This is a genomic window from Nonomuraea sp. NPDC059023, assembly GCF_042740095.1.
In the GTDB taxonomy this organism is placed as follows: Bacteria; Actinomycetota; Actinomycetes; order Streptosporangiales; family Streptosporangiaceae; genus Nonomuraea.
Window position 1 is genome coordinate 1 of the sequence record NZ_JBHYIO010000027.1, and the last position, 55,059, is coordinate 55,059.

Sequence of the window (55,059 nt, forward strand, 5' to 3'; positions counted from 1 at the left end):
GCATCAACGTCCTGCACGCCATCTTGCGCACCCGCAAGCCCTACGACCCCGGCCACCAGATCCGCACCGCAGCTTGACAGAAGCATTAGGCAGCCGCCTTGATGAACGACAGATCGGTGGCGTCCTTCGCCTTCATCCCCGGCTCGATCACGCCGGCGCGGACGAAGAAGTCGATGGTGACCTGCATGTTGCGCTCCGTCAGTCCCGCCGCGTCGAACAGGCCCGCCTTGACCGAGCGTTCGGCGATCTCGGCCACGTCGCCGATCTCCTCCTCCGGCAGGTAGGTCCGCACGAGGTTCACCAGGTGCCGCGGATCGGCGTTGATCCTGGCGTGCTCGCGCACCAGCGCGGAGACGAACAGCTGCGCCACGTCCCTGTGCTCGGCGAGGAACGCGGTGTTGGCGTAGACCGTCTGGGGACGCAGGTCGGGCAGGGTCTTGCCGAAGTCGACGACCTGGGCGAAGGCGGAGTCGCCCGAGCGCTCCAGGGCCACCACGTCGGCCAGCTCCAGCGCCGTGGCGTCGATCTCGCCGGCGACCAGGGCCTGGGCGCGCACGTCCGATCCGCCGATGGTCAGGTACTCCGGCTTGCGGTCCCCGGTGCACTGCGTGCGTACCCACTCCTCGGTCATCGCGGTGGCGACCGCGCCCCGGCTGAAGATCCCGAACGGTCTGCCGTTCAGTTCGTCACAGGTGACCCGGGACTTGCCGTAGATCGCCCACTGGTTGCCGATCGCGTCGGCGATGATCCGGATGGGCGCCTCCTGCTCGATGGCGCTCAGCGCGGGGCTGGTCGCCTCGGCGGAGATCGCGTACGCGCCCTCGGCCAGGCCCCCGATGGCCAGTTCCGGCTCCGCGAGCTCCACCACCTCGACCTTGTGGCCCGCCTGCCTGACCACGTCGACGGCGGCGAGAATCGGCACGGTGGTGATGTCCGGCTCCGTGACGGCGATCGAGAACGAGAGGGTCCCGTCCGGGTTGGTCTCGGTCCCCCGAACGCCGCACGCGGCCAGTGCGGACATCACCGCCAGCGCCGCGAGCCTCTTCAGATGCATAATGCTCCTTGTCAACGGCTAGGCAAACGTATGCCTAACGGCAGCATAGAGAGAAGGATCGGGCCGCCGTCAAGGGCGTTCTTCGCGGCAAATGTCAGATTCGCCCGCTGACCTCGGATGACGCAGGCAAACGTTTTCCTCGCTATGCTGAGTGCCGTGAGCTCATTGGTGGAAGTCGCACGAGCGGCCGGCGTCTCCGTGTCGACAGCGTCACGGGTGCTGACCGGCTCCAGTCACCCGATCTCGGCCAAGACCCGCGCCAAGGTCATCGCGACCGCGGAGAAGCTCGGCTACTCGCCCAGCGCTCTCGCGCGGGCCCTGGTGTCGCGCAGCAGCAGGCTCATCGGCGTCCTCGTCAGCGACATCGTCAACCCCTACTTCTCCGTCATCGCCCGCGGCATCGACGACGTCGCCAGCCGCGCCGGATACGTCACCATGCTGTCCAACGTCGACCGGCGTACCAGCACGGAGATCAGCAGGCTGCGGACCATGCGCGACTACCGCGCGGCCGGGGTGATCATCGCCGGTAGCGGCTTCGAGGACGATCCGCTCGCGCCGGACCTGGCCGAGGCGGTACGGCAGGCCAAGGACCAGGGCATCCAGGCCGTGTCCCTGACCGCCCGCGACCTCGGCTGCCCGGTCATCACCGCCGACAACGAGGCCGCCGCCCGCGACGTCACCGACCACCTCGTCTCGCTCGGCCACCGCCGGATCGCCTTCATCGAAGGCCCGCCGGGCATGACCACGAGCAAGCAACGCCGCGACGGCTTCCTGGCCTGCATGAACGACGCGAACCTGGGCGAGGTGGCGCGGTGCCTGCCCGGCGGCTTCGACTTCGAGGCAGGCCACCTGGCCGCCATGCGGCTCATCGCCCGCCCGCCGCTGCCCGACGCCGTCCTCGCGGCCAACGACGAGGCCGCCGTCGGCGCGCTCAACGCGCTGCGGCAGGCCGGCATCGACGTGCCGGGCGAGATCTCCGTCGCCGGCATCAACGACCTCAGGGTCGCCCGGTTCGTCGGCCTCACCACGGTGAGCCTGCCGCTGTACGAGATGGGCGCCATGGCCGCCCAGCACGTGATCGACGCCCAGCCCGGCGACGCGGCGACGACCCTCCTGAGCCACCGCGTCATCCCCCGGGAGACCACCGCCCGGCGGCCGACCGGCTAGGCGTCGGCGTTCCTGCCGGAGGGTCGAGTATCTTGTGCTCGCGCTCGCAGTTCACGGGAGGAACACGGATGTCGTCTGAAGGACGCCGGGTCCGGCTTCAGGACGTCGCCGACCACGCCGGCGTCTCCCTGGCCACCGCCTCGCGCATGCTGAGCGGCTCCGACTACAAGGGCAGGGCCGCGCTGCGCGACAAGGTCGTCGCCTCCGCCGCCGAGCTCGGCTACCGGCCGAACCTGCACGCGCGCGCCCTGGCCAGCTCGACCTCGACCAGTGTCGGGCTCGTCGTGCACGACGTGCGGGACGCGTACTTCGCCATGATCGCCGGAGGGGTGATCAAGGCGGCCGAGGCGCACCGGCTGCTGGTGACCATGGTGTGCACGTACCGGGACCCGCGACAGGAGCTCAGCTACGTCAGCCTGCTGAGCACGCAGCGCCCCCGCGCGATCATCCTGGCGGGCAGCTCCTTCGCCGACCGGGCGCACACGGCCGCGATGACCGCGCAACTGTCGGCGTACCAGGCCGACGGCGGCGCGGTCGTCTCGGTGACCCGCGGACGCAGGATCGGTCATCTCGTCGAGGTGGACAACGTCGAGGCCACCCGCCGGCTCGCGCACCTGCTCGCCGACCTGGGCCACACCTCCTTCGGCGTGATCTCCGGCCCCGCCAAGCTCATCGCGGTGCGCGACCGCATGCACGGTTTCCGGCTCGGCCTGCAGGACCGGGGCATCGAGCTGGCGCCCGACGCCATCGTGCACGCCGACATGTCGCGGGACGGCGGCGCGCGGGCCGCCCGCCGCCTGCTCGACCGCCCCGATCGGCCGACCTGCCTGTGGGGGGTGGCCGACGTGGTGGCGGTGGGCGCGATGGCCTGGGCCAGGAGCAACGGGCTGCGCATCCCCGAGGACGTCTCCGTCGCGGGCTTCGGCGGCACCCCCTTGGCCTCCGACGCCGTACCGGCCCTGACCACCGTGGAACTCCCGCTCGAACGTATCGGCAGGACCGCGCTGGACCTCGCGCTGCTGCCCCTGGACGAGCCGCGGCACACCGTGGAGATCGGCGGGACCGTGCTCATGCGCGACAGCACCGCCCCCACCGTCAGGGGCTCATGACGACGGGACCGTGAGCTCCGGGACGTCGATCCAGCGGCGCTCGCGCCACGAGCGCATCGCGAGCTCGGCGAGCTGGACGCCCTTGGCCCCTTCCAGCAGGTCCCAGGGGAATGCGGCGTCCTCGGCGACGTGACGCAGGAACATCTCCCACTGCGCGCGGAAGGCGTTGCCGTACTCCTCGTTGTCGGGGACCGGGGACCAACCGCCGCGGAAGTCGATCGGGTTGGGGATGTCCGGGTTCCACACGGGCATCGGGGTGGCGGCGCGCGACTGGATCCGGCACTCGCGCAGCCCGGCGACGGCGCTGCCGAGCGTGCCGTCGAGCTGCCACTCGCCGATCTCGTCACGGTAGGGGCGAGTCGCCCACGACGTGGTGAACTGCGCCACGACGCCGTGGTCGAACTGGAACAGGCCGTAGGCGGCGTCCTCGGCCGTCGCCACGTACGCGTCGCCGTCCTCGTCCCAGCGGCTCGGGATGTGGATCTCGCCATGGCACAGCACCGACCTGACCGGGCCGACGATGTCGTCGAGGACATAGCGCCAGTGCGGGTACATGTCCAGGATGAGGCCGCCGCCGTCCTGCCTGCGGTAGTTCCATGAGGGCCTGTTGATCGGCTGCCAGTCGCCTTCGAACACCCAGTAGCCGAAGTTGAGCCGGAAGCTGAGCAGGTCGCCGAAGAATCCGCCGTCGACCAGCCGCTTCAGCTTGCGGATTCCCGGCAGGAACAGCTTGTCCTGCACGACGCCGTGCTTGACGCCCGCGGCCTCGGCGAGCCTGACGAGGTCGAGGGCGTCCGCCAGGTCACCGGCGGTCGGCTTCTCGCAGTAGACGTGCTTGCCCGCCGCGATCGCCTTCCTGACCGCCTCGGCGCGCAGGTTGGTGACCTGGGCGTCGAAGTAGATCGTGTCGTCCGGGTTGGCGAGGGCCGCGTCGAGGTCGGTGGTCCAGCGGTCGATCCCGTACCGGCGGGCGAGGGACTCGACCTTGGCGGCGTTGCGGCCGACGAGGATCGGGTCGACCGTGAGCGTCCGCCCGTCGGAGAGGGTCAGCCCGCCCTGATCCCTGATCGCGATGATCGACCTGTCGAGGTGCTGCCGGGTTCCCATGCGCCCGGTGACGCCGTTCATGATGATGCCGGCTCGGACCTGATCCATGAGCGCTCCTTTGACTTGAATTGCAAGCGCTTTCTATCCATCGGCGCAGCTAGTGTCAAGGCTGCCTTAAGTCTTGCGTGTGTTCAATTTTCATGAGAACGTGCAGAAAATTGAAAGCGCTTCCCGATGAAAGGTGCTGGTCTCATGCCATCGACACCCCTCCTCGACCGGGTCGTCCTGGTCACGGGAGGCGGCCGGGGAATAGGACGATCCGTCGCCCTGGCCGCCGCCCGCGACGGCGCGCACGTCGCCGTCGCCTACCACTCCAGCCGGGCCGGAGCCCACGAGGTCGCCGAGAAGGTCCGGGCGATGGGCCGCGACGCCGACGTCCGGCCGTGCGACGTGTCGGTGCGCGAGGACGTGTTCGCGCTGGCCGCCTGGGCCGGGGAGCGCTTCGGGCGCGTCGACGGCCTGGTCAACAATGCCGGAATCCTCATGGAGTCGGACTTCCTCGACATCACTCCCGAGCAGTGGGACCTGGTCCTCAGGACGGATCTGTCCGGGATGTTCCATGCGAGCCAGGCCGTACTTCCCGGCATGCTGGAACGCGGCTCCGGCTCCATCGTCAACATCGCCTCCAGGCTCGGCCAGATGGGCTGGGCCGGAGCCGCGCACTACGCCAGTGCCAAGGCAGGCGCGATCGCGCTGGCCAAGTCGATCTCGCGGGAGTTCGGTTCGCGCGGCATCAGGGCCAACGCCGTGTCGCCCGGCGTCACCAACACCGCGATGGGGCGCACCGTGATGGAGGGCGAGGTCGGGCGCAAGCGCATGGCCGAGCTTCCGCTCGGCCGCTTCGCCGAGCCGGAGGAAGTGGCCGAATGCGTGACCTTCCTGCTGTCCGACGGCGCCCGCCTCATGCTCGGCCAGACGCTCAGCCCCAACAGCGGCGGGCTGATGCCATGAGCGCCAAACTCCGCACCGTCGCGCAGGCCGTGGCCCTGGTGCCGGACGGCGCCGCCCTGTGGATCGGCGGGTCCGGCGCCGGGCACGGCGTGCCGCAGGCGTTCATCGACGAACTCGCCGCGACCTTCACCCGCACCGCCGCGCCCCGCGACCTGACCACGGTCCGCGTCGTCGGCATCGGCGACTTCGCCCAGCGCGGCCTGTCCCAGCTCGCGCTGCCCGGACTGACCCGGCGCACCATCGGCAGCAACATCGGCAACGAACCCGCCCTCGGCGCGATGGTCGCCGAGGGCGCGATCGAGGCGTACTCCTTCCCCCAGGGCGTGCTGTCGGCCCTGTGCCGCGACATCGCCGCGGGCCGTCCCGGTCATCTCACCCACGTGGGCCTGGGCACGTACGTGGACCCGCGCCAGACCGGCGGACGGCAGAACGCGCGCACCACCGAGGACCTCGTCCAGATCGTCGAGCTGGCCGGGCGGGAATGGCTCTTCTACCCCGCGCTGCCCGTCGACGTCGCGGTGATCCGCGCGAGCACCGCCGACGAGGACGGCAACCTCACCTTCGAGCACGAGCCGATCCTCGGCGACTCCCTCGCGCTGGCGATGGCCGCGCACAACAGCGGCGGCGTCGTCATCGCCCAGGTCGCCCACCTGACGACGCGCGGCTCGCTCCCGCCGAACCAGGTGCGCATCCCCGGCGCGCTGGTCGACCACGTCTACGTCGACGCCGAGCAGGGGCAGACCTACCGCACCGGCTACTCGCCGTACTTCTCGGGTGAGCTGCGCAGGCCGTACGGCACGGCCGCCCCCACACCCCTGGACGTGCGCAAGGTGATCGCGCGCCGCGCCCTGCTCGAGTTCCGCCGGGGCGACATCTGCAACCTGGGCTTCGGCATCTCCCAGCAGATCGGCGCGGTGGCCGCCGAGGAAGGCGTGGCGGAACGGCTGACGCTCACCGTCGAGCAGGGCATCTTCGGCGGCGTGCCCGCGCACGGCCCGGACGGCGGCGCCGGGGTGAACTACCAGGCCCGCCTGGAACAGCCCTCCATGTTCGACTTCTACGACGGCGGCGGCCTCGATGTGGCGAGCCTGTCCTTCGCCCAGGTCGACCGGCACGGCAACGTCAACGTGCACGCCTTCGACGACCGGATGCGCGGCCCCGGCGGCTTCGTCAACATCAGCGCGCGGACCGGGCGGCTCTGCTTCGTCGGCACGTTCACCGCGGGCGGCCTGCGCGTCGATCTGTCCGGCGGCCGGCCCCGTGTCGAACGAGAAGGCGCCCGGCGCAAGTTCGTCGACGACGTCAGGGAGATCAGCTTCAACGGCGCGATGGCGCTGGGCAAGGGCCAGAGCGTCCGCTACATCACCGAACGCGCCGTCTTCGCCCTGACCGCCGACGGCCTGGAGCTGATCGAGGTCGCCGACGGGATGGACGTGGAGAAGGACGTGTTCGCCCACATGGACTTCCGCCCGAAGGTAAGCGAGCACCTGCGCCCCATGGACGCCCGCCTGTTCCGCGCCGCCCGCATGGGGATCACCTTCGGACAAGAGGACTGACATGGCGACGCTGGTCAACGTGACACACGGAACCTGCGCGGAGATCGAGCTGGACAACCCGCCGATGAACGTCGTCTCCCGCGAGCTGACCGGGCAACTGCGCACCGCGCTGCGCGCCGTCGCCGGCGACGAGGACACCCGGGTCGTGATCCTCCACGGCGCGGGCACGCGGGCCTTCTGCGCGGGCTCGGACATTGCCGAGTTCGACGAACTGCACGAGCACGTCGCCGAACGCAAACTGCTGCTGGAGAAGCTCGTCTACCGGCAGCTCGCCAGGCTCCGGGTGCCGTCCATCGCGGCCGTCGAGGGGTACGCGCTCGGCGGCGGCCTCGAACTCGCGCTCTGCTGCGACCTGCGGATCGCGGGCGACCAGGCCAGGCTCGGCCTGCCGGAGCTCAAACTCGGCGTCCTGCCGGGCAGCGGCGGCACCCAGCGGCTGCCGCGCATCGTCGGACCGGCCCGCGCCAAGGAGATCATCCTCCTGGGCGAGCCGCTCGACGCCGCCACCGCGCTCTCGATCGGCCTGGTCAACCGCGTGGTACGCGCGGGAACGGCGCTGGCCGCTGCCCGGGAGATGGCCGCGACGATCGCCGCGCGCGGGCCGCTCGCCGTACAGGCGGCGAAAGCACTGATCGACCAGGCCGCGGACCGGCCGCTGGACGACGGGCTCGCGCTGGAGCTCGACGCGTCGGAAGAGATCTTCTCCACCCAGGACGCACGCGAAGGCGCACGCGCCTTCCTGGCCAAGCGTCCGCCGGCCTTCAGGAAGTCGTGATGCGCACCGTAGCCCTGTTCGGCAACCCGCTGCGGCGGACCCACTCGGCCGTCATGCACAACGCCGCCTTCGCGGCGTTCGGCATCGACGCCCGCTACGAGCTGCGGGAGGTGCGCGCATCCGACCTGGCCGAGCAGGTACGGCAGGCCAGGGACGAGCATTGGCTCGGCTTCCAGATCACCGCGCCGCACAAACAGGTGATCATGCCGCTCCTCGACGAGATCGAGCCCGACGCCCTGCGGATCGGCGCGGTCAACAGCGTGGAGGCCCGCGCGGACGGGCGGCTGGTCGGCTTCAACACCGACGTGAGCGGCTTCATGACGGCGCTGCGCGAGCACGTGGGCACGGACCTGCGCGGCGCCGGGGTCGTCGTGGCGGGCTCGGGCGGTGTCGGCCACGCCGTGTCGTACGGCCTGGCCAAGGACGGAGCCGGCCTCACCGTCCTCGACCTCGACGCCGCGGACGCGCGCCGGCTCGCGGCCAGGTTCGGCGATCTGGCGGCGATCGAGCCGATGGCCTTCGCCGATCCGCGCGTACGCGATCGCCTGGCCGGAGCGGACCTGTTCGTCAACGCCACATCGGTCGGCATGCTCACCCCGGGCCCCGTGGTGGACGTCGGCCTGCTCTCGCCGCGCGCCGCCGTGTTCGACGTGGTCTACCTCCCGCGGCTGACCGAACTCGTGCGCCAGGCCAGCGCGCGGGGCATGCGCGCGGCAGGGGGCGCCGGCATGCTGGTGGCCCAGGCGGCCGCGGCCTTCAGCCGCTGGACGGGCGCGGGCGACGCCACCACCGTGATGCGGGCGGCCGTCGAACCACTGCTGCGCCGCGACGACCTGGCCCCCTGAAGCGCCTTACGGCCGGCGACCGCCCCCCGGCCGCGGTTCTTCCTCCTTCCTTCGCCGCAACCGGGCAGAGCTTTCCCGGCTTTCGCCGACGTATCCGGTATAGACCGGATACGGTGGCCCGTGGAATTCGGCGAAGCCCGTAAAGGCCACCGGGAGTGTCTCTATGCGTACCGTTCTTTCCATCGGGGCGGCGGCGGTTCTCGCCTTCACCCTCGCACCCGCCCAACCGGCGGCCGCCGCGGCGCTGCCAGGGGGCAAGTCCACGTATGTCGTGTCGCAGGGGCATCTCAAGGCGTCCTCCCGGGAGAACTGGGTGCGCCTGGGCAGTTACCGCTTCGCCGCGAACGGCACCGTGACCTCGTCCCTCTACCTGTGGTGGCAGCGCCACCCCGAGGCCAGGCAGGGCACCGGCATGACCCCGGACGCGGGCTGCAGCACCAAGGCGGGCGGCAAGGGGACGCGGGTACGTACCTGCCAGGTGCTCACCGCGGGCGGCTTCACCGGCGCGCCCGACGAGACCCGCACCGGGACGTACACCGTGTCGGGGAACGTCGTGAGCATCCAGTGGAAGATCGCCCAGACGTGGACGGAGCAGTGGTTCGTGCGCCCCTCCCCCGACGGGAAGCTGGCGCGGCTGGACCTCAAGTCCAGTTCGCTCGCCACCCACGGCTACGCCTACGGCAGCAACGCCGCGCTCGGCACCCGGCGCGCGATGAGCTCGGTGAAGGCGCACCCCGGCACGCTCCGGCAGGATCTGACGAGCTGGGCGGGCGGCAGGCTCGTGCCCTCCATGAACCAGCCGTTCGGCCACAAGGCCTTCCGCGCCTGCACGACCACCACGAGCTGCCTGACCTACCTGCAGCCCTCCTCCAACGGCGCCTGCCAGAAGGCCGGCGGCTGCCCCAAGTACGGCGGCGGCACCCGTGCGAACGTCAGCTCCATCCAGTACTACCTCACGAAGATCTCCAACTCCGACCGCCGCGACTCGATGTGGCACTGGTGCACGTGCCTGGCGATGGAGCGCGGCCAGTTCTGCTACACCGGCAACTCCCACGTCAAACCGCTCATGCAGATCATCGACGACAAGGGCGCCTTCCGCGGATGGGTCGGGGCGGAAGCATCGTTCTCCACCGGCGCGCGAGGGGCGGACATGCTGGCGGTCTTCCGCATCAGCGACTTCCGCTGATGGCCCGCACGCCGCATGACAGCTTCCACGATCTCGCGCTGCCACCGGACCTCGACCCCGGCCGCAACAAGGGCGACCAGATCAGGGAGATCCTGGAGCTCATGGTGCGCGCCCTGCCGCCGGGCACGCTGCTGCCCTCGGAACGCTCGATCGCCGAGCGCTACCAGGTGGCCAGGGGAACGGTCCGGCAGAAGGTCCAGGAACTCGTCATGCTGGGCGTGATCCGGCGCTCCAGCGGTTCCGGCACGTACGTCGCCGAGCCGAAACTGCAGCAGGGCACCACGATGGCCTCCTTCAGCGAGGAGATGCGGGCCCGGGGCAGGACTCCGGCCGCCCGCATCCTGTCGGCCCGCACCCGCCGGGCCGGCATCGCCCTCGCCGAGCGGCTCGGCGTCGATCCCGGCGAACGTGTCATCGACCTGCGCAGGCTCCGCTCCGCCGACGGCACGCCCATCGCGATCGAGCACACCCATCTGTCCGCGCGCCGCTTCCCCGGCCTGCCGCGCGTCCTGCGCGATGACATGTCCCTGTACGCCACGCTCAGCGACCGCTGGGACGTGCGGGTGGAGCGGGCCGTGCACCGGGTCTCCGCGATCGCGCTGGGCGAGCAGGAGGCGGCCCTGCTCGGAGCCGCCCCCGCGCTGCCCTCCTTTCTGGTGGAACGGCAGGCCTGGGACCGGCACGGCGCCGTGGTCGAATGGGGACGCTCCACCTACCGGGGCGACTTCTACGACCTCGTCTTCGACGTAGGCACCTGACACGTGCGGTGTTGTGTCAGAGGCCGCGTCAGGGCGGCGACGGCCCGGTATCAGAGCGGTCGAAGAGAGTGAAGGACATGAACGGAGCACCGTTCACCGGCGACTTCACTCCAAGGAGCAGACCATCATGTCCGTCACCCTCACCGACCAGGACAAGCTCACCCTCCGCCTCGCCGCCTGGGGCGCCGTCTCCCTGATGTCGGCCGCCGGCGCCGCCGGTTCCGCCCACCAGGCCGCCACCCACGGCTCCGTCGCCCTGACCTCCGCGACCGGCCAGGTCGGGCACGTGATCACCAAGGCGCCCAAGGGTGCGAAGTACGGCAAGACCGTCGCCGAACTCGCCGACCGGGTGCTGCCCGCCTTGACCGCCGCCATGAACCTGCTCAGGCAGCAGGATCCGGCCGAGGCCGACAACTTCCGCCGTACCGTCATCGTCGCCGCCGAAGCGGCCACCCGGGCCCAGAAGTACCCCAGCCCCACCATGGCCGAGATGACCCGCAAGATCACCGAGGCCCTCGACGCCGCCTGATGGGAGGCGGGCCCGGTAGCTCAACCGCCGGCGGTGACTCCGCTCATGACCACCCCGGCCAGCCGTACGACGGCGGCCTCGGAGGGCATGCCCGCGGCGGCCGACAGCGCGTGGAGGCAGTAGCGCGCGAGTTCGGCGGCGGGCACGTCCGCCCTGAACTCCCCGCTCTCCGCCCCCTCCTCCAGCAGGGCGCGGACGAGGTCGGCGAGATGCCGCTGGGCGTGCGCCGGGTGCCCGTCGTGATGCAGGAGCGCGCCCAGGTCGGGGCCGTGATCCCCGCGCCGCCGCAGGATGCGCGCGTACGCGGCAAGCACCGCCGCCAACCGGCGGCCCGCCTCGCCCGGCCGGTTCGCGATCTCGGTGAGCTGCTGGAGATGGGCGGCGACCTGCCGCTCGTGCCAGGCGGACAGGATCGATTCCACGTCGGCGAAGTACTTGTAGACCGTGGCCCGGCCGATGGCCGCCCGCTCGGCGATCTGCGCCATCGTGACGGACATCAGCCCGCGCTCGACGACCAGCGCCCAGGCGGCGTCCAGAATCGCGTCTCGCACGGCGGCCCGGTGCGCCTCGATGGTCTCGTTCCACAGTTTGGGCACCGTCCAAGCATACGGGACGACAAGGTCGTGACAGATGTCCCCTATAGCGACATACTGTCTCGCAAAAAGGAGAACGACATGTCTTCCCCGACACCGCCACCGGCGCCGAAGTGGGTAAAGATCTCCGGGATCGTCGCGGCCATCCTGCTCCTGGCGTTCCTCATCGCCCAGGTCTTCGGCGTCGGCGGCGAACACGGCCCCGGCCGGCACGCCTCCCCCGCGCACGCGGCGACCCTCGCGGAGCCCCGCCCGTGATGCCGCCCCGCCTGCGCAAACTCATCCTGACCACGCACATCGCCTCCTCCGTCGGATGGCTCGGCGCGGTCCTCGCCTACCTGGCCCTCGACGTCACGGCCGCGTTCGGCACGGACGTCCCGGCGGTGCGCGGCGCCTACGCCGGCATGGACGTGCTCGTCCGGTTCGCGATCGTTCCTCTGGCCGGGGCCTCCCTCGTCATCGGGCTGGTCAACGCCCTGGGCACGCCTTGGGGGCTGGTGCGCCACTACTGGGTGCTGGTGAAGCTCATCCTCACCGTCGCTGCCACGGCCGTCCTGCTGATCGAGAGCCGGACGGTGCGCTCCCTGACCGCATCAGCGCTGAGCGACGCCGACCCGCGGCTCCTGCCCGCGACGCTGCCTCATTCGATCGGGGGCGCGACGGTGCTGGTCATCGCGACGATCCTGTCCGTCTACAAACCGCGCGGCCTGACACGGTACGGCTGGCGCCGCCGTACCGGCCCCCAGCGCCTGCGATCGCGGCCCGGATCCTGAGGGTCCTATTCGTCGAGGGTGTAGGCGCTCGCCTGCAGGGTGAACAGCCCGGCGTAGGTGCCGTCGCGTGCCATGAGTTCCTCGTGGGAGCCCGCTTCGGCGATGGTGCCGTCGGCGATCACCACGATGTGGTCGGCCATGTGCACGGTGGAGAAGCGGTGCGACACCAGCACGATGGTCGCGCCGTCGGTGGCGGCAGCCGCGCGGGCGCGGGCGATGAATCGTTCGAACAGGTCGTGCTCGGCCTGGGGGTCCAGGGCAGCGGTGGATTCGTCGAGGACCATGAGCAGCGGTGTCCGGCGCATGAGGCCGCGGGCCAGGGCGAGCTTCTGCCACTGGCCGTGGGAGAGTTCGGCGCCCTCGTAGACGCGTCCGAGCTGGGTGTCCAGACCGTTGGGCAGCAGGGCGACGGTGGAGGAAGCGCCCGCGGCGTTCACCGCCGCGCGCACGGCGTCGGGGGCGAAGTCCTGCCCGAGGTCGCCCACGCCCACGCTCTGCCCGGCGGGGAACTGGAACTTCACGAAGTCCTGGAAGACCCCGGACGTCCTGGAGCGCCACTGGTCCAGGTCGAGTTCGTTGAGCGGAATCCCCTCCACGGAGATCGTTCCCGAGGTGGGCAGGTACATGCCGGTGAGCAGCTTCACCAGCGTGCTCTTGCCCGCCCCGTTCACGCCCACCGCGCCAGCAGCCGCACCCGCTCCCTGATCCACCCGTCGATCCGATGCGTCAGTTCCAGGCTCCGGCGGCCGGTACGGATCGGCCGCGGGGCCGGAGGGTCAGCGCCCTCCACGCCGCCTCCTCGGCCGAACAGCGCCCGCCCATCCGACCATCGCCGCAGCCCTTCATCAGCCCGGGGGAAACCGTGCGGATGAGCCTAATGTGCGGACCTCTGCGATTCAATTCTTGACGAAGTTTATTAAATCGCCTACTTGCTGGGCTCCTGGCACCTGAACCGCCGGTTCTGAGGGGGTTGCCCTGGCCAGCGTGGTCATGGGGTGTCCGCGGCGCGCTGGCGCTGCCTGTCGCGGTAGCGGCGGGCTTTCACGATGCTGCCGCAGCCGCGCATGCTGCACCACCGGGCCGTGCGGTTGCGCGACTGGTCGTAGAACAGCCATCGGCACTCTGGGTTGTCGCACGACTTCAGCCGCGTCCACGTCTGCGTGAGCACGGCCTCGTGTACGGCCGCCGCGAGCGCCGCGATGACGCCTCCGGGGCCGTCCTCGCGTGGCCGGACGGAGGCGGCCATGGATCCGTGCAACACGTCGAGGCGTACCGAGGCGGCGTGCGGCGCGGTGAGATCGTTGAACGCGTCGACGGCCGCGCGGGGCGGCCGCTCGCCCAGGGTGTTGGCCGCGGCCATCTCACGCAGGGCGTCGCGCAGCCTTCGTAGCGCCGACAGGTCGCGTGCGGTCATCGGCCGGCCCCCGCTCAGCAAACCCTCCTCGGCCAGCCACGCGGTGGCGGCTTCCACGTCGCCCAAGGCGTCCTGGCCGTTGTAGATGTCGTGGGTGTCGACGAACCTCCGCACCACTTCCAGCGCGCCGGGCGCCGCGTTGCTGGGGTCGTTGCTCACGTCGAAGCCTCCTTCGGTCGCACACCATCATCACCATCGTATGCCACTTGATGGTAACGGCCTGCTTGTTTAACGTCACCATCGTAGCTATGTTGAAGGTGACGGTGAGGGGATTGCGAGCATCGGCCGCGCACGCTCGGGGTCTCGACGTTCCCGCCGTATCGCCAGGCCGGGCGGGGTTGAGCGGGCCTTGAGGATCTTCGGTCGGGGCGCCGCGGACGTCCTGCTGCCGGCGGGAGCCGTACCGTGCGGCACGGTTGTCGACCGCGCTGGTTCTCGTCGTCGGCGGGCGCCTGGGGAGTCTCGGAAGTGACGGCAGGCAAGGAAGGAGCGCCCCGCATGACGGATTTCACGACTGCACCGCTCACACCCGCGACGTGGAAGGACTTCGAGCGGGTCATGGGCTCGAACGGCGGCGCGCGCGGATGCTGGTGCATGCACTGGCGGCTCTCGTTCAAGGAATGGGAGGCCGGCGCGGGAGACGGCAACCGGAACGCGCTGCGTGAACGCTCGAAACAGCAGCCGCCACCCGGGCTGGTGTGCTACCTGGGCGGCGAACCCGTGGGCTGGGTCGGGATCGGCGAACGCTCGGAGTATCCACGCCTGCAGCGTTCACCGGTGACCAAAGCCCTCGACGACACGCCGACCTGGGTGATCACCTGCTTGTTCGTCCGGCGCGACCACCGCCACCAGCGGCTTCAGGCGAAGATGATCGCCGCCGCGTGCGACTTCGCCGCCGGGAACGGGCAGCACACCGTCGAGGGCTTCCCCGTCGACCCGGCGCCAGGACAGATCGCGGGCGCGGACAACGCCATGACCGGCATCGCCTCGGCCTTCCGGGAAGCCGGGTTCACCGAAGTGGCACGCCGCAAGAAGGACCGCCCGGCGATGCGCCGTACCGTCACCTGACGGCCACCGCCCCGGGAACGCGGGCACGTCTTGGTCACGGAATCGGAGAGGTACGGTCGCAGCCCCCGCCACCAGCGCACCCCTAGCGTCGAGCACCGGACACGACTCCACGGGAGGACCGGATGCGGGACGCGAGATGGCGCTGGGCGTGGCTGGCGGCGGGAGGGCTGCTCTGGCTCCTGTCCGTGCACGGGCGCTACGACATAGCGGTGGCGGCGTGGCTGGCTCCGGTCTTTCTCCTGCGGTTCGTACGGCTGAGCCCGGCCTTCACCGGCTTGCTCCTGGTCTGGGTGGCCTCGGCCGCGGCGGGACTGTTCTGGATGGCCGAGACCGTCGTCCCCATGACCCCGATCACCGTGCTGGGCGTGATCGCGCTGGGCACGCTGACGGTCCTGCCGTACGTCGTGGACCGGCTGCTCACCCCGGCGCCCCCATGGGTCTTCCCGGCGGCCATGGCGGCCTGCGGGTTCCTGATGACGCTCCTCAGCCCGTTCGGCACCGCCTTCGGCGTGCCCGCCGCGACCCAGCACGACAACCTGGCCCTGCTCCAGGTCGTCGCGCTCACCGGGCCGTACGGGGTGAGCTTCCTGATCGGGTGGTTCGCGAGCGTCGCCAACCAGGTCTGGGAGCGGCCTTCGTGGCGGGCGCCGGCGGTGTACGCGGGCGTGATGGTTCTCGTCCTGATGCTCGGCGGGGCCAGGCTCGCGTTCCTGCCACCCGGCGGGGCGACCGTGCGGGTGGCGGGCATCAGCCCGGACACGTCTGTCACGCGGGACCTGCGTGGCGTCATCGGCGAGGACACGTCGCCGGCCGAGGTGGCCGTGATGGATCCGGCCATGCTGCGGGCCGCGTACACCAAGGTCAACACGAACCTGCTGCAGAGGACGCGGGAGGCCGCGCGTGAGGGGGCGAAGATCGTCGTCTGGTCCGAGCAGGCGGCGAACGTGCTGGCCGGCGACGAACGGGCGTTCCTGGCCGAGGTCGCCGCCGCCGCGCGGGAGAGCGGGATCTACCTGCAGGCCGCGGTGTCGGTCGGCCGGCCCACGGCCAATCGCGTGTACCTGTTCGACCCCTCGGGCCGGCAGGTCTGGGTCTACGACAAGGCCCATCCCATCCCCGGCCTCGAGAACTACCCGGCCGGTAACGGCGTGGTGCCGGTGACGGCGACGCCGTACGGGCGGCTGGCCACGGTGATCTGCTTCGACGCGGACTTCCCCGAGCTCATGCGGGTGGACGCGGACATCATGATCGTGCCGGCTCGCGACTGGGCGGAGATCGGCCCGGTCCACAGCCAGAAGGCGCGGCTCCGGGCGATCGAGAACGGCTACTCCATGCTCCGTCAGGCGGAGTTCGGCGTGTCAGGGGCTTTCGACGCGCAGGGGCGGACGCTGGCCGCGCACGACTACGCGGGCGCCGATCGGCACGTGGTGTTCTCCGACGTGCCGATCCGGGGTTCGGCCACGCCGTACCGGGTGATCGGCGATGTCTTCGCCTGGTTGTGCCTGGCCGGTACGGCACTGCCGATCGTCTTCAGGCTGTGGCGGTACTCGCCGGGCGGGCGCCCGAACCAGCGGGTGAACGCGCGGCGGAACGCGCTGGGCTCGGAGAACCCGAGCCGGTAGGAGAGCGCGTCGATGGACTCGCCGCCCCGGCGCAGGCTGTCCAGGGCGATGTCGCGCAGCAGCTCCTCGCGGATCCGGTTGAAGGACGTGCCTTCCCGCCGCAGGAGCCTGCGCATGTGCTGGACGCTCACCGACAACCGGGCGGCCACGTCCTCGGCGCGGGTCCAGGTGGTCATGTCGCCGCGTTCGATGACGTTGCGGACCCGGTCGGCGGTCGTGGTGCCGTAGTCGCGGTGCAGGAGCAGGTCGGCCGGGGAGCGGCGGATGTAGCTCAGCAGTTCGCGCTCATCGCGCACGATCGGGGCGCTGAGCAGGCGGGCGTCGAAGCTGAGGGCGGCCGAGGGGGCGTCGAAGCCGGGCGCGCGGCCGAAGATCGGGGCGTACTCGGCGCTGTAGCCGGGTTCGGGGAAGGGCAGTTCCAGGCCGATGAGGGCGATGCGCCGCGCGATGAGCCAGGCCGGGAAGCGGTGCACGAGGCTGAGCATGATCTCGGCGGCCAGGGGCGAGGTCTGGGTCTCGGCGGCGAGCTCGATCCGGGCCGTCGAGCCGTCCACGACGAACCTGCTTTGGGTGTAGCCGGTGGTGATCGCCGCGAACTCGACCAGGCGCTCCAGGGCGGCGCGCAGGTCGGGCGCGTGGATCAGGGCGAGGGCGATCATCCGGAACGTGCCGGGCGGCACCGGTCTGGGGCCGACGCGCAGGAGTTCGTCGCCGGTGACGTGCCAGAGGTGCCGCATCACGGTCACCGCCTGGTCGCAGTCCACATGAGTGGCGCTCGCCTGCCGTACCTCGACTCCGGCGGCGGCGGCAGCCGTACGCAGAAAGTGGCCCGGAACTCCATTTATCGACATAAGCCCCTCCCTGAGCTGGACCGTAGCATGCACGTTTCGGTCACACACCGCGCGAGCTTGGGATCCCGGGTTGTACGGCGAGGTGGATGAGGAGCCGGTGTCCGGGGCGGGCGCGAAGTAGTGCACGGCCAGCAGGGCGGCGCAGATGAACAGGTACAGGCCGATCGTGAACCAGATCGCCTGACGCTCCAGATTGGGGCGCTTGAACTGCGGCTTGTCAGTGCCATGGGGCGTGGTCATGAGGAAACTCCTTCACATGATCTACACGGCGGCTTTCGCGCAGGCCGGTCGGCTGTGTGCCCGGGGCGATGGAAACGGAGAATCGCCCCGAGCTCACCGGGTTGTGGGGTGGATGCGCGACCGCTCGTACTCGCGCGGGGCACGAAGCAGGTGGCGTGTATTCGCGATTCCCTCTTGTTCGATATGCGAGCGCCATGGTGATCAAGGCGGACGACCCTTGACATCGCCGTGCTGCTCGGCGGGAGCAGTTCCGGAGATATTCCTGCACGATTCAGCGGCTCACCGGATAGACTCGCCGTGAAGGCAACAATCACATTGGCTTCATTCGCCGAGAAAGGCCCTCCCCGGTTCGCCGGGTGGGGTCTTTCTCATTCTTGATTGCGCCACGGCCGGGCTGGATCACGTCCATAAACCGGCCGCCCACCACGCCGGCCCGCGCCTGTAGAGTCGTCTGGTGAAGGCTCTGGATTCCCTCGCGAGCTTGCCGAAAGCCGATCTGCACGTCCATCAGGAAGCGACCCGTTATCTCGATCTGATCCTGGCCGAACGCGAAGGCCGGGAGCCGTACGACTGGGCGGCCTGGCGCCGGCGGCTGGCGGCCGAGATCCCGCCCGGCAAGGAGCGCTTGCGGCGGGTCGGGTCGGTGCAGCCGGTTCCGCTCGGACACGACGATGACGACGAGTTGTTCGTCGCGAGGTTCGCGGCGCTGATGCGCGATCACGCTGCCGCCGGCGCCTGGTATGTCGAGATCCGCTGCGGCGGTGAGGTCGTCACGCGTGACGGCTTCATGTCGATGTTCCGGCAAGCCGAGCGGCAGGTGCGTACCGACTATCCGCGCCTGCGCGCCGAGGCACTGGCGATCGTCATCCACGCGGGGCGGGATCCCGGACGCGCGGACGCGTTCGCCGACGGCTGTGTCCGCGCGGCCGGGGAAGGGCTGGCGGGGGCCGACTTCCTCTATGCGCCGTACGACACCGAGGCGGACTGGGCCCCCATGTACCGGCTGGCGGAGCGCTTCGCCGAAGCCGGACTGGGGATCACGGCGCACGCGGGCGAGCTGTCGACGGCCAACATCGCCGCCGCGGCGCGCATGCCGGGTCTGACCAGGATCGGGCACGGCATCCACGCCGCGGCCGACCCGGAGCTGCCGAAGCTGCTCGTTGACCGGGGTGTGACGCTGGAATGCGCGTTGACGTGCAACGACTACTTCGGCGTCCTGCCGGAGCTCGCGGAGCACCCGCTGCTCCGGCTGGTCGAGGCGGGCGTCGCGGTCACCCTGGCCACCGACAATCCCGTCCAGCTCAGCACGACGATCGAGCGGGAGTACGCCGCGGCGGCGCGACTCGGCATGAGCGTCGATCAGCTCGCCGGCTTCACCCGGAACGCGATCCGGGCGGCGTTCACCTCGGACGAACGCAAGTCCGCGATGCTCGGCGAGCTGAGCGAGATCGGCCGGGTCGGTGGTTTCCCCGGCGGATCTCGCTGAGCGTTGCCGGTCCGGGGGGCGTGTCAGCCGCGCTGGGCTTCGTGTGCCGCGGTCCGTGTCCTGGTGTCGAAGCCCTTTGCGATCAACCAGATGGCCAGGACCAGGCTCTGGAGCGCCAGTGGCGCATTGATGGCCAGGTAGACGGGTGTGACGACGTCGGTCAGGCCCACCAGCACCAGGAAGCTGGCCAGTATGGCCGACCCGGCCCCGAGAAGGCCCCAGGCGGACAGCCAGCGAGGCACAAGCCTCGATCGATACAGAATCCCGAACAGCAGGAGATCCCCGAGACCCAGCGAGATGATCAGCGCGACATGGTTGACGAAGTCGCGCGCGGTTCGTAGCAGCTCGCCGATGGTGGCAAGGTGAGCCGCGCCGCCTTGGGCGAATTTCTGGCCCAGCACCAGGAACAAGGGCAGGAGAATCACGCCGATGAAATGGAACGTCGCGGCGACCAGCCTGAATCCGAGGAATCCCAGACTGAGCGCTTCATTCACCTTCCTCAACGTGGGGTACAGGCACAGCGCGAACCCGACATAGGCCGGGATCATGATGAACTGGGAAACGGCGCCGACGATGATCTGGTTCTCGTGCGCCGGGATGAGAGCCAGATAGTTCGATTCCTCGATGACGGGAACGACACTCAGCATTCCCGCGATCATGCCCATGATGACCAGCGCGCCGGCCATGGCGGCCGCGCGCCTGTTTTCCTTCATAGCACTCTTCTCGTAGACGTCGAAGCACTTACACCGTAAGGGCAACTGAGGCCGACCTTATCCTTACGGAGTAAGGTTGGCAAGCCGGCGGCCTCAGATCGGGCGGCGGGTGGCGGAGGGTAGCTCGCCGTACTTCTGGAAGTAATGGGCGGCGAAGCGGCTCAGGTGGGGGAAGCCCCACCGCAGCGCCACGTCCGTGACGCTCGTCGACGCGCCGGTTTCGGCGATCGTCCGCAGGTCGGCGTGGGCCTTGGCCAGGCGGACCTCGCGCAGGTACGCCATCGGGGTCGTCTGCATGTGTTCACGGAAACTCGCCTGCAGGGTGCGTACACTCACCCGGGCCGCCGCGGCGATGTCACGCAGCGAGACGAGCTCCCCCGCATGGTCTTCGCAGTAACGGCGGGCCCGCCGGAGCGCCGCCTGACCGGCGAGCGGGGCGGGTTCGGCCACCACGGCGGCGAAGTTCCCGGCGTGCGAGGCGACCATCGTGTGCAGGAGGAACTGCTCCATGTGGTGGGCGGCCAGCGGCGAGGCCGTGAACGACAGCACCCCCTCGGCAAGACCGCGCAGCGCGCCGCCGAACGGGCCGTCGATGGCGATCTCCGGCTCGAAGACGGGCACCCTCGGGGACGGGCCGCTGAGGTAGTCCGCCAGCGTCCGCTCGACCTGCGCCTGCGGGACCTGGACGATGAGAACCTCGTGGTTGACGCTCCAGTTCATGACGGGCCGCTGCCCCGGGCCGATGACGGTGATCGGGGTGCAGAGCTCGCGCCGGTCCACGCTCAGCCGCCCGTGGCCACGCAGCGGCACGTGGATGTAGAAGTCCTCCAGGTCGCGCACGCTCACGCTGATCTCCGCCCCGTAGGCGAGCGTCTGCATCGTGAGCGTCCCCCGGTGCAGCGGCCGGTAGCGCGCGCCGTCGGGACTGAGTTCGCGCACCTTCAGCTGATGCGGCGCGAAATGCCGCGTGACCAGGTCATGCATTTCGTCGACCAGCACGTGGCCCCCCTTATGCCGATGGCGCACATCTTGCCGTTTCCGGAACACGAGTGGAAGCCGGTTGTCTATCCGGAATGCGCGATTACGGACGCGGTTGGCGGATACCCCGCCGGGTCGCGCTCCGGCAGGGTGGTTAAGGCGGGAAGCGGGGGCTCTCGCGCACCGACCACCACGGAGAAAGTCATGAGCGCGCACATTCAGACCTTTCACCTCGATATCCCGGACGCCGCCGTCGACGACCTGATCGAACGGCTCGGCCGTACCCGATGGCCTGACGCGATGCCGGGACTGGGGCACGGCATCGCCCAGGAGCGGGTCAGGGAACTGGCCGAGTACTGGCGCACCGGCTACGACTGGCGGGCCGCCGAGGCGCGGCTGAACCGGTTACCGCAGTTCGTCACGGAGATCGACGGGCAGCGCATCCACTACGCGCACGTGCGCTCCAGCCGTGACGACGCGCTGCCGCTGCTGATCACGCACGGCTATCCGAGTTCGTTCGCCGAGTTCGAGAAGCTCGTTCCCCTCCTGCTGGAGCGCGGCTTCGACCTGGTCATCCCGTCGTTGCCCGGATTCGGCTTCTCGGCTCCGGTGCGTGAGCCGGGCTGGGCGATGGGCCGCACCGCGCGGGCGTGGGCGTCGCTGATGGCCGCGCTCGGCCATTACCGGTACGGCGTGCACGGTGGTGACGTGGGCGCGGGGATCTCCGGGGCCCTCGGCGCGCTGGACGGCGAGCACGTGGCGGGAGTCCATCTCGTCACCGACCCGTACACCGCCGCGGCCACCGCGACGTTCCTGCCGTGGGTCTCCCAGAGGCTGAATCCGGACGACGAGATCGACAAGCTGGCTCTGAGCCGCATGGAGGAGTTCAGGAAGGAGGACTCCGGCTACCTGGCCATCCAGAACACGCGCCCGCTGACGCTGGGTTTCGGACTGACCGACTCGCCGGTGCTCCAGCTCGCGTGGATCGCCGAGAGCTTCGACGCCTGGACCGACCTGCCGATCGACCTCGATCAACTGATCACCAACGTCAGCATCTACTGGTTCACCAGCACGGGCCCGTCGGCCGCCCGGTTCCTGTACGAGCAGCACCACGCCTCGGACTGGGGCGCGCCGCCCACCGTGCCCGTGGGTTACTCGGTCTTCGGCGCCGACCCGACCGTACGCCGCCTGCTGGAGCCCGCCGAGGGGGTGCACTGGGTCGAGCACGAGCGCGGGCGCCACTTCCCGGCCATGGAGGCGCCCGAACAGCTCGCCGAGGACCTGTCCGGCTTCTTCGACGGACTCAGATGACGACCTCGTGCTCCCACGCCGGGCGCGGCTGGAGATGCAGGCGCCAGTAGTGCTCGGCGATGTCCGCGGGGTCGAACGCGGTCCCGGCGGCGACCACGCCGCCCACCGTGACGCTCGCCGCGTGCACGCCCGCCGGGCCGTACTCCTCGTCGAGTGCGGCCACGAGCGTGCGGAGCCCGGCCTTGCCCAGCGACAGGCTGAGGTACCCGGCCCTGGGCTCCGGCATGCCGCCGGTGACCAGGAACGTGCCGCCGCCGGACCGTGCCATGCCGGGCAGAACGTGCGCGGCCGTCACCAGCGCGCCGCCCACGTTCACCGCCCACCTGCCCAGATGGCCGTCGAGCGACAGCTCTCCCGGCCGGTCGGGCCGGATCACCGCCGCGTTGTAGACCACCACCTCCGGCGCTCCCAGCTCGGCCAAGATCTTGTCAAGGGCCGCGCGCAGGCGGTTCTCGTCGCCCGCGTCGGCCGTGGCGGTCAGCACCGCCGTTTCGCCGCCCACCGCCGCGGCGACCGCGCGTACCGTCTGCTCGCTGCGCGCGATGAGCGCCACGGACCGGCCCTCGCGGGCGAACCTGCGCGCCACCGCCTGCCCGATCCCCGGACCTGCGCCGATAATCACTACTCCGGACATAAGCGACTCCTCCTTCGTGTTGGCACGGACACTAAGGCGTCACACCCATGTGAAGGTCAACGGAGGAGCCCGTGCGCATCAGCGACCTGTCCGAGCGATCCGGCGTCAGCCGACGGCTGCTGCGCTACTACGAGGAGCAAGGCCTCCTCCATCCGGTACGGCAGGCCAACGGCTATCGCGACTACGCCGAATCCGACGTCGTGGCGGTCCGGCACATCCGCCTGCTCCTGGAGGCCGGGCTGCCGACCGTGGTGATCGGCCGGTTGCTGCGGTGCGTGCACGACGACGGCGGCAGGGCCGTACCCACGCCGTGCCCCGGCATGGTGAACCAGCTCCGCCGCGAACGCACCAGAATCGCCGAGACGATCGGCAAACTGCAGACGTCCCAGAGGGCCTTGGACGGGCTGCTGGCCGACGCACTGGGCGCTTTCGCCCGGTCAGGGATCTAGGCTCGGGCCGGCCCTTTCAGGGGTACCCAGCGCCTTCGCGGGGACCAGGCAGGTCCAGGGACGCGAGCCTGGCCGGGTCGGTCACGATCGTGATGGCCGCGATCCGGCCCTCGGCGACGGTGAACGCGATGAGCGAGAGCGGCGCGCCGTCCTCCCGCCACGAGACGATGCCAGGCCGGCCGTTCACGAGCACGTCACGTCCCCGCGCCGCCGTGGTGGCCGACAGCCGCGCTCCGGCGGCGACCTTGGTGGCGCCGAGGACGACGACCACGCCATCGGCGGTGCCGACGGTCAGCTTCACCTCGGGGTCGAGCACGCGCAGCAACCCCTCGAAGTCGCCGTGCCGGGTCGCCGCCAGGAAGGCCCGGACCACCTCCCGATGCTCCTGCCTGGCTTCGGGCGGCTGCTCGGTCTCCCGCACCTTCCTGCGGGCGCGGCTGGCGAGCATCTTGGTGGCGTCGGCGGACTTGCCGAGGATCTGGCCGATCTCCTCGAACGGCACCGCGAACAGGTCGTGCAGCACGAACGCCAGCCGCTCCCCCGGCTTGAGCGAGTCCAGGACGACGAGCAGCGCCAGTCCGACCGAGTCGGCGAGCGCCACGTCCTCCTCCGGCGCGGGGCCGTCGTCGGCCGCCACGACGAGGTCGGGCAGCCGGTCGTCGTAGGCCGCCTCGGGGCGGGTCTGGCGGGCGCGCAGGACGTCGAGGCTGATCCGGCCGACCACCGTGGTGAGCCAGCCGGCCAGGTTGCCGATGGCGGCCGGGTCCTGGCGGGCGAGCCGTAGCCAGGCCTCCTGAACCGCGTCCTCGGCGTCGGCGTGCGATCCGAGGACCCGATAGGCGAGCGCGCGCAGCCGGTCACGCTGGGCTTCGAACACGTCGGCCACCAGGCTGGAGTCAGCCACCTCTGCACCTTTCCCCGGATCAGCGGTGCTGCTGGCGGAGGGAGATCCGGTTGCCGTCCGGGTCCACCGCCTCGATGCGAACGCCGAAAGGGTAGTCGACGGGCTCGGGCGCGTCGAAGGTCACGCCTCGCCGGCGGAACACCTCGAAGTCCTTCCTCAGGTCGTCCGACTCGAGGATGAGCGGGCCGGGCGTGTCGCCCGGCTCGGCCGGTTGCCCCGAGGCGGGCGCGTGCTTCCAAAGAATGATCTTGACGGGGTTTCCGGGAACGCCCACGGTGAGGAAACGTCCGTCAGGGCCCGGATAGTCGACGTGTTTCTCCAGTCCGAGCCCTTCGGTGTAGAACGTCAGCGCGCGGTCCTGGTCGGTGACGTAGACCGTCACGTACATGATGGTGGTCAGCATCCTGCTCTCACTCCATGGTCGGTCGACGAGTTGTCGCCTGTATGACGGGAGCGGGCGGGAAGAGGTAACAGGTCAGCCGCGCCACCACTTCTGGTTCGCGCCGCCGTGGCACTCGTACTGGATCAGCGCCGCCCCGGTGCCGCCCCAGTCCTTGACGTCCACGCACTTGTTGGACTGCGGGTTGACCAGGTCGCCCGCGCCGCTCAGCACGAACTGCTGCGCCGGGTTGCCGCTGCAGTGGGCGAGCTGGATGACGGCGCCGTTGTCCCTGGAACCCCAGGCCACGTCCATGCACAGCCCGAAGGCACGGATGGTGCCGTCGCCCGGGAACGTCCACCTCTGCGCGGGGCTGGTGTTGCAGTCCCAGAGCCACAGGGCCTGCCCGTCTGCCCCGTTGCCGTAGGGGACGTCGATGCACTTGTTCTGCCAGCCGACGATGCGGCTCGTGCCGCCTCCTCCGCCGGTCGTGGTGAGGCTCAGGCCGTACGCGCCGAGGATCTCGTTGACCGGCTGGAAGAAGGTGTTGCCGCCGCCGGCGCAGTCGCCCGACGCGCCCGAGGTGACGCCCTGCGCCTGGTCGCCGCTGATGAAGGCGCCGCCCGAGTCGCCGCCCTGCGCGCACGCGGAGGTCTGGGTGAGCTGGTTGACGAGGGCGCCGCCGCCGTAGTCGACGGTGACGTTCTTGGCCTGGACGACGCCGCAACGCCAGCCCGTGGTACGGCCGGAGCGGCAGATCGAGGCGCCGACCACGGCCTCCCGCGATCCGGCCACCACGGCGCTGCCGCCGCCGTAGTTGTTGACCCACGGGCGGGGCGTCCAGTCTCCGTTGGTGCGTACCCAGCCGTAGTCGTTGCCGGGGAAGGACGAACCCGCGACGGTGCCCTGGCTGACGTTGTTGTAGCCGAGGGTGGGGCTGCCCGCGCCGCCGCAGTGACCGGCGGTGACGAAGCCGCCGTTGCTGACCGAGAAGCCGACCGAGCAGAGGGTGTTGCCGTTGATGACGTACTGGTCGCCGCCGCGGAGGTCGTAGAGGGTGCGCGGCCGCTGCGAGACGGTGATCCGCACGTCCCGGGCGGGTACTCCGGCCTTCCGCACGAATCGTTCGGCCGAGGAGATGTCGGCGGCCGACACCACGACGGTGTTGCGCGCCGGGTCGACGTGCCAGGAGTGGACGTTCTCGCCGGGTCCGGCCTGGTCGAGCCTGGCCTTGGTGGCGGCGAGGTCCTGCTCGCTTCTGGAGACCTGAACGGGCAGGGCGCCCGCCGTACGGACCAGGCCGGCGTCGCGGGGGGTCAGGACGGCGACGGCGAGCCGTCCTTGAGCGGCGTCGAACCAGGCGCCGGCGAACCGGTCGCCGAGACGGCCGCGCACCTGGCGCTCCACCACGGCCGCGGCGGCCTCGTGCGCCTGCCGGACCCGGGCCTGCGCGGGGGTAAGGCCCAGGTCGCGCTGTAGGGCTTGGTCGGCGGAGGAATCGGGCGGCGGCGTCGGTACGGCATGCGCGGGGGACGTCGGGACGATCACGAGGGCGGCGAGGAGCGCCCCGCCGGCTAACAGGGTGAGTCTCACGGCAGGTCCTTCTTCGGGGGGTGGCGGACTCGGCGTGAGAGCGCTCTCTCACAGTGAGCTTTACAGCCGCCTCACTCGAAGTCAATCCGCTCAGCGGGGCGCGAGATTGATGTAGACGCCCTTCACCTCCGTGTAGACCTCCAGCGCGTGCGCCCCCATCTCCCGGCCGAAACCGCTGCTCTTGAAGCCGCCCCACGGCGCCGCCGGATCGGGGGTGTGGAGCATGTTGACGAAGACGGTTCCCGCCCGGATGTCGGCCGCCAGCCGGTGGGCCGTGGTCAGGTCGCCGGTCCAGATGGAGGCGGCCAGGCCGTAGGAACTGTCATTGGCGCGCCCGGCGAGTTCGGCCGGGTCGTCGTAGGTGAGGACCGACATCACCGGGCCGAAGATCTCCTCCCTGGCGATGCTCATGTCGTCGCCGACCCCGGCGAAGACGGTGGGCCGGTAGAAGTAGCCGGGACCGTCCACCCGGGCGCCGCCGGTCAGCAGGGAGGCGCCCGCCGCCACGCCCTCGCGTACGCGGCGGTCGACCTGGTCCAGGTGTTCCGCACTGATCAGGGGACCGAGGGCGACCCGCCCGGCCAGGTCGGCGGCTCGTTCCGTGAACTCGGCGGCCCGGCGGGCGTCGACGTAGAAGCGTGAGTACGCCGCGCACACCTGGCCGCTGTTGAACATGGCGCCCTGGACGCACCCGGTCACGGCGCGTTCCATGTCGGCGTCGGCCGCGACGATCACCGGGGTCTTGCCGCCGAGTTCGAGGGTGACGCGGGCCAGGTTGCCCGCCGAGGCCCGCAGGATGCTGCGGCCGGTCTCGGTGGAGCCGGTGAACGACACCTTGTCCACGCCGGGGTGGGCGGCCAGGGCCGCGCCGGTGTCGGGGCCGCCGGTCAGGAGGTTGACGGCTCCGGCGGGGAATCCGGCCCGCTCGCACAGTTCCATCAGTTTGAGCGCGGTCAGCGGCGTCTGCTCGGCCGGCTTGATCACCACGGTGTTGCCGCAGGCGAGCGCCGGCGCGAGCTTCCAGGCGAGGATCATGAGCGGGAAGTTCCAGGGCGTGATGAGCGCGCAGACGCCCACCGGTTCGCGGCGGGTGTAATGCAGGACGTCGGGCAGCGACACCGGGATCGTCGCGCCCTCGATCTTGGTGGTCCAGCCGGCGAAGTAGCGGAAGTGCTCGGCGGTGCCCCGGACGGAGACCTCCCGCGCGACGCCGAGCGGCTGGCCCTGGTCGTGGCTCTCCAGGCGGGCCAGTTCATCGGCGTGGGCGTCGATCAGGTCGGCCAGGTGCCACAGCAGGCGGCCGCGCGCGGACGGCGACATGCGCGCCCAGGCGGGGTCGTCCAGCGCCGTCCGGGCCGCGGCCACGGCGTCACCGACGTCGGCCGCACCGGCGGCGGCGACCGTGCCCAGTTCGGTACCGGTCGCCGGGTCCAGGGTGGCGAACTCGCGGCCGTCGGCCGCCGGGCGCCACGTGCCGCCGATGAACAACCGGCCCGGTGTGCGCAGCCGGGGTGGGGAGGAGCCCTCCAAGGTGATCGTCATGACCTGAGCATGAACGCGGGGCGCCGATCGTGCCTTGTCCGGGAGCATCCATTCGTTGCCTGTTCATGTACGGTTTCCTATATGAGACTCCGGACTATGAGGCTCCGGACGAGCGACGTCCCGGCGCGGGATCGCGAAGAGCTCTGGCGGCACACGGTCGCGCGCTCCTTCGTCCCGCTCGACTTCGAGTTCCGGCGGGGCTGCTCCGGCGAGATCACCGGTCGCAGGATCGGCCCCATCCTCGTCACCGAGGTGAGCGCCGGCCCGCACCGCGCCGAACGCACCGACCGGCACGTCAGGAGCTCGGCCGGCCCCGGCTTCTACAAGCTGAGCCTGCCGGTCAGCGGCCGGGTGCGGATCCGGCAGGACGGCCGTGACACTCCCCTGCTGCCCGGCGACCTCACGATCTACGACACGAGCCGGCCGTACCAGGTCGTCTTCGACGGGACGTGCAGGGTGATCGTGGTGATGTTCCCGCACGGCGAGTTGCGGCTGCCGCAGCGGGCGATGCGCGAGGTCACCGCGCGGCGGATCGCGGGCGGGCGGGGGCTGGGCGGCGTGGTCTGCCCGCTGCTGGTGAACCTGGCCGGCCACCTGGACGAGATCGGCGGCGCGCCCGCGGCCCGGCTGGCCGGCAACGTCGTCGACCTCGTCGCCACGCTGTACGCGTCCTGCGTGGGCGAACACGCCACCGCTCCGGCGCCCCTGCTGCGGGAGCGGGCCGAGTCGGTCATCGCGGCCCGCCTCGGCGACCCCGGGCTCGGGCCCGAGGCGATCGCCGCGGCCTGCCACATCTCCCCCGGCTACCTGCACAAGCTGTTCCGCGCCGAGGGCGTCACGGTGTCGAGGTACATCCGCGGCCTGCGCCTGGAGCGCTGCCGCCGCGACCTGCTCGACCCCGGCTCACGCGAGGTGGCGGTGCGCGCCATCGGCGCGCGCTGGGGGTTCACGGACGCCGCGCACTTCAGCCGCGTGTTCAAGGCGGGGTACGGGCTGGCGCCCCACGAGTACCGGCTCAGCCGCCACGCGGGCGAATGGTGAAGTCGAAGGCCAGCGTGCCCGGGTCGAGCAGGGTGGTGCCGCCGTCGACGGTCAGCACCGCCCCGTTGACGTAGGAGGCCGCGCCGCTCAGCAGCCACACCACGGCGGCGGCCGCCTCCTCCGGAGCGGCGGGACGGCGCTGCGGCACCAGCCTGGTGATCTCGGCGTAGGCCTCCTCGCGGTCGAGCCCCAGCGGCCGCCCGAACTCGCGCATCTCCTCGTCGGCCATCTCGGTGCGCACCCAGCCGGGGCAGACCACGTTCGCCCGCACGCCCCGGGGGCCGAAGTCGGCGGCGATCGTCTGGGTGAGCATCGTGAGCCCGGCCTTGGAGGCGGCGTAGGCCGAAGCGCCCGCGGGCGCCCGCAGCGCCGCGATGGAGCTCACCGCGACGAACGCCCCCGAACTGGCGATGAGGTGCGGGAGCGCCGCCCGCGCCAGCAGGTAGCCGGAGGTGAGGTTCGTGCGCAGGCTGGTCTCCCAGTCCTCGGGCGTCAGCGTGAGCACGGTGCCCGAGCGCATCACCCCGGCGTTGGCCACCACGCCGTCCAGCCGCCCGAAGGTCGCGACCACCTCGGCGACGAGCGCGCCGACATCCTGCTCGGAGGTGACGTCGGCGACGATCGGCAGCGCGCCGGTCTCCGCCGCGACCCGGTCCAGGGCCGACCTGCGCCGCCCGCAGATCACGACCCGCGTGCCGGCGTCCGCCGCTTTGGCCACGGCCGCGCCGATGCCGCTCCCGCCGCCCGTGACGATCACCACGTGTGACACGGCCCCGAGATTATCGCAAATCCTATACGAGCACTACTTTACGCCGCCTTCACATCCATTACCCTAAAGTGCTAGGAGACTAGATAAATGGGAGAACCGGTGATCGAGTTCCATCTGGACGGCCGCTCGGGCGTCTCGCCGTACCTGCAGCTCGTCCAGCAGGTACGGCAGGCGCTCCGGCTGGGCCTGCTACGCGAGGGCGACCAGCTCCCCACCGTCAAGGACGTGGTCGCGAACCTGGCGATCAACCCCAACACGGTGCTCAAGGCCTACCGGGAGCTCGAACACGAGGGCCTGGTGGCGGCCCGGCCCGGCGTCGGCACCTTCGTCACCAGGACGCTGACCGACGCCTCGCTGGCCGCCCACGCGCCGCTGCGCAGGGAGCTGCGGATCTGGCTGGCCAAGGCCCGCCTGGCCGGTCTCGACGACGAGAGCATCGAGGCCCTGTTCATGAACACCTTTCGGACCGCCGCTCAGGAGGACATAGCATGACCGCTGTCCTGCAGGCCCACGAGCTGGGCAGGAGGTACGGCCGGCGATGGGCCCTCAGAGACTGCACCATCGACATCCCGGCCGGCCACGTCGTCGGGCTCGTGGGCCCCAACGGCGCCGGCAAGACGACGCTGCTGAAGATGGCCGCGGGCCAGCTTGCACCGACGTCGGGCAGCATCACGGTCCTCGGGGGCCTGCCCGCGGCCGGTCCGGCCCAGCTGGCCAAGGTGGGATTCGTCGCCCAGGACACCCCCGCGTACGCGGGGCTGAGCGTCGCCGACCATCTCCGGCTGGGCGCCCGGCTCAACCCCGGCTGGGACGCCGCGCTGGCCCGCGACCGGATCGCCGCGCTCGGCCTGGACCCCGCGCACAAGGCGGGCCGGCTGTCGGGCGGCCAGCGCGCCCAGCTCGCCCTCACGCTGGGCCTGGCCAAGCGGCCCCAGCTGCTGATCCTGGACGAGCCCGTCGCCTCGCTCGACCCGCTGGCCCGCCGCGAGTTTCTCCAGGGCCTGATGGAGGCGGTCGTCGAGCACGAGCTCAGCGTTCTGCTCTCCTCCCACCTGGTCGCCGACCTGGAACGCACGTGTGACTACCTGATCGTGCTGGTCGACTCGCGGGTGAGGGTGGCGGGCGAGGCCGACCGGCTCCTGGCCACCCACCACCGGCTCACCGGCCCCCGCCGCGACCCCGGCCGGCTGCCCGCCGACCAGGAGATCGTCAGCGCGAGCCACACCGACCGGCAGAGCACCTTCATCGTGCGCACCGAGTCCCCGATCCACGACCCCGCCTGGACGGTCAGCCGGCTCAGCCTGGAGGACCTCGTCCTGGCCTACATGGAGAAGCCCGCCGAGCCCCGGCGCGCGGCACTGGAGGTCCGGCGATGATCTGGCTGACCTGGCGGCAGTTCCGCGGCGCGGCCGCGATGATGGCCGGGGCCCTGCTCGTCCTGGCCGCCGTCCTGGCCGTGACCGGCCCCGGACTGGCCGCGGAGTACTCCGCCGGCATCACCGCCTGCACCGCCGAACGCGGCGGCTGCGCCCGCTTCTTCGACCGGTTCTTCCAGGAGTACCAGACCCCCTTCGTCCTGGTCACCGCGGTCGGCGTCGGCCTGCCGGCCCTGGCCGGCCTGTTCTGGGGCGCGCCGCTGATCACCCGCGAACTGGAGGCCGGCACACACCTGCTGGTGTGGAACCAGAGCATCACCCGCGCCCGTTGGCTGGCCGTCAAGCTCACCGTCATCGGCCTCGCCGCCGTGGCCGCCGCCGGTCTGGGCAGCCTCGCGGTGACGTGGTGGTCCGGCCCGCTGGACAAGTCCGCCGCGCCGGGGTTCGCGCTGATGGACCCGCTGGTGTTCGGCGCGCGCGGCATCGTCCCCATGGGGTACGCCGCTTTCGCCTTCGTCCTCGGCGTGACCGTCGGGATGCTCGTGCGCCGCACCCTGACCGCGATGGCCGTCACCCTGGCCGTCTTCGCCGTACTCCAGGTCGTCGTGCCACTGCTGGCCAGGCCCCATCTGCAGCCGCCGGTCACCTCGGCCTTCCAGCTCAGCCAGGAGAACGTGGACGTCTTCGGCCTGCCCCGCGACGGAACGAGTCCCCGGGTCGCCCTGGACAATGCCATCCCCGGCCACACCGGCGCCTGGGTCCTGTCCAGCCGGCTCGTCGACCCCGCCGGCCGCCCGATGATCAGCGACGACGCGGGCGCCGTCATTCCGGTCTCCGTGACCTCGGGGCCGTGCGCGCCGCCCTCGATGGCGGCGCCGGGAGAAGGCGGGATGGACGGCTGCCTGGCCGAGGTCAACCGGCTGGGCTACCGGCAGCAGGCCACCTACCACCCCTTCGCCCGGTTCTGGACCTTCCAGGCCATCGAGACCGGCGCCTACGCCCTGCTCACGCTGGGCCTGACGGGCTTCTGCTTCTGGTGGATCAGGAGGCGCCTGTCATGAGCGCGAAGACCGTGGCCGCCGGGCTCGTCCTGCTGCTGACGGCGGCCTGCGCGGGCCAGACGCCGCCGCGCGCCCTGCCCGGCAAGGCGAGCGCCACCGGATCGCCCGCGTGCGCCGAGCCGCCGCGCGGCACACCGCCCGCCGCCGAGACGCCCACCACCGTCGACGTCATCGAGCAGGCCTACCTCTGCATCCTGTCCGCCTACTACGGCGGACCCATGCTGGACCCCCGCACGCTGCTGAACGCCGGATTCGTCGCCTTCACCCAGGAACTCAACCGCAGCGGGCACGACCTGGCCGAGGCCACCATGCCGGCGATGAGCGGCGACCGGGCGGCCGACTGGGCGGCGTTCGAGAAGCTCTACCGGCGCCTCACCGATCTGCTGCCGCAGGACGCGAAGCTGCGCGAGCGGCTGGCCGCCGCCACCCTGGAGGCCATCGTCGCCGCCCTGGACGACAACCACGCCCGCTGGGTACACGGCGTCAAGCGCGCGCCCAGCGCCTACGACGACGAGCAGTACGGCCTGGGGTTCAGGGCGAACCTCGGCTCCCAGACGGGCGGCAACCCCGGCACCGCCCTGCCCCCGCTGTTCGTCACGTCCGTGCTGGGCGGCGCGGCCAAGCGCGCCGGGCTGCGGCCCGGCGACATCATCGAGTCGGTGAACGGCTCCGCCCCCTTCGCCGGAAATGCCGTCACCCCCGCCGCGATCACCGCCCTGTACCCGCGCTATCCGCAGGCCGGCCCGGTCCGGCTGCGGGTGCTGCGCCAGGACACCGGCCGCCGCCGGGAGGTGACGCTGAAGCCCGGCCTGTTCCGGCCCGACCCGGCCGCCATGCGGGCGGTCACCGCCGGACGCCTCGGCGGCGACATCGCCCACGTACGGCTGCGCGGCTTCGGCCCCGACTCCGCCGACCGGGTGCTCAAGGCGATCTCCCGGCTGAACACCGCCCGCGGGCTCGCCGGTCTGGTCCTGGACCTGCGCGGCAACGGCGGCGGCAGCCCCGACGAGGTGAACCGGCTGCTGGGCGCGTTCGCGCACGGCAAGGTCACCGCCTACCAGTGCGCCGCCGACGGAGCCTGCGACACCATGCGCACCGACGACGGCGTCGCGCTGCTCGGCCTGCCGTTCGTGGTGCTCACCGACCGCGCCTGCGCCTCGGCGTGCGAGCACTTCAGCGCCGCGGTCAAGGACCACGGGCTCGGCAAGCTGGTCGGGACGCGGACCGCGGGCGCGGTGTCGGGGCCGGCGCAGCCGTACCTGCTGAGCAACAACACGATGTTGTCCTTCCCGTCGAAGCACCATCGGGCGCCCAACCGCGAGGTGATCGACCGGGTGGGCGTGGCGCCCGACCACTACGTGCCGGCGACTCCGGAGGATGTCGCGGCGGGGCGCGATGCCGCCCTGGCCAAAGCCCTGACCCTGCTGCCGGGAGGACGTGCGTCATGAGCCTGAAGCCGCTGCTGCGAGGTGGGCTCGCCGCCGGGCTCGTGGTGCTGGCCGTCTCGGCCTGCTCGGCCCCGGCAGCGCCCCGGTCGGCCGGGGCCGCTCCGGCGAAGGCGAGCGGGCCCGCCGCGCTGCCCGCGCCCACGGGCAAACATCCGGTGGGAGCCACGATGCTGCACCTGACCGACGATTCGCGGCCCGATCCGTGGGTTCCCGAACGGAAGGCCAGGGAGCTCATGGTCACCGTGTGGTATCCGGCCCGGGAACGTTCCGGGCGGCCGGTGCCGTACATGAGCGCGAAGGAGTCTGAGCTGATCCTGAAGGGAAAGCGGGTGACCGGCTCGCTGTACGACGTGCTGAGCAGGACGCGCACCCACGCCTTCGCGGACGCGGCGCCGGCCGGGCGGGACGGGAGCCTGCCGCTGGTGGTGCTCTCCCCCGGGTTCACGATGCCCAGGAGCACGCTCACGGCTCTGGCCGAGGACCTGGCCAGTCACGGGTACGTGGTGGCGGGCGTCGACCACACCTACGAGAACTACGCGACGACCTTTCCCGGCGGGCGGGTCGCCGACTGCGTGGCCTGCGACGCCGACAGTGATTTCGGGTTCGGGACGAAGGTGACCGGGATCCGGGCGGCCGACGTCTCCTTCGTGCTCGACCGGCTGACCGGGAAGGGCCCGGCGTGGAAGGGCTCCTCGCTGATCGACCCGTCGAAGATCGCGATGGCCGGCCAGTCGATGGGCGGGGCCGGGGCCGTGGCGGCCATGGTGAAGGACTCCCGGGTACGCGCCGGGATCGACATGGACGGCACCACCTACGCCCGCATCCCCAAGGGCGGGCTGGCCCGGCCGATGCTGTTCCTGGGCTCGGCGGGCCACAAGCCGGGCGGCCGCGACATCTCCTGGGACCGTGACTGGAAGCTGCTGACCGGCTGGAAACGCTGGCTCGTGCTGCCGGGCGGCGACCACCAGTCGTTCACCGACCTGCCGATCCTGGCGGGCGCGCTCGGCGTGCGACCGCCGGGCACGCTGACGGCGGCCCGCTCCGCCGAGCTCACCCGCACCTACGTGCGTGCCTTCCTCGACCTGCACCTGCGCGCCGAACCCCAGCCCCTTCTGGAACGGCCCTCGCCCCGCCACCCCGAGGTCGCCCACTGCGCCCCGGCCGCGAAGACCTGCGCCTAGCCTCAGCCGAGGACCAGCCGGTGGCCGTCCCTGCGCAGCGCCGCCAGCGCGTCCTCGGCGTGGTCGGGGCCGCGGGTCTCCAGCTGCAGCTGCACCTCGACCTCGTCCACGTCGAGACCCGAGCCCACACGTTCGTGCACGATGTCCAGCACGTTCACCCGCAGCGCCGCCAGATCGGTCAGCAGGGCGGCCAGGGCGCCCGGCCGGTCGCGCAGCCGCACCCGCACCGCCAGGTAGCGGCCGGCCGCCGCCAGGCCGCGCCGCAGCACGCGGGCCAGCAGCATCGGGTCGATGTTGCCGCCGGACAGCAGCACCACCACCGGCGGCTCGAACGCCCGGGGATGGGCCATCAGCGCCGCCACGCCGACCGCCCCGGCCGGTTCGACGACCTGCTTGGCCCGCTCCAGGCACAACACCAGCGCCTTGGAGATCTCCTCCTCGGTCACGGTGACGACCTTGTCCACCAGGTAGTGGATCAGCTCGAACGGCAGGTCGCCGGGCCGGCCGACGGCGATCCCGTCGGCGATCGTCGGGTACGGCTCCAGCAGCACCGGCCGCCCCGCGGCCAGCGACGGCGGGTAGGCGGCGGCCCGCTCGGCCTGCACGCCGACCACCGTGATGCCGGGCCGCAGCGACTTGGCGGCCAGCGCGAGCCCGGCGGCCAGCCCGCCGCCGCCGATCGGGACGACGATGGTGGCGGTGTCGGGGAGCTGGTCGAGGATCTCGATGCCGATCGTGCCCTGACCGGCGATGACGTCGGGGTGGTCGAAGGGGTGGATGACGACGGCGCCGGTCTCGGCCGCGTGCTCGTGCGCTCTGGCCAGCGCCTCTTCGACGGAGCGGCCGCCCAGCCGTACCTCGGCGCCGTAGCCGAGCGTGGCCTCGACCTTGGGCAGCGCGGCGCCCTCCGGCATGTACACGGTGGACTTGGCGCCGACGAGCCCGGCGGCGAGGGCGACGCCCTGGGCGTGGTTTCCGGCGCTGGCCGCGACGACGCCGCGGGCGCGTTCCCGCTCGGTGAGCCTCGCGATGCGGACGTAGGCCCCGCGCGCCTTGAACGAGCCCGATCGCTGCAGGTTCTCGCACTTGAGGTGGACGGGGCCCGCGGCCAGGTCGGACAGCACCCGCGAGGGCAGCACGGGGGTGCGCACGGTCACCGCGGCGAGCAGTTCCTGCGCCGCGAGGACGTCGTCGAAGGAAACCTGCGGACCGGTCATGCGGGCAAGTCTCCCACCGCGCGGCACCGGCCGATCACAGTGACTGCGCGAATGCGAACAATCCGCCGGGGTCGTAGGCGGCCTTCACCTCTCTCAGGCGTTCCAGGCTCGCGCCGTGGTAGGCGGCGGGCCAGCCGGGCAGGTCGGCGTCGGGGTAGTTGGGGTAGACGCCACGCGTCCAGGGTGACAGCCGCGCCCAGGACGCGCACAACCAGGCGTGGGCGTCGTGCCTGCGCGCATCGGTGGCGCGGAAGCCCACCTGGACGGACTGTTTCAGCAGGAAGCGCGGGGTGCGGTGGGCGAAGGCGCCGCCGCTCGCGCGGGCGATGGCGCCGCCCCAGGGGACGAACTCCAGGTCGCGGATCTCGCCGTAGACGCGGCCGGCGGCCAGCCGTTCCAGCAGGTCGTCGATGGCGGCGCGAGGCAGCGTGCCGGGGAGGAAGCCGGACTTGTTCAGGCGCAGGCCGGGGCGCTCGCCCGGCGGCAGGTCGGTGACGGCGCCCGCGCCGCCGTCGGCGTAGGCGTGGTGGCGGGCGGCGGCCGGGCCGTCCAGGGGGGTGAGGGTGACCCGGTCCAGGGGCGGGAGGTCGGCGAGGACCTTGCGGGCCTGTTCCCTCGTCCCGGCGACGGCGCCGAAGAGCACGGCGTAGGGCTCCTCCTCCGGTTCGTCGCCGCAGATGACCGCGATCTCCAAGTTCACCTCATCGGGCGCCTCCGGCAGGTGGTGCTGCCAGGCCTCGACGAGGTCGGCGGCCCTGGCGTACGGGCAGACGGCCTGGACGGCGGTGATCGGCACGATGGGGCGGGTGCGCAGCGTGACCTCGGTGACGACGGCGAAGTTGCCGCCGCCCGCGCCGCGCAGCGCCCACAGCAGGTCCTCCGGCGCGTCGGTGACCCGTCCGCCGGCCAGGACCACGCGGGCGGCGAGCAGGTGGTCGGCGCCCAGGCCGTACAGGCGGCTGAGCACGCCGTAGCCGCCGCCGAGCACCGCGCCGACCACGCCCACGTCCTGGCACCAGCCGCACGGGACCAGCCGGCCGCGCGCGGCGAGGGCCCCGGCGAGCTCGCCGACGCGTACACCCGCACCGACCTTCACCTCCCCCGCGCCGGTCGCGATGGTCTTCATGGCGGACAGGTCGATGAGCAGGCCGGTGGTGGAGGAGTGGTCGGCGAAGCTGTGGCCGCCGCCGCGCAGCGCGAACGGCATCCCGCGTGAGCGCGCCAGGTCCAGGGCGGCCACGACGTCGGTTTCGGTCGCGCAGCAGGCGATGAGGGCGGGCAGCCGCTCGGTGAGCGTGCCGAGGAACGCCTTGCGTCTGGCCTGGTAGCCGGGCTCGCCGGGGTGGATCAGCTTCACCGGCGGGCCGCCCTGCCGGTCTGCAGGGCGTACAGCTCGGCGTAGCGGCCGTTCAGGGCGAGGAGTTCGTCGTGGGTGCCCTGCTCGGCCACGCGGCCCCGGTGCAGCAGGACGATCCGGTCGGCGTGCCGCACGCTGGTCAGGCGGTGGGTGATGAGCACCACGGTCCGCTCCCCCGCGATCTTGCGCAGCGTCTCGTACACGGCGTACTCGGCCTTGGCGTCCAGCGGCGCGGTCGGCTCGTCCCAGATGAGCAGAGGGCCGTCGCGGAACAGGCCGCGGGCCACCGCCAGGCGCTGCCACTGCCCCGCCGACAGCTCGTGACCACCCCTGAACTGCTTCGACAGCAACGTCCGCCAGCCGTCCGGCAGCTCGGCGACCACGTCGTCGGCGGCGGCCAGCGCGGCGGCCTCGCGCAGGGCGTGGTCATGCGGATCGGGGCGGTCGTGACGGCCCATGCGGACGTTGGTCCTGGCGTCGTGCGGCCAGCGCAGCGGGTGCTGCGGCACCAGGACGACCCGGTCGGCGAGCGAGGCGGGGTCCAGGGCGGCGGTGTCGAGGCCGTCCCAGCGCAGGGCTCCGGTGCCGGGACGGTAGAGGCCGGCCAGGAGCCTGGCCAGCGTGGTCTTGCCGGAGCCGTTCTCGCCGACCAGGGCGATCGTCTGGCCCGCGTGGATGGTGAGGTCGATGTCGTGCAACGCCGGGTGGGCGCTGCCCGGGTAGGTGAAGCCGACGCCGTGCAGTGTGAGGCGTTCCGGTGAGCGGGGCGCCGCCGTACCGCCGGAAGGGGCGCGGCGGGCGTGGGCGTCGGCGAGGAAGTCGTGGTAGTCGGCCACGTACATGAACTGCTCGAACAGCTGGTTGGCGGCCTGGGCGAGCTGCTTGAGCGCGGTCGCGGCCACCCGGACCGCTATCACGGCCGTCCCGGCCGCGGCCAGCGCGATCCACCCGGAGTGCAGCATCAGCCCGAGTACGGCCAGCACCCCCGCCATGGCCAGCCCGCCCGCCGCGCGCCCGGCCGCCCTGACCCGGGCCATGGACAGGCCCACCCGGGTCTCGGTCTTCTGCAGGAGGTTCGCCACCTGCCGGTACTCATCCAGCACGTACGGCTGCGCCTGGCAGGCCCGTACCTCGGCCGCCGGTTCGCGTTCGGTGGCCAGGTCGGCCAGCATGTCGACCCGCCTGTTGAGCGTGACCATCTCGCGCATGCCGCCGTACCCGTGCCGGGCCGCCCTGAGCACCGCCCATCCCTCGGGGATCACGCTGAGCACGAGCAGCGGCACGAGCAGCGGATGCAGGACGGCCAGCCCGGCGGCGGCCGCGGTCACCCCGCAGGCCGCGCCGAGCAGGTCGATGGTGTTGGCCACGGCGCGGTCCAGGTGGAACAGGCCGCGGTCGCGGGCCCGGTGCAGGCCGTCGTAGAAGTCGACGTCGTCGAAGTCGGCGAGCTGCACGCCGAGCGCGGCGGCGAACAGCCGTTCCTCCGCGGCCCGCCGCAGCGCGGGCTCCAGCCGCGCCCTGGCCAGTTCGACCGCGGCCTCGGCCGCCGCGCGCAGCGCCACGATCGCGGCGACGAGCGCCAGGCCGGGCACGGCGGCGGCCAGCCGTTCCGGCGCGGCCCCCTCGGCCAGCAGGTCGTCGAGCACCGAGGCGGTGGCCAGCAGCCCGCTGGCCGTCGCGGCGCCCGCGGCGAGCTGCAGGGCGAGGATGACCAGCGCCGGGCGGCGCCCGCTGTGCCAGATGAGGCGCAGTACGGGCGCGGTCAGCGCGGGCAGGCGGCGCAACGTGCGCCGCGAGGCCGGGTCGGGACGGTCCAGGTGCCAGTAGGGGGCGACGAGGTCATCCTCCACGCGATCTCACTCCAGGTCCGGGAGCAGGACGGACGGCAGCTCGCTGCCCGGGTGCGCACGCAGCAGCTGGTAGGCGACCCCGCCGAGGCCGGGCAGCAGGCCGGGCGCGAAGGCGTCCCTGGCCAGGCCGCTGATCGGGCCGTTGGTCTCCAGGCTGCCCAGGATGTGGGCGAGCAGGGGCTCACGCCCGACCGGCGCGACGCCGGCGGCCCGCGCGTGCTCGATCACCTCCCAGGATCCGAGGTCGCCGTGGCAGAGCGTGTGGTTCCAGCCGGTGCCGTCGGCCCAGCAGGAGTCGGCGGCCCTGGCCAGGCGTTCGCGCCACGGGTCGCCGCCCCGGCGGGCGAGCTGGTCGGCGGCGACGATGCCGACCCCGCCCGCGCCGTGGCACCAGGCGGCGGCGGTGTGGCCGTCGCCGCGCAGGTCGAGCCAGCCGCGCTGGTCCTGGTCGTAGAGCGTGTCCTCGTAGGCGAAGGCGGCGTCGGCCAGGTCGCCGCGGCCGGGCAGGCGCGACAGGGCCCAGCCGATTCCGGTGGCGCCGTGCGCGAGACCGCCGAGTCCTTGGGGGAAGCGGGGGCTGGGCCAGCAGACGCCGCCCTCCCGGTGCTCGGCCAGGTCGGCCAGGCGGGCGCCGATCGATGCGGCCAGTTCGCTCCAGCGGGGTTCCGCGGTCCGCGCGGCCAGGTTCAGCAGGGGGACGATGGCGCCGGCCATCCCGGACAGCAGGTCGTAGGCGTCGTCGGCCTCGATCGCCGGGGGCAGCAGGGCGGCCTGCGCGCGGGCGCGCTCCAGTGCCTCGTCTCCCACGGCGCCGAGCGAGCGCAGGAGCAGCCAGCCCCACACCTGCGAGGCGATGCCCAGGTAGGCGCCGGGCGGCTCGGGCCGCAACGGGATGCCCTCCTGCCGTTTCTCCGCGTCGCGGTCCTCGGCCAGGCGGATGGTGCGCAGCAGTGCCGCCCGCAGGCCGCTCAGGTCGTCGATGGGGTCGGCCCGGCCCGCCGCGCTCTCCGTCAGGTAGGCGCTCACCAGGATGGCGACGCCGTGGGCGCCGCCGTACAGGTCGGCGGCCAGGGGTTGCACGGCCCAGCCCGTGGGGGTGAGCAGGGGCGTGATCCAGGTGACGGTGCCGTCGCCGCCGCGTACGGCGCTGCCGAGCACGCCGCGCATGATGCCGGCCGCGGCCGTCCTGCGGCGCGACTCCAGCCGGTCGGTACGGATCACGCCGGGCGACAACCCCTGGTCCTCCGGCATCCAGCCCTCGTTGAGGTAGGCGCTGACCAGGGCCGCCTGCGCCACCCCGCGGTCCAGGGCGTGGTCGCGGGCCCGCCAGCGGGCCACCGCGTCGGCGACCAGATCCAGCTCGGGCCCGCACCGGGTGCCGGCCGGGCCGCGCAGCATGCCCTCGCGCGGCGTGGTGTCGAACATCGGGATGTCGCCGTGGCACAGCTCGTCCACCTCGGCGGCGATGATGGCGGCGTCTCCCGGCGCGCCGGGCACGTTCTCCGACATCTTGGCCAGCAGGGCGGCGGCCTTGGCGCGGGCGCCCGCCTCGTCGTGCAGCGCGACCGGGTGCCACAGCATGCGGCCCAGCTCGGCGTAGGACTCGGTGGAGCGCAGCACCGCGCGGACCGGGCAGTCGGCGAAGCCCGCCAGCAGCGGCTCCAGCTTGCCCGAGCGGTCGAGGTCGGCCAGGCGGGCGTCGAGCTCGTCGAACCCGGCGATGATCGCGTCCCAGTAGTGGCCGAGCACCGGCTCCGGGCTGGGGTGGTTGGCCGCCGGGGGCAGGTCGACCCGTTCCGTGCCCATGCGGGGGCTGTCGGTGCCGGCGCCGAGCACGACGGGCAGCTCGACCTGCGGCTGCTGCCCGGGGAGCGCGCCGGCGGCCGACATGTCCACGCCGCGCCAGCCCAGGGCCACGCCGCGTCCCGGCAGCAGGCCGGTCCGCATCACCGAGGCGTCCACCAGCTCCACGGCCAGGTCGACGGCCTGGCCGTAGCCGGAGGGGCGGGCCTTGGCGTGCGGGGCGAACAGGCTCTCGCAGTCGACGACCACGGGCTGCGGGCCGGCCGCGATGAGGTTCTCGGCGTGCAGGTCGCTGCCGCCGAGCAGGCGCATGAGCGCCAGCCAGTGGCCCATCCCGGTGTAGAAGGCGCGCAGTTCGCCGTCGCCAGCGCAGTGGCGGTGCCCGATGTGCTCGGCCCAGCCGTACTCCTGCCTGGTCACGACCGCGGGCACGCGCATGGAAGGCACGTCCAGATGCGTGAGCAGCTCGGCCAGTGCCGCGTCCACGGCCAGCGAGCGCGGCTTGTAGATCACGCGGCCGTCCGCGCCGCGCAGCAGGATGACGCTCTGCCCGCCGCGGTGGCTGTCGCCCGCGCCGAACTCGACGTGCTCCAGCTCCCCTTCCGGCGCGCCGGGCAGCGTGGACAGCGCCGCGCGGTCGGCGGCGAAGCGCGCGGCGAACCGGTACGCGGCCGCGCAGCGGTTGCCGATCACCGTCATGAGCCGCGCCGTCATGCCGGGGTACGGCCCCGCCAGCGCCTGCCAGAACGCCGGTCGCGCCACGGCGTCCTTCCACTCCAGCCAGCGTTCCTCCGAGGTCGCGGCGCTCAGCTTCCCGGACAGGCGCGCGGCGTTCAGCTCCAGCACCAGCACTCTGGTGATCTTGCGGCGGACGTCCTCCTCGACGCACTGCGCGGAGCCGGCCAGGATGGCGGCGCGCTCGGCCGCGGCGAGGCCGGTGAGCGACCCCAGCCGGGCCTCCAGACCGGACAGCGGTGCCGCGATCAGCGGGTCCAGCGGGGGATCGAACTCACCGGCCATGTGCTCCCGTCCCCGCTCAGCAGCAGTAACGGGTACGCGAGCCCGAGCAGGCGGTCCCGCACTTTCCTGAGTGGCCGGGGCCGGTCATGGTGATCTCGGATTCGGCGTACATGCCGGGCAGCAGGGGGCCGACGGGGCTGTCGGGCTCTTCGCCCGTCCTCCAGGCGAGGATGATCTCTTCGGCCCTCTCGAGCGTGACGGTCATGCTTGCTCCTTTCTCGGACTTGGCGCCATGTTCTGCCGACAGGTCCGTCACCGATAGGCGTCATAACTGCGCACTTGACACGACATTCCGGATATGGGAAAGACAGGAGTGATCACCCTTTCTGTGATTGACGATGACCGCATGCTCATCGATGGGCTGACGGCGTGGCTGGAGGGCGTACCCGACGTCCGGCTGACCGCGTGCGCCGCGACCGTGGCCGAGCTTCTGCGCACCGAACCCGCCCCCGCCGACGTGGTCCTGCTCGACCTGCTGCTGGCCGACGGCTCCGACCCGGTCCAGAACGTCCGCACGCTGGCGTGCCTGCGCCGGCGGGTGCTCGTGGTCAGCGTGGTGACCTCGGGCGACATGGCCGTGCAGATGATCGACGCCGGGGCCTGCGGCTACCTCACCAAGGACCACGACCTGGCCGCCCTGCTGGCGAAGGTCAGGGAGGTGGCCGAGGACGGGGTGGCCCTGTCGCCCGAGCTGGCGCTGGGCTGGCTTGCCGCGCGCGACGGCGAACGGCCCGTCCTGTCCCCGCAGGAACGCGCCGTCCTGCTCGCCTACGCCTCCGGCATGACGCTGGCCGCCGCCGCCAGAAGCGCCGGGGTGCAACCGGGCACCGCCAAGAACTACCTGGAGCGCGTCAAGGACAAGTACCGCAAGGCGGGCCGTCCCGCCTACACCAAGCTGGAGCTGGCCACCCGGGTCAGAGAGGACGGCCTGGCCACCGGAGCTCCACGCACACCCCTTCACCGGGGGCCGTGATGATCTCCGCGCTGCCGCCCGCCTCGGCCATCCGCCCGACGACCGAGGAGCGCAGCCCGTAGCCGGGCTCGGCCAGGTCCGGGGCGAAGCCATGGCCGCGATCGACCACGCGTACGGTGACCACCCCGTCCACCTCGACGGCGGTGAGCCAGGCCGCCCGCTCGCCGGAGTGCCTGGCCACGTTGTTGAGCGCCTCCTCGGCCGCCTCCGCCATGGCCACCGACACCGCCGCTGGCAGGTCCTCGGGCAGCGCCTCGGCGGCGTAGCGCACGCAGAGTCCCAGGCCGGCCGCCCTGGCCACCGCCCGTGCCAGGCCGTTGCTCAGCCCGTTGGCGGGTCCCGCGGCGTCCTGGCTGATCAGGGCCCGGACATAGGAGGCGTCGGAGGCGCACCGGCGGCGTACCTCCTCGGTGTGGTGGTCGAGGCCGCCGCGGGCGATCGCGGTCAGCGTGGCCAGCACGGTGTCGTGCAGTTGCCGGAAGTGGGCGAGCCTGGCGTGCTCGGCCACCCGTTCCGCCACCCGTTTCGCCTCCGTGGCCAGCCGCTGCTCGGCCAGGCCGTCCAGCCGCGTGGCCTGGGCGGCCAGGTAGCGGCGGATGAAGAAGACGATGATCGCGAACCAGACGTAGCTGTTGACCCGGACCGCCAGCTCCAGCAGGAACGGATAGCGCTGGCCGAGGTCGGCGGCGTGCGCGAGCGCGTACACGATGATCGGGGGCAGCAGGGCGGCGAAGTGGATCGCGCGGCGGCTGACCGCGCCGATCAGCGCGCCCGTCGCCAGCAGGGCGTGCGAGGACCAGTTGGACACGCACGCGGCGGAACCCGGCAGGCACGCGGCCGTCACCGCCACCATGAACGCGCAGGTGGCCGCCACGTCGATGACCACCGCCAGCGGCGCGAACCAGCCCCGGCGGGCGACCCAGCGGAACAACGTCACGTTCCACGCCAGCGCCAGGGCCAGCAGGGCGGCGTTGCGGCCGCGATCGGTGAACAGCGCCTCGGCGGCCAGCAGGCTCGCGGCGGCCGGCAGCAGGTAGCTGGCCCGCTGCAACAGCAGCAGCATCGCCACGAACCTGCACACCCGCTCCCGGCTGGGCCGCGAGGCCAGGAACAGCGGATCGCGCCAGCCCAGGGAGCCCCGCCCGCCCGCCGGGGGTGGAGAGTGCATGGCAGGGCCGTCCTTCCGCCGATCCGCCTGAAGGATCTCCGCGCGGCGATCGGGCGTCAAGCGGCACCGGATCAGTCGAGGACCGCGATCGCCTCAAGCTCGACCAGGTGCTCCGGTACGTCCAGCGCCGCCACGCCGATCAACGTGCCCGGCGGCACCGGCGTGCCACCCAGCTTCCCCGCCGCCCGCGCCACGCCCTCCAGGAACAAGGGCATCTTGTCGGGGGTCCAGTCGACGACGTAGACGGTGAGTTTCGCCACGTCGTCGAAGGTGCCGCCGGCTCCGGCCAGGGCGGTGGCGACGTTCAGATAGCACTGCTCGACCTGGGCGGCGAGGTCGCCGCCGTCCCAGGCGACCTGGCCGGCGACGAAGACCATCCTCGTCCCGGTCGCGATCGACACCTGCCGGTAGGCGTCGATCTCCGGCAGTCCGCTGGGGTTGACCAAGGTGATGGGCATGCCCGCCTCCGTACTCTCTCGTGGTTACTCGGACACCGTAGGAGAGTGGCGACTGACATGGAAGAACGCACTTTCTGGAGACTGAGGAACCCTTTGGTGACCCAGGTTGTCACGCCCATGCGACCTATGCTAGCTATAACATCCTATGCTGATCGACATAGGAGCTGAATCCATGACGAGCGACGACCTTCTCCACCGCCTGCGGGTGCTGGAGGACCGCGAGGCGATCCGCGACGTGCTCTACCGCTACGCCCGCGGCGCCGACCGGTGCGACCTGGAGCTGTTCAAGTCCTGTTACTGGCCCGACGCCGTCGACTGCCACTGGTTCTTCAACGGCAACGCCCACGCCTTCGCCGACTACGTGATCTCCCTGCTCGCCGAGCTGCGCACCTCCCAGCACTCCATCACCAACCCGATCATCGAGCTGGACGGGGACCGGGCGTTCGCGGAGTGCCAGTGGTACGTGCTGCACCGGATGGAGCTGGGCGACGGCTCTGGCCGACTCCTCGACCAGCAACTGGAAGGCCGTTACGTCGACGTGTTCGAACGCCGGGACGGCGAGTGGCGGATCCTGCGCCGCCAGACGGTGACGGAGGCGGGGCGCGAGTTCGTGGTCGAGGACCTGAACGCGGGAGTCCCCGACGACCTGCCCATCGCGGGCCGCCGCGCACCCCGCGACATCGTGTACGCCGGGATGGACATCCTCGGCATGGAGGTCATAGCGATCGACGGCATGGACCTGTGGGAGATGGCCCGCGCCCGCCACCGCTGACCACGGCCCCGTCGCGGCGACGCGGGTCCTCAGGACCGGTAGGACTCCAGGCCCGCCAGGAGGAAGTCCATGCCCCGCGTGAAGTGGGCGTCCCAGCCGGCGCCGGCGCCCGGCGGGTGCGCGGCGAGCGCCGGATAGAGGTCCGCGCGCCGCTGGATGTGCTCGCCGAGCGCGCGGCGGGAGCCGCCCTGGTCCTCCCGCCGCCAGGCCGCCTCGACCGAGGCCGTGCCGATGACGTAGTTGCTGACGGCCGCGGCCGCCGACGACAGGTTGAGCCCGGAGAAACCGGCCGAGACCAGGGCCGCGTGCACGAACTCGGCCCGCGCCAGAGCCTGGGGCCCCATCAGCGGACGGCTGCTGGCCAGCGGCCCCGCCCACGGATGCCGCAGCAGGGCCGCCCGCAGCCCCTCCATGAACGCGGCGAGATCCTCCCGCCAGGACAGGTGATCGGGCAGCGCGACCTCGCCGAACACCTCGTCGAGCGCCAGGTCGAACAGCTCGTCCCTGGTCGCCACGTACCAGTAGAGGCTGGTGGCGTGCACGTCCAGCGCCTCGGCCAGGCGCCGCATGCTCAGCCCCGCCATGCCGTCACGATCCAGCGTCTCGACCGTGGCGGCCACGATCCGCTCGCGGGTCAGCGACGGCGAGCGCTGCGCGGCGGGCGGTTCGCGCAGCCACACGCCGCCGGGCATCGTAGCGGCGCCCTGCGGACGCTTGGGGCTCATGCGCCCATGCTAGTAGCCCTACACTGTAGGAGTAATCCAACACTGTAGGAGGAAGTATGGAAGGACACCCGAGACGCTGGGCGATCCTGGTCGCCATCTGCGCCGCGCTGCTGGTGATCGTGATGGACAACACCGTCCTGCACGTCGCCCTGCCCGCGATCACCGCCGCGTTCGGCGCCACCGCCGCGCAGCAACAGGCGATCGTCGACGCCTACGTGATCGTCTTCGCCGGTCTGCTCATCGCCGCGGGCGCCGCCTCCGACCGCTACGGCCGGCGGCGCGCCATGGTCATCGGGCTGACCGTGCTCGGCCTGGCCTCCGCCGCCGCCGTCGCCGCGCCTTCGACGTGGTGGCTGATCGGCGCCCGCGCGCTCATGGGCGTCGGCGCCGCCCTGGTCATGCCGGCCACGCTGGCCGTCCTCGTCCAGGTCTTCCCCGCGCGCGAACGGCCCAAGGCCTTCGCCGTGTGGGCGGCGGTCGCCGCCGTCGCGATGGCCGCGGGGCCGGTGCTCGGCGGGTACCTGGTGGACGCGTGGAGCTGGGCGGGCGTCTTCCTGATCAACGTGCCGCTGGCGGGCGTGGCCGTACCGGCGATCCTGTGGCTCGTCCCCGAGTCGCGCGACCCGCGCGCCCGCCCCGTCGACCCCCTCGCCGCCGTCCTGGTCACCGCCGGCATGGTCGCCCTGACCACCGCCATCATCGCGCTCGGCGAGCACGGCCGCCTCTCGCCGCTTGTCCTCACCTGCGCCGGGGCCGCCGTCCTCGCCCTCGCCGCCTTCGCCTGGCGCCAGCGGCGGGCGAGCACGCCGGTCGTCGAGTTCTCGCTCTATCGCGACCGGCGCTTCGCCGGAGGCAGCGCCGCGGCCGCCCTGCTCACCGTCGGCACCGGCAGCGCGCTGTTCGTCCTCACCCAGTACCTGCAGCTCGTCCTCGGCTACGACGCGCTGCGGGCGGGACTCGCGGTGATGCCTTTGGCCGCGGGCACCGTCCTCGGCTCGGCGGCCGGCGCCCGCGTGCCCTCCCGCATCGGCCCCCGCGCCACGATCGTCATCGGGTTCGCGATCACCGCCGCCGGTTTCGCGCTCCTCGCCGCCCTCACTCCCGGCAGCCCCTACCCGCTCGTCGCCGCCGGACTCCTGCTGGCGGGCGCCGGCACCGGGCTGGCGGGGCCGTCCACGACGACCACGGTGCTCGGCGCCGTCCCGCCCGAGCGCGCGGGCATGGGCTCGGCGCTCAACGACACCCACCAGCAGCTCGGCATCGCGCTCGGCGTCGCCGTCCTCGGCAGCCTGCTCGCCGCCGCCTATCGCGCGGGCCTGCCCGCCGCCGTCCCCGAGGCCGCGCGCGCCTCCCTGGCCGCGACCCTCACCCACGACACGGTACGTCTCGACGCCGCCCTCACCACGGCCGCCAGGGAGGCCTTCACCGGCGCCCAGACCCTCACCATGCTGACCGCCGCCGGCTGCGCCCTCATCGGGGCGGCCATCGCCGGAACCGTCCTGCGCCGGGACTGACCCCCACCATGGCCGACACCGGCCGCATGCTCACCGCCTGGGCAGCCCGCCCCCGACGCTCACAGCGACCCGACCACGGCGTTGACCGCCGCCAGCAGCGCACCCCCCACCAGCGCGACCACCAGAACCACACAGACAATTCTCGCCCAGGACTGCACCCCGCCATCCTGCCGCCGAAACGCCCAGGTCACAACCTGGCCGATCTCCTCGGCCCGGCCCGCTTGTCCAGGACCTTGAGCACGGGGTCGCCCGGCCGCACCACGAAGGCGTCGCCGTCCGTACGCCCGGCGTCGCACCAGGCCCAGACCACGAACCCGACCACCCCCGCCGCGAACTGCGCCGACATCTTGACCGCGTAGGCCCTGGCCCGGCCGCGCAGCCCGCCGGTCTCCCTCGGGTCGATCCCCGCCTCGCCCACGAACAACGGCTTGTCCAGCGCCCTGCACTGCGCCAGCCGGATGGCCAGCCCGTCGAACTCGTTGCCCGGAATGGCCTGGTCCGGCTCGTGGTAGTCGTGGTACTCGCACACGTCCAGCGCGGGTGAGGCGTAGACCTCCTGGTAGTTGTGGGCGGCGGTGCCGCACTGGCCGCCGCCCATGGTGCCGAGCGTGAGCAGGTGCGCGGGCGAGGCGGCCTTGGCCACGGCGCCCACGTCGTCGGCGAAGTCGCGCAGCGCCTCGGTCGCGCCCGGGCCGCACGCGGCGGAGGCGTCCGGCTTGGCCTCCGCCTCGTTCACCAGCGTCCACATCGCGATCGCCGGGTCGTGACGGTAGCGGCGCACGGCCTCGGCCACCCAGTCGCGGTAGGAGACGGTGCCGCCGGGGTCGATCTCGCGGTAGCCGCCGCGGTACCAGCTCTCGGTCTTGTAGCCGCTCCACTCGCATTTGCCCCATTGGTCGGTCAGCACGGGCAGCACCTTCACCCCGTGCCGGCGCGCGGTGGCCAGCATGCGGTCGAGCGCGCGCCAGTCGCGCCTGCCGTCCTTGGTGGCCAGCCGCTGGAAGAACCAGACGCGGATGACGTTGCCCCGCATCTGGCGCAGCGACCTGCCCAGCGACATGGGATACCAGCAGTTTCCGTCGCTGGCGGCGTTGTAGACGTTCAGCCCGGCCATGACGTACGGCCTGCCGTCGAGCGTCAGCCGGGTCCCCTCGGCGCGCACGAACCCGGGCCCGGGACCCGGCACCACCGGCAGGAGCGCCATCAGCATCCCCACCATCCACACGCCCATCGCCATCCCCCTCGCGTTGTCGGCGCGTCCCCCGTCCAACCTGCGGAAACGCCGTATAGCCTGCCCGTTGATCCACTCTGCCTGACATGAACCGTCAGGTCGAGTAAGTCCGAGCCTGCGTCTGGAGATGCTGGTGAGCTTGGCCGTGGTGATGCCCGCCTATTGCGAAGAGGGCAGCCTGGAATCGACGGTTGTGGACTTCCTGACCGTCCTGGACGGAACCGATCACCAGGTGATCGTGGTGAACGACGGCTCGTCGGACGCGACGGGCGAGGTGGCCGAACGGCTGGCCGAACAATTTCCCGGCCGGGTACGCGTGATCCACCACCCCGCCAATCAGGGGTACGGCGCGGCCGTACGGACCGGCATCCAGGCCGCGCTGGACTCGACGGACGCGGAGCTGATCTTCCTGACCGACTCCGACGGCCAGTTCCGCGCCCGGCAGCTGCCCTGGTTCGTGGAACTGGCCGGCGCCGAACGGGCCGACGCCGTCATCGGCTACCGCTCGCGCCGCGCCGACCCGCCCGCGCGCCGGATGTTCGGCTGGCTGTGGACGCGCCTGTGCCGGGCGCTGCTGCGCATCCGCGTGCGTGACATGGACTGCGCGTACAAGCTGCTCGACCGGCGGCTGCTGGAGAACGTCACCCTGCGCGGCGACGCCGCCACGATCTCGCCCGAACTGCTCGCCAAGATCCAGGCCAGGGGCGCCCGCGTGGTGCAGCGGCCGGTGGACCATTTCCCGCGTGAGCACGGCCACCAGACCGGCCTGCGCCCGGCGGTCGTGCTGCGCTCGCTGCTGGGCCTGGGGCGGCTGTGGGCGAGCATGTTCCGCCACAGCCCGGCCGGGCGGGCCGCGCAGCGGCTTTTCCGCCCGCATGACGTGGCGCTGGCGTGGCTGACCGTGGCCGCGATCGCGCTGTCGGTGGCCGGGGGCGTGTACTTCGCCGACGTGCCGCTGTCCTATCCGGACGCCGTCTCGCACCTGCTGATCTCACGCCGGGTGCTGGAGTCGCCGACGCCGGGATTCGCGCAGCTGGGCGGCGTCTGGCTGCCGTTCCCGCACCTGGTGGCGTTGCCGCTGGTCTGGGTGGATTCCTGGTATCTGTCCGGCCTGGCGGGCTCGATCATCTCGATGACGGCCTACGTCCTGACGACCCGCTACCTGTACAGGACCGCGCGCCTGCTCACGCACAGCCGGGCCGCGGGCCTGACGGCGGGCGGGGTGTTCATGCTCTGCCCGAGCGCCCTGTACCTGCAGAGCACGCCCATGACCGAACTGCCGCTGCTGGCGTGCCTGGCCGCGGCCACCTACCACCTCACCCGCTGGTGCCGTACCTGGGCGCCGCGGCACCTGGCCGCGGCCGGCGTGGCGTCGCTGCTGGCCACGCTCACCCGGTACGAGGCGTGGTTCTTCGTCCCGACGGCGGCGGCCGTCGTGATCGCGATCACCTGGACCCGCTCGCCGCGCGGCAGCAGGCTGCGCAGAGCCGAGGCGCACGTGATCTTCTACGGGCTGCTCGCCTGCGCGGGCATCGCGGGCTGGCTGGCGTGGAACACGATGATCTTCGGGGATCCGTTCTTCTTCCACCGCGGCGAGTTCTCCAAGCCCTCGCTGTGGGTGTCGGGCACCGAGGTCACGACCGGCGACTGGATGTTGTCGGCGCTCACCTACGCCTACGCGGTCGTGGGCAACATGGGGCCGGTGCTGCCGGTGCTCGGGGTGGCCGGGCTGGCCGTACACCTGATGCGGCGGCGCTCGCCGGTGCCGCTGGCGCTGCTGGTGTTCGCGCCGTTCTTCGTGTACGCCCTCTACGGCGGCCAGCGCCCGCTGCACGTGGAAGAGGTCACCGGCAGCCTGTACAACGTCCGCTTCGGCCTGGTCATGCTGCTGCCCGTGGCGCTGTTCGGCGGCGGTCTCGCCGCGGAGGTCAGGACCCTCGTCACCGCCCTGCGGCTCAGGATGGCCCGCGTGCCCGCCGCCCGGCTGCGCACGCTGGGCCACGTCTTCGCCGGCGCGGTGGTCGTCGCCTGCGCGGTGACCGCGGCGGCCTCCGGCATCGACACCAGGCGCGAGGCCGAGGCCTTCCGCGCGACCGGCGTCGAGCGCGCCAACAGCACGGCCGCGCAGTGGCTGCGCACGCACTACGACGGCGGCCGCGTGCTCATGGCCTCCTTCGGCAACGAGACCATGACGTTCGACTCCCACCTGCCGCTGTCCTCGATCCTGTACGAAGGCAGCTTCCGCCGATGGGAACCGGCGCTGCGCGACCCGGCGGCCAGCGACGTGCGCTGGATCCACCTGCGGCGCACACCGGGCCACCAGGACCCGGTGTGGCGGGCGCTGGGCGAATCGCCCGAGCTGAACCGCTACACGCTGGTCTACGAGGACGCGTACCGGCGTATCTACCGCTTCTCCGGCATCGGGAGTTCGGCATGACCCAGCGGACCCTGCCCACGACGGCCGTACCGGAGAGCGGCAGCGCCCGCCGGCTCCTGAGCCGCGGCCAGGCACTGGCCGCGGCCGGCGCGGCGCTGCCGGCGGGCGCGGCCGCGATGGCCGACCCCGCCCTGACCGGTCTGGTGCTGACCGCCGCGGCGAGCGTGCTCTACGTCGCCGTCATCGCGTTCAAGGTGCTGCTGACCTACGGGCACGACCGTTCGCACGTGATGCGGTTCGGTCCGGGGGAACTGCCGCCGGACGACGAGCTGCCCGTGTACACCGTGCTGGTGCCGCTCTACCGTGAGAGCAACATCCTGCGCGCCCTGCTCGAACGGCTGGCCGCCCTCGACTATCCGCACGATCGGCGGCAGATCCTGCTGCTGGTCGAGGAGGACGACGAGGAGACCAGGGACGCCCTGCCGGGCGAGCTGCCGCCGGGTTTCGAGGTCGTGGTGATCCCGGCCGGGCACCCGCGTACCAAGCCCAAGGCCTGCAACGTCGGGCTGCGGCACGCGCGCGGCGAGTTCTGCGTCATCTTCGACGCGGAGGACCAGCCCGAGCCCCTCCAGCTGCGCAAGGCGGTGGCGGCCTTCCGCAGCTCGCCGCGGTGGATGGTGTGCGTGCAGGCCGAACTGCAGTACTGGAACCCGTGGACGAACTGGCTGACCCGCTGCTTCGCCGCCGAGTACGCCCACAACTTCGGGCTGTTCCTGCACGGTCTCGACCGTTTCCGGCTGCCGATCCCGCTCGGCGGCACCTCCAACCACTTCCGCACCAGTGCCCTGCGCGACCTCGGCGCCTGGGATCCGTACAACGTCACCGAGGACGCCGACCTCGGCATCAGGATCGCCAGGCGCGGCTGGAGCGTGCGCATGATGGAGTCGGTGACGCTGGAGGAGGCCAACTGCCGGCTGGGTAACTGGCTGCGCCAGCGCAGCCGGTGGATCAAGGGCTACTGCCAGACCTGGCTGGTCCACATGCGCGCGCCGGTGCGGTTGTGGCGCGAGCTCGGCCCGCGCGGCTTCGCCGCCTTCCAGCTCGCCGTCGGCTTCTCCACCCTCACCACGCTGCTCAACCCGATCTTCTGGGCGATGACCGCGCTCTACCTCGTCGCCGGCTCGGGCCCGATCGCCGGGTTGTTCCCCGGCCCGGTCCTGTACACCGCCGTGGCCTCGATGCTGGCGGGCAACCTGCTGCTCATGCACGGCTACATGGCGGGCTGCCTGGAGCGCGGGCTGCACGCGGCGGTGCGGACGATGTTGTTCGTACCGGTCTACTGGGCGCTGATGAGCGTCGCCGCCTACCGCGCCCTCTGGCAGCTGCTACGGCCCAGCCGCCGCCACTACTGGGAACTGACCGAGCACGGCCTCATCGACGCCTGATCACGAAGCGCCCGCCGGAACGCGGATCCGTCCGGCACCACCGCGGAGGAGGACCTCAGACGGCTGGCCGGCCTCCTCCCGCGTTTCCGCCGCCTGCTGACCGAACACACGCCCGGGCCATCCGCGACCGGCCCGACCAGAGTCAGCCGGAGCCGTGGAGCTCCCGGCGGGCCGCGGGGTGAGGGTCAGGGTTCCGACGTGCGCGTTGACGTCATCGAAGTCCGTCGCCGGGGTCGTCCTCGCCCAGGGGACGGACCTGCCGGAGGACCACGAGGCACAGCACGGTCGCCACGACGATGGCGGCGCCGCCCACGGCCGAGGCGATGTTCACCCCGCTGGTGAACGCCTCCCGCGCCGCCCGCACGACCTCGGCGGGCACCTGGCCGGCGACCGAGAGCGCGCCGGCCAGGCTGCCGGTGAGGTGGCCGGCGACCTCGGGCGAGGCGTCCGCTGGAGCGGTCATGCCGGCGGTGTACAGGGCGGTGCTGAGGCTGCCGAGCAGCGCGACGCCGACGGCGAGGCCGAGTTCCTGGACGGTCTCGGACATCGCGGCGGCCGATCCGGACTTCGAGACCGGCGCGGCGCCGACGACCATGTCGGTGCCGAGGGCGGCGATCGCGCCCAGCCCCAGGTAGATGAAGGCGAACCCGGTCACCACGGCCGCGGCGTCGCCGGTGCCGGCCGTCGCCAGCAGCGCGTACCCGATCACGGACAGGCCCAGGGTGGCGGCCATGACCAGCCCCGGGCGCACCCGCCGGGCGACCAGGGGCGCCCCGATGGCGGCGGCGAACATCGCCAGGGCCGGTGGGCCCATCCACAGCCCCGCGGTGAACGGGGTGAGGCCCTCGACGAGCTGGAGGTACTGGGTGACCAGGTACATGGTCCCGCCCACGCCGACGAGCCCGATCAGCAGCACGGTCAGTGCCGCGGAGAAGGCCCGGTTGGCGAACAGGGTGACGTCCAGCAGAGGCGAGGCCAGACCGCGTTGCCTGCGCACGAACACCACGCCCGCGAGCACCCCGGCGGCGAGCAGCAGCAGCGTGCTCGCGTCCGCGCCGTCGGCGGCGGCGTGCTTGATGGCGTAGATGACCGGCAGGATCGCCGCCAGGGACAGGGCGACGCTGGCCAGGTCCAGCCGTCCGGCCCGCGGGTCGGCGTACTCGGGCAGGAGAGCCTTCGCGCCGGCCAGGACGACGATCGCGATGGGGACCGCGATGAGGAACGCCGCGCCCCACCAGAACGCGTCGATCAGCACGCCGCCGACCACGGGGCCCGCCGCCATGCCCAGGGCGAACATCGTGGCCCAGACCCCGATCGCGATCGCCCGCTGGCGCGCGTCGCCGAACATGTTGGAGATCAACGACAGCGTCGAGGGCATCAGTGTCGCCCCCGCGACCCCCAGCAGGGCTCGGGCCAGGATCAGCAGTTCGGCGCTGGGCGCGAAGGCCGCGAACACCGACACGATCGCGAAGGCCGCCATCCCGATCAGCAGGAGGCGGCGCCGGCCGATCCGGTCGCCCAGGGTGCCCATCGTGATGAGCAGCCCGGCGATGAGGAACCCGTAGGCGTCCATGATCCACAGCGTTTGCGTGGCCGATGGATCCAGGGCTCCGGCCATGCTCGGCAGCACCAGGTACAGCACGGTGACGTCCAGGCCCAGCAGCACTGTCGGCAGCGCCAGCAACCCCAGGCCTGCCCACTCGCGCGCTCCGGCGCGCCGGGTCGCGACCTCTGACATGCGTCCTCCTCCGGTTAGATATTTGAACGATAGTACAAGTAGAACTTCCGTTCAAATAGCCGGAAATCGGTATCGCCGTACCGGATTTTGGTACAGTACGGCGATGGCGGTGAGAGAACGAGGACGAGGACGGGCCAGTGGGCGGCGGCAGGATGTGCTGCGGCACGTGGTCGAGGTGATGATCGAGCGCGGGTTCCATCAGACGCGGTTCAAGGACGTGGCCGCGGCGAGTGGCGTGGCGATCAGCACGTTGCAGGTGTACTTCAGCACGCGCGAGGACATGCTGGTCGAGGCGCTGCGCACGTCCACCCGCGCGGAGGTGGACTCGATGAAGGCTCAGGTCAGCGAGCTGAGCGACCCGTGGGATCAGCTGGTCGGGCTGGTCGACCGGGGCTTCGCGACGCCGGTGCCGGTGTGGCGGATGCTGATGGAGTTCTGGACGACGGCCGCCTACGACGATGAACTCCGCTCCTACAGTCACCAGTTGCAGGCGAGCTATCGTGCTCCCTTCGAGGCCGTGCTCAGCGCGGGGATCGCCGGCGAGGCGTTCCGGACCCGTCACGAGGTCGCGGTGATCACCGATCTGATCGTCACCACGCTGGACGGCCTCCTTTACCCCAGCGTTCTGGCTCAGCCGCGGCCCGCCGTACCGGATCTGCGAGATCTTCTGCTGGATCAGCTTCGTGTGACGCTCGGAGTGGCTCGATGAGAACGATCATGGCCGTCCTCCTGCTCGCCGCACTGCTCACGGCGCCGGCCCGACCCGCCGCCGCGACCACCGGCCGCACCCTGCTGGAAAGCCGCCCGCTGGCCGTGCCCGCCGAACTGGCCGCCGCCGGCGCCACGGGCTTTCGCATCCGGTACCTGTCCACCTCCCCGAAAGGCCGCCGGATCGAGGTGACGGGCGCGGTGTTCCTGCCATCGGGTACGGCTCCGCCGGGCGGCCGG

Annotated in this window: 53 protein-coding genes and 1 pseudogene (1 of these 54 only partly in view); 29 read left to right on the top strand and 25 right to left on the bottom strand. The window is 71.9% G+C overall.

Annotation, left to right across the window (positions count from 1 at the left end; genetic code table 11):
• Positions 1-85 precede the first annotated feature (85 nt).
• Positions 86-1,054 (bottom strand): ABC transporter substrate-binding protein, encoded by a 969-nt coding sequence (locus ACFWYW_RS37165; RefSeq protein WP_379625613.1) that lies wholly within the window; start codon positions 1,052-1,054, stop codon positions 86-88.
• 156 nt (positions 1,055-1,210) lie between these two features.
• Here ACFWYW_RS37165 and ACFWYW_RS37170 point away from each other — a divergent pair, with 156 nt between their 5' ends.
• Both ACFWYW_RS37170 and ACFWYW_RS37175 read left to right on the top strand, forming a co-directional pair.
• Positions 1,211-2,221, top strand: coding sequence for a LacI family DNA-binding transcriptional regulator (locus ACFWYW_RS37170; protein ID WP_379625611.1), 1,011 nt, complete (start codon positions 1,211-1,213; stop codon positions 2,219-2,221).
• Positions 2,222-2,289: 68 nt separating this feature from the next.
• Positions 2,290-3,330 carry a LacI family DNA-binding transcriptional regulator gene (locus tag ACFWYW_RS37175; RefSeq protein WP_379625609.1) on the top strand — a complete coding sequence of 347 codons (1,041 nt, stop codon included), beginning with the start codon at positions 2,290-2,292 and terminating at the stop codon, positions 3,328-3,330.
• Here ACFWYW_RS37175 and ACFWYW_RS37180 read toward each other — a convergent pair.
• Complete coding sequence (locus ACFWYW_RS37180; RefSeq protein ID WP_379625607.1) at positions 3,325-4,485, bottom strand: Gfo/Idh/MocA family protein; 1,161 nt, start codon at positions 4,483-4,485, stop codon at positions 3,325-3,327. The genes ACFWYW_RS37175 and ACFWYW_RS37180 overlap by 6 nt on opposite strands.
• 144 nt (positions 4,486-4,629) lie before the next feature.
• Between ACFWYW_RS37180 and ACFWYW_RS37185 the strand changes: the two genes are divergently transcribed.
• From ACFWYW_RS37185 to ACFWYW_RS37215, 7 genes are all read left to right on the top strand, one after another.
• Positions 4,630-5,388, top strand: a complete 759-nt coding sequence (locus ACFWYW_RS37185; protein ID WP_379625605.1) for an SDR family NAD(P)-dependent oxidoreductase — start codon at positions 4,630-4,632, stop codon at positions 5,386-5,388.
• The gene (locus ACFWYW_RS37190; protein ID WP_379625603.1) at positions 5,385-6,944 is read left to right on the top strand and encodes an acyl CoA:acetate/3-ketoacid CoA transferase; all 1,560 of its coding nucleotides are present in this window, start codon (positions 5,385-5,387) and stop codon (positions 6,942-6,944) included. Before ACFWYW_RS37185 ends, ACFWYW_RS37190 begins: the two co-directional genes overlap by 4 nt.
• A gap of 1 nt (position 6,945) precedes the next feature.
• Positions 6,946-7,719: an enoyl-CoA hydratase/isomerase family protein gene (locus ACFWYW_RS37195; RefSeq protein WP_379625601.1), complete on the top strand. Its 774-nt coding sequence runs from the start codon at positions 6,946-6,948 to the stop codon at positions 7,717-7,719.
• Entirely contained in the window at positions 7,719-8,564 is an 846-nt protein-coding gene (locus tag ACFWYW_RS37200; RefSeq protein WP_379625599.1) for a shikimate dehydrogenase family protein, read from the top strand. The genes ACFWYW_RS37195 and ACFWYW_RS37200 overlap by 1 nt, the downstream gene beginning before the upstream one ends.
• Before the next feature lie 163 nt (positions 8,565-8,727).
• Positions 8,728-9,750: a hypothetical protein gene (locus ACFWYW_RS37205; protein WP_379625597.1), complete on the top strand. Its 1,023-nt coding sequence runs from the start codon at positions 8,728-8,730 to the stop codon at positions 9,748-9,750.
• Entirely contained in the window at positions 9,750-10,508 is a 759-nt protein-coding gene (locus ACFWYW_RS37210) for a GntR family transcriptional regulator (RefSeq protein WP_379625595.1), read from the top strand. Before ACFWYW_RS37205 ends, ACFWYW_RS37210 begins: the two co-directional genes overlap by 1 nt.
• A gap of 127 nt (positions 10,509-10,635) precedes the next feature.
• Positions 10,636-11,037, top strand: coding sequence for a hypothetical protein (locus ACFWYW_RS37215; protein WP_379625593.1), 402 nt, complete (start codon positions 10,636-10,638; stop codon positions 11,035-11,037).
• A gap of 20 nt (positions 11,038-11,057) precedes the next feature.
• Here ACFWYW_RS37215 and ACFWYW_RS37220 read toward each other — a convergent pair whose 3' ends face one another.
• Positions 11,058-11,633: a TetR/AcrR family transcriptional regulator gene (locus tag ACFWYW_RS37220; RefSeq protein WP_379625591.1), complete on the bottom strand. Its 576-nt coding sequence runs from the start codon at positions 11,631-11,633 to the stop codon at positions 11,058-11,060.
• 78 nt (positions 11,634-11,711) lie between these two features.
• On the opposite strand from ACFWYW_RS37220, the gene ACFWYW_RS37225 reads away from it, so the two are divergent.
• Together ACFWYW_RS37225 and ACFWYW_RS37230 are read left to right on the top strand one after the other, a co-directional pair.
• The gene (locus ACFWYW_RS37225) at positions 11,712-11,888 is read left to right on the top strand and encodes a hypothetical protein (protein ID WP_379625589.1); all 177 of its coding nucleotides are present in this window, start codon (positions 11,712-11,714) and stop codon (positions 11,886-11,888) included.
• Positions 11,885-12,403: a hypothetical protein gene (locus ACFWYW_RS37230; protein ID WP_379625587.1), complete on the top strand. Its 519-nt coding sequence runs from the start codon at positions 11,885-11,887 to the stop codon at positions 12,401-12,403. The genes ACFWYW_RS37225 and ACFWYW_RS37230 overlap by 4 nt, the downstream gene beginning before the upstream one ends.
• A 5-nt stretch (positions 12,404-12,408) precedes the next feature.
• Here the strand turns inward: ACFWYW_RS37230 and ACFWYW_RS37235 are convergent, their stop codons facing one another.
• The 3 genes from ACFWYW_RS37235 to ACFWYW_RS37245 form a co-directional block, all read right to left on the bottom strand.
• Entirely contained in the window at positions 12,409-13,080 is a 672-nt protein-coding gene (locus ACFWYW_RS37235) for an ATP-binding cassette domain-containing protein (protein ID WP_379625585.1), read from the bottom strand.
• Positions 13,071-13,193, bottom strand: coding sequence for a hypothetical protein (locus ACFWYW_RS37240; protein ID WP_379625583.1), 123 nt, complete (start codon positions 13,191-13,193; stop codon positions 13,071-13,073). Before ACFWYW_RS37240 ends, ACFWYW_RS37235 begins: the two co-directional genes overlap by 10 nt.
• 198 nt (positions 13,194-13,391) lie before the next feature.
• Positions 13,392-13,976, bottom strand: a complete 585-nt coding sequence (locus tag ACFWYW_RS37245; RefSeq protein ID WP_379625581.1) for a CGNR zinc finger domain-containing protein — start codon at positions 13,974-13,976, stop codon at positions 13,392-13,394.
• A gap of 339 nt (positions 13,977-14,315) precedes the next feature.
• Between ACFWYW_RS37245 and ACFWYW_RS37250 the strand changes: the two genes are divergently transcribed.
• Positions 14,316-14,885, top strand: a complete 570-nt coding sequence (locus ACFWYW_RS37250) for a GNAT family N-acetyltransferase (RefSeq protein WP_379625579.1) — start codon at positions 14,316-14,318, stop codon at positions 14,883-14,885.
• 122 nt (positions 14,886-15,007) lie between these two features.
• Positions 15,008-16,270: pseudogene (locus ACFWYW_RS37255) on the top strand (nitrilase-related carbon-nitrogen hydrolase); the annotation flags it as partial.
• A 17-nt stretch (positions 16,271-16,287) separates the two neighbouring features.
• On the opposite strand, the gene ACFWYW_RS37260 reads toward ACFWYW_RS37255, so the two are convergent.
• Complete coding sequence (locus tag ACFWYW_RS37260; RefSeq protein WP_379625577.1) at positions 16,288-17,598, bottom strand: AraC family transcriptional regulator; 1,311 nt, start codon at positions 17,596-17,598, stop codon at positions 16,288-16,290.
• A 454-nt stretch (positions 17,599-18,052) separates the two neighbouring features.
• On the opposite strand from ACFWYW_RS37260, the gene ACFWYW_RS37265 reads away from it, so the two are divergent.
• On the top strand, positions 18,053-19,084 hold the full coding sequence (locus tag ACFWYW_RS37265; protein ID WP_379625575.1) for an adenosine deaminase: 1,032 nt from the start codon (positions 18,053-18,055) through the stop codon (positions 19,082-19,084).
• 23 nt (positions 19,085-19,107) lie between these two features.
• On the opposite strand, the gene ACFWYW_RS37270 is transcribed toward ACFWYW_RS37265, so the two are convergent.
• Both ACFWYW_RS37270 and ACFWYW_RS37275 read right to left on the bottom strand, forming a co-directional pair.
• Positions 19,108-19,797: a DUF4386 domain-containing protein gene (locus ACFWYW_RS37270; protein ID WP_379625573.1), complete on the bottom strand. Its 690-nt coding sequence runs from the start codon at positions 19,795-19,797 to the stop codon at positions 19,108-19,110.
• 93 nt (positions 19,798-19,890) lie between these two features.
• On the bottom strand, positions 19,891-20,796 hold the full coding sequence (locus tag ACFWYW_RS37275; protein WP_379625571.1) for an AraC family transcriptional regulator: 906 nt from the start codon (positions 20,794-20,796) through the stop codon (positions 19,891-19,893).
• A gap of 183 nt (positions 20,797-20,979) precedes the next feature.
• Here ACFWYW_RS37275 and ACFWYW_RS37280 point away from each other — a divergent pair, with 183 nt between their 5' ends.
• Positions 20,980-22,086, top strand: coding sequence for an epoxide hydrolase family protein (locus ACFWYW_RS37280; RefSeq protein ID WP_379625569.1), 1,107 nt, complete (start codon positions 20,980-20,982; stop codon positions 22,084-22,086).
• Here ACFWYW_RS37280 and ACFWYW_RS37285 read toward each other — a convergent pair.
• A complete protein-coding gene (locus ACFWYW_RS37285) occupies positions 22,079-22,720 on the bottom strand; it encodes an SDR family NAD(P)-dependent oxidoreductase (RefSeq protein ID WP_379625567.1) in 642 nt (213 codons plus the stop codon). The two genes, ACFWYW_RS37280 and ACFWYW_RS37285, sit on opposite strands and share 8 nt — an antisense overlap.
• Before the next feature lie 71 nt (positions 22,721-22,791).
• On the opposite strand from ACFWYW_RS37285, the gene ACFWYW_RS37290 reads away from it, so the two are divergent.
• Positions 22,792-23,169 (top strand): MerR family transcriptional regulator, encoded by a 378-nt coding sequence (locus tag ACFWYW_RS37290; RefSeq protein ID WP_379625565.1) that lies wholly within the window; start codon positions 22,792-22,794, stop codon positions 23,167-23,169.
• 16 nt (positions 23,170-23,185) lie between these two features.
• On the opposite strand, the gene ACFWYW_RS37295 is transcribed toward ACFWYW_RS37290, so the two are convergent.
• The 4 genes from ACFWYW_RS37295 to ACFWYW_RS37310 all read right to left on the bottom strand — a co-directional run bounded on the left by ACFWYW_RS37295 (position 23,186) and on the right by ACFWYW_RS37310 (position 27,587).
• Entirely contained in the window at positions 23,186-24,073 is an 888-nt protein-coding gene (locus ACFWYW_RS37295; RefSeq protein ID WP_379625563.1) for a sigma-70 family RNA polymerase sigma factor, read from the bottom strand.
• Between the two features lie 19 nt (positions 24,074-24,092).
• A complete protein-coding gene (locus ACFWYW_RS37300) occupies positions 24,093-24,476 on the bottom strand; it encodes a VOC family protein (protein ID WP_379625561.1) in 384 nt (127 codons plus the stop codon).
• 72 nt (positions 24,477-24,548) lie between these two features.
• On the bottom strand, positions 24,549-26,045 hold the full coding sequence (locus ACFWYW_RS37305) for a ricin-type beta-trefoil lectin domain protein (RefSeq protein WP_379625558.1): 1,497 nt from the start codon (positions 26,043-26,045) through the stop codon (positions 24,549-24,551).
• Between the two features lie 90 nt (positions 26,046-26,135).
• Positions 26,136-27,587, bottom strand: a complete 1,452-nt coding sequence (locus ACFWYW_RS37310; RefSeq protein WP_379625556.1) for an aldehyde dehydrogenase family protein — start codon at positions 27,585-27,587, stop codon at positions 26,136-26,138.
• Between the two features lie 96 nt (positions 27,588-27,683).
• Here ACFWYW_RS37310 and ACFWYW_RS37315 point away from each other — a divergent pair, with 96 nt between their 5' ends.
• Complete coding sequence (locus ACFWYW_RS37315; RefSeq protein ID WP_379625554.1) at positions 27,684-28,628, top strand: helix-turn-helix domain-containing protein; 945 nt, start codon at positions 27,684-27,686, stop codon at positions 28,626-28,628.
• Here ACFWYW_RS37315 and ACFWYW_RS37320 read toward each other — a convergent pair.
• Positions 28,603-29,397 carry an SDR family NAD(P)-dependent oxidoreductase gene (locus ACFWYW_RS37320; RefSeq protein ID WP_379625552.1) on the bottom strand — a complete coding sequence of 265 codons (795 nt, stop codon included), beginning with the start codon at positions 29,395-29,397 and terminating at the stop codon, positions 28,603-28,605. The genes ACFWYW_RS37315 and ACFWYW_RS37320 overlap by 26 nt on opposite strands.
• A gap of 99 nt (positions 29,398-29,496) precedes the next feature.
• On the opposite strand from ACFWYW_RS37320, the gene ACFWYW_RS37325 reads away from it, so the two are divergent.
• The 5 genes from ACFWYW_RS37325 to ACFWYW_RS37345 are packed head-to-tail and all read left to right on the top strand — an operon-like array spanning position 29,497 to position 34,463.
• Entirely contained in the window at positions 29,497-29,889 is a 393-nt protein-coding gene (locus ACFWYW_RS37325; protein ID WP_379625550.1) for a GntR family transcriptional regulator, read from the top strand.
• Positions 29,886-30,773 carry an ABC transporter ATP-binding protein gene (locus tag ACFWYW_RS37330; RefSeq protein ID WP_379625548.1) on the top strand — a complete coding sequence of 296 codons (888 nt, stop codon included), beginning with the start codon at positions 29,886-29,888 and terminating at the stop codon, positions 30,771-30,773. Before ACFWYW_RS37325 ends, ACFWYW_RS37330 begins: the two co-directional genes overlap by 4 nt.
• Positions 30,770-31,834: an ABC transporter permease gene (locus tag ACFWYW_RS37335; RefSeq protein ID WP_379625546.1), complete on the top strand. Its 1,065-nt coding sequence runs from the start codon at positions 30,770-30,772 to the stop codon at positions 31,832-31,834. The genes ACFWYW_RS37330 and ACFWYW_RS37335 overlap by 4 nt, the downstream gene beginning before the upstream one ends.
• Positions 31,831-33,282: a S41 family peptidase gene (locus ACFWYW_RS37340; RefSeq protein WP_379625544.1), complete on the top strand. Its 1,452-nt coding sequence runs from the start codon at positions 31,831-31,833 to the stop codon at positions 33,280-33,282. Before ACFWYW_RS37335 ends, ACFWYW_RS37340 begins: the two co-directional genes overlap by 4 nt.
• A complete protein-coding gene (locus ACFWYW_RS37345; protein ID WP_379625542.1) occupies positions 33,279-34,463 on the top strand; it encodes an alpha/beta hydrolase family protein in 1,185 nt (394 codons plus the stop codon). The genes ACFWYW_RS37340 and ACFWYW_RS37345 overlap by 4 nt, the downstream gene beginning before the upstream one ends.
• A gap of 2 nt (positions 34,464-34,465) precedes the next feature.
• Here ACFWYW_RS37345 and ilvA read toward each other — a convergent pair whose 3' ends face one another.
• From ilvA to ACFWYW_RS37370, 5 genes are read right to left on the bottom strand one after another with little or no spacing between them, the layout of a single operon-like run.
• The gene (ilvA, locus tag ACFWYW_RS37350; RefSeq protein WP_379625540.1) at positions 34,466-35,680 is read right to left on the bottom strand and encodes a threonine ammonia-lyase; all 1,215 of its coding nucleotides are present in this window, start codon (positions 35,678-35,680) and stop codon (positions 34,466-34,468) included.
• Between the two features lie 34 nt (positions 35,681-35,714).
• Positions 35,715-37,037 carry an FAD-binding oxidoreductase gene (locus ACFWYW_RS37355; RefSeq protein WP_379625538.1) on the bottom strand — a complete coding sequence of 441 codons (1,323 nt, stop codon included), beginning with the start codon at positions 37,035-37,037 and terminating at the stop codon, positions 35,715-35,717.
• Positions 37,034-38,887 carry an ABC transporter ATP-binding protein gene (locus ACFWYW_RS37360; RefSeq protein WP_379641186.1) on the bottom strand — a complete coding sequence of 618 codons (1,854 nt, stop codon included), beginning with the start codon at positions 38,885-38,887 and terminating at the stop codon, positions 37,034-37,036. Before ACFWYW_RS37360 ends, ACFWYW_RS37355 begins: the two co-directional genes overlap by 4 nt.
• A 6-nt stretch (positions 38,888-38,893) precedes the next feature.
• Positions 38,894-41,710, bottom strand: a complete 2,817-nt coding sequence (locus ACFWYW_RS37365) for a type 2 lanthipeptide synthetase LanM family protein (RefSeq protein ID WP_379626301.1) — start codon at positions 41,708-41,710, stop codon at positions 38,894-38,896.
• A 16-nt stretch (positions 41,711-41,726) separates the two neighbouring features.
• Positions 41,727-41,915 (bottom strand): DUF6229 family protein, encoded by a 189-nt coding sequence (locus ACFWYW_RS37370; protein ID WP_379626299.1) that lies wholly within the window; start codon positions 41,913-41,915, stop codon positions 41,727-41,729.
• Between the two features lie 93 nt (positions 41,916-42,008).
• On the opposite strand from ACFWYW_RS37370, the gene ACFWYW_RS37375 reads away from it, so the two are divergent.
• Positions 42,009-42,683 carry a response regulator gene (locus ACFWYW_RS37375; RefSeq protein WP_379636849.1) on the top strand — a complete coding sequence of 225 codons (675 nt, stop codon included), beginning with the start codon at positions 42,009-42,011 and terminating at the stop codon, positions 42,681-42,683.
• On the opposite strand, the gene ACFWYW_RS37380 is transcribed toward ACFWYW_RS37375, so the two are convergent.
• Positions 42,625-43,851 (bottom strand): sensor histidine kinase, encoded by a 1,227-nt coding sequence (locus tag ACFWYW_RS37380; protein WP_379626295.1) that lies wholly within the window; start codon positions 43,849-43,851, stop codon positions 42,625-42,627. The genes ACFWYW_RS37375 and ACFWYW_RS37380 overlap by 59 nt on opposite strands.
• Positions 43,852-43,922: 71 nt before the next feature.
• A complete protein-coding gene (locus ACFWYW_RS37385) occupies positions 43,923-44,309 on the bottom strand; it encodes a RidA family protein (RefSeq protein ID WP_379626293.1) in 387 nt (128 codons plus the stop codon).
• Positions 44,310-44,481: 172 nt separating this feature from the next.
• On the opposite strand from ACFWYW_RS37385, the gene ACFWYW_RS37390 reads away from it, so the two are divergent.
• The gene (locus ACFWYW_RS37390; RefSeq protein WP_379626291.1) at positions 44,482-45,081 is read left to right on the top strand and encodes a nuclear transport factor 2 family protein; all 600 of its coding nucleotides are present in this window, start codon (positions 44,482-44,484) and stop codon (positions 45,079-45,081) included.
• Positions 45,082-45,110: 29 nt separating this feature from the next.
• Here the strand turns inward: ACFWYW_RS37390 and ACFWYW_RS37395 are convergent, their stop codons facing one another.
• Positions 45,111-45,806 carry a TetR/AcrR family transcriptional regulator gene (locus ACFWYW_RS37395; protein WP_379626289.1) on the bottom strand — a complete coding sequence of 232 codons (696 nt, stop codon included), beginning with the start codon at positions 45,804-45,806 and terminating at the stop codon, positions 45,111-45,113.
• 56 nt (positions 45,807-45,862) lie between these two features.
• On the opposite strand from ACFWYW_RS37395, the gene ACFWYW_RS37400 reads away from it, so the two are divergent.
• Positions 45,863-47,320, top strand: coding sequence for an MFS transporter (locus tag ACFWYW_RS37400; protein ID WP_379626287.1), 1,458 nt, complete (start codon positions 45,863-45,865; stop codon positions 47,318-47,320).
• 187 nt (positions 47,321-47,507) lie between these two features.
• Here ACFWYW_RS37400 and ACFWYW_RS37405 read toward each other — a convergent pair whose 3' ends face one another.
• Entirely contained in the window at positions 47,508-48,551 is a 1,044-nt protein-coding gene (locus ACFWYW_RS37405; protein WP_379626285.1) for a hypothetical protein, read from the bottom strand.
• Positions 48,552-48,684: 133 nt separating this feature from the next.
• Here ACFWYW_RS37405 and ACFWYW_RS37410 point away from each other — a divergent pair, with 133 nt between their 5' ends.
• On the top strand, positions 48,685-50,988 hold the full coding sequence (locus ACFWYW_RS37410) for a glycosyltransferase (RefSeq protein WP_379626283.1): 2,304 nt from the start codon (positions 48,685-48,687) through the stop codon (positions 50,986-50,988).
• On the top strand, positions 50,985-52,373 hold the full coding sequence (locus ACFWYW_RS37415) for a glycosyltransferase (RefSeq protein WP_379626281.1): 1,389 nt from the start codon (positions 50,985-50,987) through the stop codon (positions 52,371-52,373). The genes ACFWYW_RS37410 and ACFWYW_RS37415 overlap by 4 nt, the downstream gene beginning before the upstream one ends.
• Positions 52,374-52,584: 211 nt before the next feature.
• Here ACFWYW_RS37415 and ACFWYW_RS37420 read toward each other — a convergent pair whose 3' ends face one another.
• A complete protein-coding gene (locus ACFWYW_RS37420) occupies positions 52,585-54,111 on the bottom strand; it encodes an MFS transporter (protein WP_379626279.1) in 1,527 nt (508 codons plus the stop codon).
• A 103-nt stretch (positions 54,112-54,214) separates the two neighbouring features.
• On the opposite strand from ACFWYW_RS37420, the gene ACFWYW_RS37425 reads away from it, so the two are divergent.
• Complete coding sequence (locus ACFWYW_RS37425; RefSeq protein ID WP_379626277.1) at positions 54,215-54,820, top strand: TetR/AcrR family transcriptional regulator; 606 nt, start codon at positions 54,215-54,217, stop codon at positions 54,818-54,820.
• Positions 54,817-55,059, top strand: partial view of an alpha/beta hydrolase family protein gene (locus ACFWYW_RS37430; protein WP_379626275.1) — the beginning only. Its footprint extends 867 nt past the window's final position; the window shows 243 of its 1,110 coding nt (coding positions 1-243); the start codon lies at positions 54,817-54,819; its stop codon lies beyond the right edge, outside the window. Before ACFWYW_RS37425 ends, ACFWYW_RS37430 begins: the two co-directional genes overlap by 4 nt.

Excerpts from the sequence above, each read along its gene's own strand:
- ACFWYW_RS37165 (WP_379625613.1), bottom strand. The coding sequence starts at position 1,054 with ATGCATCTGAAGAGGCTCGCGGCGCTGGCGGTGATGTCCGCACTGGCC.
- ACFWYW_RS37175 (WP_379625609.1), top strand. The coding sequence starts at position 2,290 with ATGTCGTCTGAAGGACGCCGGGTCCGGCTTCAGGACGTCGCCGACCAC.
- ACFWYW_RS37180 (WP_379625607.1), bottom strand. The coding sequence starts at position 4,485 with ATGGATCAGGTCCGAGCCGGCATCATCATGAACGGCGTCACCGGGCGC.
- ACFWYW_RS37185 (WP_379625605.1), top strand. The coding sequence starts at position 4,630 with ATGCCATCGACACCCCTCCTCGACCGGGTCGTCCTGGTCACGGGAGGC.
- ACFWYW_RS37190 (WP_379625603.1), top strand. The coding sequence starts at position 5,385 with ATGAGCGCCAAACTCCGCACCGTCGCGCAGGCCGTGGCCCTGGTGCCG.
- ACFWYW_RS37195 (WP_379625601.1), top strand. The coding sequence starts at position 6,946 with ATGGCGACGCTGGTCAACGTGACACACGGAACCTGCGCGGAGATCGAG.
- ACFWYW_RS37200 (WP_379625599.1), top strand. The coding sequence starts at position 7,719 with ATGCGCACCGTAGCCCTGTTCGGCAACCCGCTGCGGCGGACCCACTCG.
- ACFWYW_RS37205 (WP_379625597.1), top strand. The coding sequence starts at position 8,728 with ATGCGTACCGTTCTTTCCATCGGGGCGGCGGCGGTTCTCGCCTTCACC.
- ACFWYW_RS37210 (WP_379625595.1), top strand. The coding sequence starts at position 9,750 with ATGGCCCGCACGCCGCATGACAGCTTCCACGATCTCGCGCTGCCACCG.
- ACFWYW_RS37215 (WP_379625593.1), top strand. The coding sequence starts at position 10,636 with ATGTCCGTCACCCTCACCGACCAGGACAAGCTCACCCTCCGCCTCGCC.
- ACFWYW_RS37225 (WP_379625589.1), top strand. The coding sequence starts at position 11,712 with ATGTCTTCCCCGACACCGCCACCGGCGCCGAAGTGGGTAAAGATCTCC.
- ACFWYW_RS37250 (WP_379625579.1), top strand. The coding sequence starts at position 14,316 with ATGACGGATTTCACGACTGCACCGCTCACACCCGCGACGTGGAAGGAC.
- ACFWYW_RS37260 (WP_379625577.1), bottom strand. The coding sequence starts at position 17,598 with ATGACCACGCCCCATGGCACTGACAAGCCGCAGTTCAAGCGCCCCAAT.
- ACFWYW_RS37270 (WP_379625573.1), bottom strand. The coding sequence starts at position 19,797 with ATGAAGGAAAACAGGCGCGCGGCCGCCATGGCCGGCGCGCTGGTCATC.
- ACFWYW_RS37280 (WP_379625569.1), top strand. The coding sequence starts at position 20,980 with ATGAGCGCGCACATTCAGACCTTTCACCTCGATATCCCGGACGCCGCC.
- ACFWYW_RS37285 (WP_379625567.1), bottom strand. The coding sequence starts at position 22,720 with ATGTCCGGAGTAGTGATTATCGGCGCAGGTCCGGGGATCGGGCAGGCG.
- ACFWYW_RS37300 (WP_379625561.1), bottom strand. The coding sequence starts at position 24,476 with ATGCTGACCACCATCATGTACGTGACGGTCTACGTCACCGACCAGGAC.
- ACFWYW_RS37310 (WP_379625556.1), bottom strand. The coding sequence starts at position 27,587 with ATGACGATCACCTTGGAGGGCTCCTCCCCACCCCGGCTGCGCACACCG.
- ACFWYW_RS37315 (WP_379625554.1), top strand. The coding sequence starts at position 27,684 with ATGAGGCTCCGGACGAGCGACGTCCCGGCGCGGGATCGCGAAGAGCTC.
- ACFWYW_RS37330 (WP_379625548.1), top strand. The coding sequence starts at position 29,886 with ATGACCGCTGTCCTGCAGGCCCACGAGCTGGGCAGGAGGTACGGCCGG.
- ACFWYW_RS37335 (WP_379625546.1), top strand. The coding sequence starts at position 30,770 with ATGATCTGGCTGACCTGGCGGCAGTTCCGCGGCGCGGCCGCGATGATG.
- ACFWYW_RS37340 (WP_379625544.1), top strand. The coding sequence starts at position 31,831 with ATGAGCGCGAAGACCGTGGCCGCCGGGCTCGTCCTGCTGCTGACGGCG.
- ACFWYW_RS37345 (WP_379625542.1), top strand. The coding sequence starts at position 33,279 with ATGAGCCTGAAGCCGCTGCTGCGAGGTGGGCTCGCCGCCGGGCTCGTG.
- ilvA (WP_379625540.1), bottom strand. The coding sequence starts at position 35,680 with ATGACCGGTCCGCAGGTTTCCTTCGACGACGTCCTCGCGGCGCAGGAA.
- ACFWYW_RS37365 (WP_379626301.1), bottom strand. The coding sequence starts at position 41,710 with ATGGCCGGTGAGTTCGATCCCCCGCTGGACCCGCTGATCGCGGCACCG.
- ACFWYW_RS37370 (WP_379626299.1), bottom strand. The coding sequence starts at position 41,915 with ATGACCGTCACGCTCGAGAGGGCCGAAGAGATCATCCTCGCCTGGAGG.
- ACFWYW_RS37375 (WP_379636849.1), top strand. The coding sequence starts at position 42,009 with ATGGGAAAGACAGGAGTGATCACCCTTTCTGTGATTGACGATGACCGC.
- ACFWYW_RS37380 (WP_379626295.1), bottom strand. The coding sequence starts at position 43,851 with ATGCACTCTCCACCCCCGGCGGGCGGGCGGGGCTCCCTGGGCTGGCGC.
- ACFWYW_RS37385 (WP_379626293.1), bottom strand. The coding sequence starts at position 44,309 with ATGCCCATCACCTTGGTCAACCCCAGCGGACTGCCGGAGATCGACGCC.
- ACFWYW_RS37390 (WP_379626291.1), top strand. The coding sequence starts at position 44,482 with ATGACGAGCGACGACCTTCTCCACCGCCTGCGGGTGCTGGAGGACCGC.
- ACFWYW_RS37395 (WP_379626289.1), bottom strand. The coding sequence starts at position 45,806 with ATGAGCCCCAAGCGTCCGCAGGGCGCCGCTACGATGCCCGGCGGCGTG.
- ACFWYW_RS37400 (WP_379626287.1), top strand. The coding sequence starts at position 45,863 with ATGGAAGGACACCCGAGACGCTGGGCGATCCTGGTCGCCATCTGCGCC.
- ACFWYW_RS37405 (WP_379626285.1), bottom strand. The coding sequence starts at position 48,551 with ATGGGCGTGTGGATGGTGGGGATGCTGATGGCGCTCCTGCCGGTGGTG.
- ACFWYW_RS37415 (WP_379626281.1), top strand. The coding sequence starts at position 50,985 with ATGACCCAGCGGACCCTGCCCACGACGGCCGTACCGGAGAGCGGCAGC.
- ACFWYW_RS37420 (WP_379626279.1), bottom strand. The coding sequence starts at position 54,111 with ATGTCAGAGGTCGCGACCCGGCGCGCCGGAGCGCGCGAGTGGGCAGGC.
- ACFWYW_RS37425 (WP_379626277.1), top strand. The coding sequence starts at position 54,215 with ATGGCGGTGAGAGAACGAGGACGAGGACGGGCCAGTGGGCGGCGGCAG.